The organism is Catellatospora vulcania, from assembly GCF_009720385.1.
GTDB classification, from domain to species: Bacteria; Actinomycetota; Actinomycetes; order Mycobacteriales; family Micromonosporaceae; genus Catellatospora; species Catellatospora vulcania.
On record NZ_ML769304.1, the window covers coordinates 1 to 55,132 of the forward strand.

A 55,132-nucleotide genomic window follows, 5' to 3' on the forward strand; every position below is an offset into this window, starting at 1 on the left:
CGACATCGAGGACTTCGACACCGCCATGGAGGAATGGCAGGAGCGGCTGTACGCGGTCTTCCTCGATCCGGGGTTCACCGGCGGCGCGATCTGCCTGGTCCACTACGGGTGCGCGCAACGTGCCTGGCTGGTGATCAGCGGACCGGCCCGCGGGCAGATGTGGTCGGACTGCAGCTGCGACGAGCAGGACCTGGAACCGATGCTCGACGACGGCCACACCCCCGTCGGTTTCGGCACGTGGTACCTGAACTGGCTGGCCTCCGCCGAGGAGAACGTCGCCCAACGGGCCCTGATCCCGGCTCGGGGCGACGATGGACGTTGACGGCTTCTGGGCGGTCATCGCAGGCGCGCGGCGCCGCTGTAGAGGTGACTGGACCGGTGTCGCCGCGATCGTGGCCAGGACGCTCACCTGGCTGCCGACCGAGGAGATCGCCGACTTCGCGCAGCTGCACGACCGCTTCGAACACGAGGCATACCGCGAAGACCTCGGGGCTGCCTGCTATCTGATCAACGGCGGGTTCGACTCCGACGATCCATTCCTTTACTTCCGCAACTGGTTGATCGTGCAGGGCCGCGCGGTGTACGAGGCTGCGCTCGCCGACCCCGACAGCCTCGCCGACGTGCCCGCCGCGACGGCCGTCACCGCAACAGGCAACGACTTCGCCGACTGCCAGGAGTTCCTTCACGTCGCCGAGCACGCCTGGGACCGCGTCACCGGCACCGAGGAAGGGGGCCTCTGGTACGAGCTGGAACGTCGGGAGTACCGGGTAATGCGGGACCGCGTCCCGCTTCCTGTCCGCCGTCCGATCAAGCGGACCGACCGGAACCGGATGTTCGCGGCGCTGCCGCGCCTCGCCGAGCTGTTTTACGACCGCGCCATGCGCAGCCTCGGCACCGACTGCACGCCAACGAGCTGACCCCCGTTCCGCGCTGCCCAGATGCGCCGAAGCAGAGCTGCGTCACCTGCGCACCAGGCAGCAGCTCGGCGTGGCACCATGACCTGACCTTGCCTCGGGAATCAGAGAAACGGACACGCATGGCCGCTGGCGAAGAACCCCGTACTGTCGAGCAGTGGCGGCGCTATCTCGCCGAGTACAGCGCCGACGTCCTGCGGGTCGCCGAAGACGACGAACTCGGCCAGGTCAGCGACGCTCAGCGGGCAAGTCGTTGGCTGGGCTTCGACGGTGCGAGCGCCGCACAGCTCGCGGTGCTGGAGCAGCGTCTGGGCACCGCGCTGCCGCCGAGCTACCGCTCGTTCCTGGCGGCATCCGACGGCTGGCTGAACATCTCCACGTTCATGTGGACCATGCGCACCACCGGCGACGTCGGCTGGCTCCGCGACGCCGACCCGGACCTGCTGGGCATCCTCCGGGAGCACGCCCCGCCGGAGGATGCGTCACTGGGCGACCGCGCCCTGCTGGTCTCAGGCGACGGGGACGCCCAGTACTGGCTGCTCGACCCCGGTGACGTGTCACCAGACGGCGAATGGGCGGCCTACATCTGGGCGAGCTGGTACCCCGGCCTCGGCGAGCGGCATGAATCGTTCGCCGCGCTCGTCGACGCCGAGCGGTCGTCGTTCGAGCAGCTCAACGGACGAGCCGGCCGGCCGGTCGATCCGGCAGGCGCAGCGGATCTGCTGGCTGCGGGGCGCAGCCTCACCTTGCAGGGCGATGCCGACGGCGCAGCCGACGCCTTCGCCCGCGCCGCAGACAAGGGCTCCGGCGCCGGCACATACCTGGCCGTCATGCTGAACGCATTCCTCGACCCGGCGACGGTGCACCATCAGATCCGCAACAGCATCCTCGCCCACCCACACGTCGTCGAGGAAGTCGGCCTGGATCAGGTGCGGGCCGAGGCGGTGCCGCTCTTCCTCCATCGGTCGGCGATCGACCCGTACCGCAAGCTCTTCGCCGGCATCCTCACCGAGGAGGAGATGGACGCGGCCGACAGGTTCACACCACCACCGTTGCCCGAGCCCGCCGGCTTCCAGGACGCACTCGACCGCGGGCGCCGGCTTCTCCGCGACGGACTCCCCGACCAGGCGTGGACTGTACTGGAAGCATCGCTGCCCGGGTGGCACGCGGACTCGCCACACCGCATCGCACCGGTCATCCTGATCACCGACCCAGACCTACGTCACCTGATCACTCCCGAGCGCGCCCGAAAGATCCTGAAGACCCCACGAGCAACCCGACACTCTGTGATCGGCGCCCGAATCCACCCGGTGAACTGACCTACCGAGCGACGTACGATCATGCCGAGTAGCACGCGTCTCAGCACGCATGGAGGGCGCAGATGTCGGCAATAGCCGTGCCGCAAATGGTATGGGAGCCGTCCGCGGCGGATCTGTCTGCAGGGCGATGCCCGCTGTGGTGGACGGTTGGCCCGTCAGGGGCGCTTGCCGTTCTGTTCGTCGATCGACGCCACCTCAGGCAGGTGCCCTACATCAAAGGCTGGGTCGGCTTGATCCCCGAGGTCCCGTTCGGCGGCGTACTCGTGATTCGGAACACCGATGGATCGGTGCAGCGCCGGACCATCGAGTCCCTCCCGATGGGAACGAGTCACATCGCGCTCCTACCGAATGACCGGATCTTGATCGTGGGTGGTCGCGCTGATCGGGATGATACGGGCGCGTGGACGCCGAACGCGCTGGTGCTCTCCCCGGACGGCGAGCAGCAGAACACCTTCTGCATCGGCGACGACATCGACGTCTTGGTCACCGACCAGAGTGGAGCAATCTGGGCTGCCTACGGCGATGAGGGCATCTACGGAGGCCATCCACAGTCAGCAGCCGGACTTGCGGGCTGGACCGACCGAGGTCGGGTCGCCTGGGCGCCGAAGGGCCGGTTGCCAGAATGGCCGTTGGCCGGTTGCGCCGCCGCCACGGAGGACGATCAGGTGTGGTTGGCGTGGTATTCCAACGCCGGTGCCGACGGTACCTTCTTGACGCGGATCTCGCCGCTGACAGGTGAAATGACCAGCTGGCGCAGTCCCGTGCCGTCTCCCGACGGGCTGGCCGTACGAGGCGACCGCGCGGTCCTGACCCGCCGGAACCACAATGAGCAGTCGACCGAAGTTTTCCGCGCCGTGCTGGTCGGCGATTCGTGGATCGTCACAGAACGCCACAAGACAGCGGTACCCGGTCGCGTCGTGTTGCGATGCGGCCAGGGACGCGACGGCCACCTTTGGCTACGAGCCGGCGACGTATGGCTCCGTATCGAGGCATGAGCGTGGCCTGGCAACCGACCCCCGGACATCACATGCACCCTCGGCCCTCGAGCGGGCATTGACCGAGGCTGTGATGCAGGCGATCATGCCGTTGAGGCAGCGTCATGGAGGAAGGGCGCCGGTGATGTGGTGGCATGGGTTGCGGCGGTCCCCCTCGGTGGCGGGGCCTTACGACGCGTGGCTGACGCCGCGGCTGGAGATGACGTGGCGCAGCAGCGCCAAGCCGATCGACGCTCTGGTGGCCAAGCTCGGTGGTCAGCCAGTCTGGTTGGACGAGCCGTTCTGGCCGGTCTCGGCGTCCTCCGGCGCACCGATGACATTCGTCGGCCAGTTCCCGCTACCAGGCCCGCAGGCGCGCATGGGCTATCTGTTCATCGCGCAGGACGACGACGGAGCGCTGACGTTCGAGCCGGAGGCCGGCGAGAACGCGCTGCTCGTGCAGCCGAACGGCCGCGTGCCGGCGTTCGTGACGGGGCTACACGTCAGCACTGGGCCGTCGCTGTGGCGGCGCGGGCTCACATGGACTGAGCGTGTCCCCGTTGAGCTGCACATCGATGCTCATCCTGCCGAGCGGACAACCCAGCGCGCCGTCGAGCGTGAAGCCGCGCTGCAGGCGGCGGCGCGTCGAGGCGAGGTGTCCGACCCGGACGAGGGCCATGACGCGGACTGGGTCGAGTGTCGCAGCCACGTGGGTGGTCCGCCGCTGTGCTGGCAGCCGTGGACTACCCGTGTCAACCCATCGTGGCGGTTCTTCTTCCAGTTGGACGGCGCGGAAGGTTGCGGCGAGGACGCGTACGCGCTCAACTTCGGCGGCGGCACCGGATACGCGTTCTTGAGCGCCGACGAACGAGAGGGCAGGTTCCTCTGGGACTGTGTGTGACGCTCGTGCCGTGAATGTGAGTACGACCCGATCCGCCCGATCTTCTGCGCCTTGATCTGGCCGAGGCGCGGAGGTCGCCGACATCGCCTCGATCGCAGCCCTCCCGGCCTTGCGGGTGCTCATCCTCAACGCCGGCCAATGGGACGGACTCCTGACGACCGGCTGGACACCGCAGAAGCTGGCTGCCGTCGGTCTGGGCGGGTACGCGAGCCTCGCCCAGTCCGCCACCTGGCTGACCACCATTCAGACTACTGGAGCAGGAGAACGAGGTCCTGCGCCGGGCCGCGGCGTCCCTGTCGCAGGCGTACCTGCCGGGAAAGGATCTACCCGCTCGTGGCCGCTTCTGCCGCCCACGGCATCCCCGTCGCGGTGACGTGCCGGGTCTTGAAGATCGCCCGCCAGCATTACTACCGGTGGGTTGCCCGACCAGTAGCCGCAGCTGAGTACTAGCGCCTGTTTCATTAGCGGGGTCAGAGCCATTCGTTGATCGCGGCGATGTTGAAGGTGGCCTGGTAGCGGACGGCGAGCTTGTCGTATCGGGTGGCCAGGCCGCGGTTGCGCTTGAGCCGGTTGATGCCGCACTCGACGGCGTGGCGCTGCTTGTAGACCTCGGGGTCGAAGGTCGGCGGCCGTCCGCCCTTCGGCCCCTTCTTGCGCCGGTTGGCTGCCTGGTCGTCCTTGATCGGGGTCGTCGCCTTGATCCCGCGCCGTCGCAGGTGCTCCCTGTTGGCGGCCGAGCTGTACGCCTTGTCGGCCAGGACCCGGTCCGGGCGGGTCCGCGGACGCCCGCCGCCGAGGCGTGGTACCCGGATGCGGGCCAGGACCCGGGTGAACTGCGGACTGTCACCACGCTGCCCACCGGTCACCACCACGGCGAGGGGTTTCTGGCCTTGCTCGCCAGCCCAGGTGCAGCTTCGCCCCGGGAACGGGGCCCAGAGCGTGGTCGGCGGGCTCGTCCTCGACGCCGCCGGGCGGCTCCTTCTGCTCCTGCGGCCGGGTCCGGGCGCCGGCGGCGTGCTGATGAGCGCGGGTGATCGTGGAGTCGACGCTGACATCCCAGTCGATCAGCCCGGCCGCATCGGCGTGGGTTTGCAGGCCAGTGAGGATCTGCTGCCAGATCCCGCCGCGCTGCCAGCGGCGAAACAGCCCGTACACGGTCTGCCAAGGTCCGTACAGGTCGGGCACGTCGCGCCAAGGGCAGCCGACCCGCACCCGCCAACGGATCCCGTCGATGAGCTGGCGTTTGTCCCACTTCGGCGGCCAGCCCGGCTTCTTGCCCTTGGGCAGCAGCGGTTCCAGCGCCGCCCATTGCGAGTCGGTCAGGTCGTGCCGCCTCGCCGCCGGTATGGTGGCCACGAGGTCTCCGGCTTTCGTTCTTCTTGGTCGTTGAACGGTCTACCGGAGACCTCGCCGCTTGTCGATCATTGACACGCCTTGAGCGCAAGCCTTCTCTGCAACCGGGTCCATCGCAGGTCACCTGCCGTCGAAGCCCCGAAACGTGCCAAACTCGTCTGCGGCGTCTGCGAAATCGGCGAAGTCCAGGTTCGCGATGCTCAGATTGGTGGAGACGTCCGGGAACCAGCGGGGTGGCAACCGGAAAGAACGCCCGGGTTCGTCGAAGAGGTCAACCGCCAGCAGCAGGTGCTCCTCGTCAGCCATGCAGACGGCATCGGCCAGGAACAAGTAAGTGACCTTGTCCCCGTCGTCGGCTGCGGCATCTGCCTCGACCAGCGCCTGAACCGACACCCCGGCGTATGCCGGATCGCTGACGTATGTCGCGCTGCGGTGTCCGCCGGAGCCGTCGACCGCAGCCTTGGCCGCAGCCCAAGCTGCCTCGTCGCCAAAGTCTGATCGCAGGACCAGAGACGTCAAATCCTCGGGCTGAGGCAGAGAAGCCATGTCCGTGATCTTCCCATCCCGAACCTACCCACTTTGAAAACGCGGCCTAGTGCAGCACCGCGTTAGTTCGTGGGGGTCATGCAGCCTTTGGTAGGGGTGCCGGGGCTGTCGGTGGGTCTTGGCCGTGGTGTTCCTGCCAGATCGAGTGGTTTCCGGATTCGGTCTGAGCAGCGAGAATGTCCAGGTGGACGAAGACACTCGACGTGCAGAGCAGGTGGTGGAAGCGGCCCGGCGTCTGTTCATGTCAGAAGGACTGCGCCTCTTCACGTGCCTGGAACCCTTTGAGCACGGCTGCATGGTTCACGTCGACTTCTTCGACGAGGAGGCCGGCGAGGACGGGGATGGGCTCACCTTCACTGTCAGCGCGCGAGACACCTGCATAGAGGTCCTCGATCCGCACGACCGCCACATGCAAGAGCCGGAACTCCTGGAGTACCTGATCATGAGGGCGCGGGGAGCCACTCCTCGTCAGGCAATCGCCGCCGTCGAAGGCGCCAGACTCAGACGGTCCCGGTGGTGGCAGCGCCCTATGCTGCGCCGCTCGAATGCGTCGGGGGTGTGAGCCAGGCGGTCGGGTCGTCGAGGTAGAGGCCGCAGGCGCAGTCCAGGGCTTCCTCCGGGCTGCCCGCAGGCAGCCCGGAGGGCAGGACACTGTCCTGGTAGCCGTCGCGGCTGGCGAGGTAGATCGCGAAGCCCCAGGTGTGCAGGACGCCGTTGAACCGCAGCCGGCACAACGGCTGCACCTGCCCGTCAGGCATGACAGCGTCGACGTAGGCGAACCCGGCCCGGTAGCGCACCTGGACCTTCGACAGCTGGGGCCAGCGCGATGCGGCGTGCTCGTCGAGTCGTTGCCGCAGGTGATGCTGCATCGATTCCGGCGGGTTCTTCTTGGCCATGAGCTCATGCTGCCGGAACCGGTCGGGATCGGCCACGATGTCCTGACCGTGTCAGGATGATCGATGGCAGGAGCGGCTCGTGGCCGTGCTGGCTGTACCCGTGTCACTCGACGAGCCCACCCGCGCTGAACTGCAGCGGATCGTGCGTGCCGGCACCTCGCAGGTCCGGAGGGTGCAACGCGTCAGGATCGTCCTCGCAGCCGCCGAAGGCACCCCGAACGCGCGTATTGCCGCGGACCTGCACGTCAACCCCGACACGGTCCGCAAGTGGCGGGGCCGGTTCGCCAAGGCGGGCCTGGCCGCACTCGCCGACGCGAAACGGTCCGGTCGGCCTCGCCGCTACGGCGTCCAGCAGCGGGTGCGGGTCGTCGCTGTGGCGACCTGCGCCCCAGCGTTCCCGGAAGCGACCTGGTCTCACCGGCGCATCGCCGCGCACCTGGCCGACCTGGCGATCTCCGCGTCGCAGGTCGGACGGATCCTGGCCGACTGCGATCTGCGACCCCATCGGGTACGCGGCTGGATCACCCGCAGAGACGATCCGCTGTTCTGGTCCCGCGCCGCCGACGTGTGCGACCTCTACCTCAACCCACCACCCGGCGCGGTCGTGCTGTCCATCGACGAGAAGACTGCCATCGCCGCCCGATCCCGCAAACACCCCGGCCAGGCCGCCGCCCGAGGACGGCCCGCCCGGCAGGAGTTCGAGTACATCCGCCACGGCACCGTGTCCATCATCGCCGCACTCGAGGTCGGCACCGGCGAGGTCCTCACCGAGACGATCACCGGCAACGACGCGGCGACCTTCCAGCGCTTCCTGACCATGCTCGACCGGTCCATCGACCCCTCCCGCCAGATCCACGTCGTGCTGGACAACTGGTCCTCCCACGTCGCCAAGACCACCCGCGCCTGGCTGGCCGCACACCCACGCTGGCACGTGCACCCGACCCCGGTCCACGCCTCGTGGTTGAACCAGGTGGAGCTGTACTTCTCCGCGCTGACCCGCCGCGTCCTACGCCATGGCGACTTCAGCTCCCGCACCGACCTCATCAACAAGATCGAAACCTACGTGATCGAGAAGAACACCACCACCACGCCATACCGATGGACCTACGACGGCACCCCACTCAAGGCCGCATGACCCCCGACGAACTAACGCGGTGCTGCACTAGGCAACGTTTGCCGAGGTCTGCGCGAGCAGGCCGCGGAGGTCAAGGAGCACCTGCGCGAGCCGGTGCAGCAGGCCGTCGATTCCGTCGGCTCGACCGTGAGCGACGCGCATCGACGGTACGCGAGCAGGCGAGCCCCGGCTCGACCAGCGCTTGACGACGAGAGCGGCCTGTCGACGGCTCCGGCGATGTGCGCCGGGCGGTCGACAGGCCGCTCACCGCTTCCCACCGTCGTGGTGGCCATGCCCGTTCAGGACCGGGGCCGCGTCACAGTATGGGTTTGCCGCCGGTCACCGGATCATCGCGTCCGAGATGTAGCTCGCCTCGTCCGAGGCCAGCAGCACGAACACCGGGGCGAGTTCCTTGGGTTCGCCGGGCGGATCAGCAGCTTTCGTGGCCTGCTGATGCGGCCGCCGGGGTCGCGGGACGCCGCGCCGCTGCGGCCCACGCGCCGACAGCAGCCGTGCGGCCAGTTCGGCTCGGCTCGCGTCGCACAGGGCCAGCCAGGAACGGCTGCCGAAACGGATCGTCACGTCGACCGTCGCGATCACACCCTCAGTGCTGCCAACAGGCAGTAGGAGTACCCCTCCGGCGGCCCATCCAATCTCCGGGGGACGGCCGGTTCGGCGTCGCGATGGCAGGGGGCGCGCCGTGCTGGATGATCTAGACGACTTGGGACAGGAACCGGCGTAGCCGGGGGTGCTCGGCAGACTCGAAGACGGCTTCGGGCGCACCGGCCTCCAGCACCACACCGCGGTCCATGAACGCAACCAGGTCGGTTACCTCGCGGGCGAATGCCATCTCATGGGTGACCACCATCGTCATGCCGTCGGCGGACAGGTCCGCCATCAGCGACAGCACGCCCTCGACCAGTTCGGGGTCCAGTGCCGAGGTGACCTCGTCGAAAAGCATCACCTGCGGCTGCAACGCCAGCGCCCGGGCGATGGCCACCCGCTGCTGCTGGCCGCCGGACAGTTGCGCGGGCCGGGCCTCCGCCTTCGCGGCGAGGCCGACCCGGTCCAGGTGCCGGCGGGCCACTGCCACCGCCTCGTCGGCGGACAGTCTGCGGATCCGTCGCAGCGCGAGGGCGAGGTTGCGCCGCACACTCATGTACGGGAACAGGTTGAACTGCTGGAACACCATCCCGACCCGCTGCCGCAGCCGGTCGGGGTGGTCGCCCAGGACACTGCGGCCGTTCAGCAGCACGTCGCCGCGGTCCGGCTCGATGAGCCGGTTGACAGTCCGCAGCAGCGTGGACTTGCCGGAGCCGGACGGCCCGATGACGCAGGCGGTGGACCGAGGGGCACGTGCAGGTCCACACCGCGCAGCACACGGTTGGCGCCGAACGCCAGATGCACGTCGCGGACGCTCACGGCCGGCGCCGGCCGGCCTGGACAGCTTGTCAGCGCGTGTAACAGCGGGTCGCTGAGCGGAGGCGACCGTCATGGGACGGTCGCCTCCGCGGCGCGGGCATCGCCCCGGTCAGGCTTTGATCACATCGTCTTCTGCCAAGGCCTCGCCCCGCTGCTGGACCGTGCTGCGCAGCTTGTCGACGTCGGTCTTGACTGCGGCAGCATCGGCTCCCCGCACCTTGGCGAGCGTGGACGTGATCTGGTCGAGTGCCTTCTCGGCCGCCTTGTCGGCGTAGATCTTGCCGTAGAGCTTGCGGTATGCGTCCTCGTAGGTTTTCTTGAACGCGTTCGACGCCAGGAATCTCTCCTTGAGTTTGTTGCCGCCCGTCATCCCGCCGGGCCCTCCGCCCGGAGGAGTGAACCCCTCCGGCAGCTGCATTCCCTCCGGCAGTTCCATGCCTTCGGGCAGCGGGAACTGCCCGCCACCGGGAAAGCCGCCCATGGAGATGGTGTCGTGAGGGCCGGCGGTGGCGCTACCGCTGAAGGTCAGGTTGTGGTCCCAGCTGACGACCTGGAACTTCTTGGTGTCCAGGTCGTACCACAGGTAGTAGTTCTTTCCCGGACCTGACATGTCGTCGAAGTTGAGCACCAGGTTCTGCAACGCCACATACTCGGCGAACGACTCGATGTCGACGTGGTCGCCCAGGTGGGCGTCGAAGTCGGCGTCGGAGGACTCGTTGGCCCACTCGACCAGGTCGATCACCGGCGCGAGGTCGTGGCTGCCCTTGTTGTTGACCTGCTTGAAGTCGTCGGCGTATGCGGTCGGGTCCTCGCCCTGGTAGGTGAACTGCCCGGTCGCCAGGGACTTGTAGAGCACGCCGTTGCCGAGCCGGTCGGCGAAGTCCTCGTCCGGGTGCTCGACCAGCAGCCGAGCCTTGACCGGGCGGCCGTTGACCTCGAACGCGGTGTAGGAGTAGCGCTGCGTGGGCTGACCCGCGGCCTGGGCGACCGCGAGCGAGACCGCCTCGTTGACCACGGTCGAGCCGCCGCCCATGCCCGACACCCGCACCGCGACCTCGCTGCGGCCCTGGTAGCGGCGGCCGTCAGCGAACTCGTCGAAGCTCATCAGCCACGGCAGCTCTTCGGGCTTGGCGCTGTCCAGGCTCGTACGCCCGAACCCGCCGCGCCCGCCGCCCATCATCCCGCCGGGTCCGCCCTGCCCACCGCCCGGGTTGTCGCCCCCGCCGCCTGGCTGCTGCGGCATGCCGCCTTCGGGCATGCCGGGGAACCCGCCTTCGGGCATGTTCGGGAATCCGCCGCCGCCGGGCCAGCCGCCCGGACCGCCTCCGCGGTCCCCGAACAGCGACCTGGTCTTGCCCTCGTGGGTGACGCCGGACAGGGTCGAGTTGCCCTTGAGCCGGATTCCGACGTCGCGGATCAGGGTGCCGTCGACGGTCGCATCCACGCGCACGTACTCCTTCTCCCCCGTCGCCATGTACTCGTCGAACATGCGCTGGTAGTCGGCCTCGTCGTAGGTGATCGTCACGGTGTGCGCGACGGTGGCGTCGAACAGGTCGACGGTGCCCTCGATGTTCTGGGTCACCTCGTCGTGCTTGCCGGAGGCCTGGCTGGTCACGATCGGCGCGATCCGCACGTTGCCGGCGACCACGACCAGCAGCGCGACGACGGCCACGCAGGTGGCCAGCAGTTTCCAGTAGTGGCGTACGCGCACCGGGATGCGGTGCTTGAGCCGGGCCCGCGGCGGCGGCACCGAGGGCTCGGACGCAGGACTCGTGGTCATCACAGGTCCGTCTGGTCGTATCCGGTGAGCACGGTGACCCGCTGTCCGGCGGTGAGCCGGCTCAGCGCGGCGATCAGGTCGCCGGGCTCGCTGCCCTTCTTGAGCCGCACCGTGTACATCAGCTCGGTCAGCGCCCCGCCGCGGATCGACTCCATGCTGACCAGCTCGAACTCGGTGGTGTGGGCGATCAGCGCGTCGTTGATCGCAGCGGTGTGGTTGCCCTCCGGCGGGACCTGGACCTTGACGACCTGCCGCTGCACGGACAGCTGGAACCAGGAAAACCGGAACATGACGAAGATGACCAGGCAGATCGCGACGGTCGCGACCACGGCGAGGCTGTAGAACCGGGTACCGACGGCCATGCCGACGCCCATGACCAGGAAGATGAACCCGACGTCGCGGGTTTCCTTGATGGCGTTGCGGAACCGAACCACCGACAGGGCGCCGACGAGCGCGAACGCCCTGGCGATGTTGGACCCGACGACCAGCATGATCAGGGAGACGAGCATGCCGAGGATGACCAGGGTCTGCACGTAGGACTGGCTGTAGGACACGTTGCGGTGCGTGGCCCGGTACACCCAGCCGATGAACGCGCTGAGCAGGAACGCCAGCGACATCGCCATGACGATGTCGGTGACGCTGAACGTGGCGGTGAGGTCCTGGAGTTCGAAGTTCATCGGGTTGCTTTCGTGATCAGTGCCGGTGCCTCGGCAGCGGCGGCTTCGGAGGGGATCGGGTCGTCGGTGCGCTCGGCCGAGGCGGGGCCGTCGGCGTCGTAGTCGGGGATGTGGAACAGCGAGCGCGGAGCCCGGCCGAAGGCCTCGACGCTCTGGCAGTACTTCGACACGCGCACCACGTTCAGTTCGGCGCGGGCGGCCAGGTCGGTCAGCCAGTACGGGACGCGGTCGTTGGCCTTGACCTCCAGCACCGACAGCGACGCCGGGATGATCAGCCGGTTCTGCGCGTCGGAGCCGAGTGCGAACTCGCGGTCGCGGCCGCGCACCCGGTGGTCGAGGGTCACCCGCAGGCCCAGGTCGGCGTCGCGGCCCACGTAGGCCTCGCGTTGGTAGCCGGTCATCGCCGTCGGCCGCAGGTCCAGGCCTTGAACCAGGCCGAGGACTTCCTGGATGAAGCCGGTCTGGCCGGGTGAGTGCCGGACCATCTGCCGGCCGTCGCACAGCAGCCGCGCGTCGCCGTAGGGCATCGCGACGCGGCGCTTCTGGGTGACCCGGTTGACCCGCTGCTTGATCTCCACGTACACGGTGGTGTCGTCGTCGATGGTGGTGCGGTCGCCGTAGTGACGTACCCGTAGCTTGCGCCGGAACCGCAGCCCTTCGATCTTCTCCCAGTAGAAGCGCAGCAGGCGGGTGTCGTAGTAGACGCTCCACACCCCGTAGCCGCCCTCGGTGACGTGGCTGTCCAGGTCGAGGCGGGCACGCAGTTCCTCGCGGATCGCCGCCAGGCGCTCCGACGGCACCAGATACTTGATCTCGTACCGGTTGAACGCGTGCAGGGGGCTGGGCGCGCGCAGCGTGTGGCCGGTCTGGTCGTCGGCCGTCCGGCCCGCGACGGGGCGGGCCGGGCCGCCGCCTTTGTCAGGTCCCGTCGGAGCTGAGCGCGGGAGCAGTCGCATTGGCGTACCATTTCTCTAGCCCCGAGCCGCCCGCCGTGAGGTGAACGACGGCTGAATCAGGGGTGTACCGAAGGTGAACACCCATCAGCGTGGGGACCGAATCTAAGAAACCCCGGTGGAAGGCCTAAGAATTCATTAAGAAGTCAGAGCCACCCGCGACGACCTAAGAATTGGCTAAGAAAAGCGCAGGCCAGCCCAGCCGGTCCCTATCGTGGTCCCATGACACCGGGTAGCCAGGTGCTGGTCGCTGACGATGACGCGTCCGTACGCCAGTCCCTCGATCGTGCCCTTCGGCTGGAGGGCTACACCGTCCACTTCGCCGCCGACGGTGCCGAGGCCCTGGCCAAGACCCTGGAACTGCAGCCCGACCTGCTGCTGCTCGACGTCATGATGCCGGTCCTGGACGGCCTGGACGCCTGCTGCCGGCTGCGCCGGGCCAACGACCACACCCCGGTGATCATGCTCACCGCCCGCGACGCCGTCGCCGACCGCGTCGCCGGCCTGGACGCCGGCGCCGACGACTACCTCGCCAAACCCTTCGCCCTGCAGGAGCTGCTCGCCCGCATGCGCGCCCTGCTGCGGCGCACCAGCCCGGCAGGCGCCGACGACGACGTGCTGCGCATCGGCGATCTCACCCTCAACCGCTCCACCCGGCAGGTGAGCCGCGGCGACGTCGCGATCGAACTGACCCGAACCGAGTTCAACCTGCTGCAGACCCTGCTCGAACACCAGGGCCGGGTGCTCTCGCGCGCGCAGCTGTTCGAGCACGTCTGGGGCTTCGACCTCAACCAGTCGTCCAACAGCCTCGACGTGTACATCGGCTACCTGCGCCGCAAACTCGAAGCCGACGACCGCCCGCGCCTGCTGCACACCGTCCGCGGCGTCGGCTTCGTGCTGCGCTCCAGTGAGCAGCGCCCGTGACCGGCAGACCGTCGCTGACCAGCCGGCTGACCATCATCGCCGCCGCCGCGGTCACCGTCGTGGCCGTCGCGGTCGGCATCCTGGCACTGCTGGCCCTGCACCAGACCCTCATCTCCCAGACCGACCGTGAGCTGCAGGCCATCGCCGCGGGACCGCTCGGCGGCCTGACCCCGGCGAGCGCCGCGAACATCCCGCCGAACCCGCTGGACGCCCAGCAGGACGTGCGGATACAGATCCGCTTTCCAACGGGCACCATCACCGTGCCCCGCACCAGCACGCCGCTGCCGTGGACCGCCGACGACGCAGCCGTCGCCTCCGGCGCACGCCCGCGCAGCACGTACACCGCCGACACCGACCAGGGCCGCTTCCGGGTGCTGACGTTCACCGGCCCGCACGGGCAGACCATTCAACTCGCCCGATCGCTGACCAGTGCCGACGCCACCGTGCAGCGGTTCGGCACCCTCATCGCGGCGCTGATCGTCGCCGCGGCCGCCGTGGCCGCCGTCGCCGGCCGGTTCGTCGCCCGTGCCGGGCTGCGCCCGGTCGGGCAGCTCACCGCTGCGGCCACCCGCGTCGCCGAGACCCGCGACCTGAGCAGCCCCATCCCCACCGAAGGGCACGACGAGATCGCCCGGCTCGGCCAGGCGTTCAACCACATGCTCACCCGCCTCGGCGATGCCCAGCAGCAGCAACGCGACCTCATCGAAGACGCCGCCCACGAGCTGCGCACCCCGATGGCCAGCATGCGCACCAATGTCGAAGTCCTCATCCACGCCGGTGACCGGCTCGACGACCGCGACCGGGCCGCGCTGCTGTCCGACCTCGACCTGCAGAGCGTCGAACTGGCCGACCTGGTCGCCGACCTCGTCGACCTCGCCCGCTCGCGCACCACCGACGAGCCCATGACCGCCGTCGACCTCACCGAGCTGGGCGAGTCGGCGATCAGCCTCGCCGAAGCCCACTTCCCGCAGACCAGGTTCCGCCTGTACGCACCGGACACCGTCACCGCCCAGGTACGGCCGGCGACCCTGCAACGCGCCATGGTCAACCTTCTCGACAACGCCGCCAAGTTCGGGCCCGCCGGCCAGACCGTGGAACTGCACCTGAGCACCGGCCACGGCGAGTCCCGCACCGCCCACATCAGCGTCCTGGACCGCAATCCCGTCATCCCCGCCGACGAGCGCGAACGTGTCTTCCACCGGTTCCACCGGCTGGACACCTCCCGCGCGGTCCCCGGCTCCGGCCTCGGCCTGGCCATCGTGGCCCAGGCCGCCGCCGCCCACCAGGGCACCGTGGCTGTCACGCCCAGACCGGGCGGCGGCAACGAATTCCACATCGTGATACCTGGCGGGTAGCTCGCCGCCGGGCCGGTGGCGCGGGCCTCAGTGCTCCGCGAGCGCCACGCGCGGCAGGCGGCTCTCCAGCCGTCGGGGCAGCCACCAGGCGCGTTCGCCCAGCAGTTCCAGTACTGCCGGGGCCAGCACCATCCGGACCAGGGTGACGTCGATGAGCACGGCGGTGGCGAGTCCGAGGCCGATCATCTTGACCTCCGTCTCGCCGTCGGCGACGAACCCGACGAAGACGAGGGTCATGATGGCTCCCGCGGTACCGATGAGTCCGGCGGTGCGGCCGACGGCACGGGCGACGGCCGTCCCCGCTTCGCCGCCGCGCTGCCGCTCCTCACGGACGGCCGACAGCAGAAACACGTTGTAGTCCATGCTGAGTCCGAACAGGATGGCGAACATCAGCATCGGCACGAAGGAGACGATCGGCTGCTGCGCGACTCCCAGCAGGTCGGTCCCCCAGGAGGTCTGGAACGCCAGGGTGACCACACCGTAGGCCGCGCCGATGGAGAGCAGGTTCAGCACGGCGCTGACGGCCGGCAGCAGCACGGAGCGGAAGACGATGCCGAGCAGGACCAGTGACAGGCCGATGACCACTGCCAGCAGCGGCCAGAGGCGGTCGGAGACACGGGTGGCGAGGTCGTCGAAGGTCGCGGTCGTGCCACCGACGTACGCCCGGGCGCCGGTGTCCTGCAACGCCGCGGGCGCGACCCGGTCCCGCAGGGAAGCGACGAGCTCAGAGGTCGCCCGGTCCTGCGGTGCGCTGTCCGGGATCACGGTCAGTACCGCGGTGTCGCCGGCAGGGTTGACCTGTGCGGGGGTGACGGCGGCGACGTCGCCGGTGCCGCCGATCGCGGTGCTCAGCTGATCCAGCGCGGCCGGGCGGTCGGTGGCCTCCCGCAGGTCCACGACGACCAGAAGCGGCCCGTTAAAGCCGGGTCCGAAGCCTTCGGCGAGGCGGTCGTAGGCCACGCGCATGGTGTCGCCGGCGGGCCGGGTGCCGTCGTCAGGCTGGCCGAGCTGGAGGTCCAGGGCGGGTGCGGCGAGGGACAGCAGGGCCACGGTGACCGCGGTCGCCCACGGGGCGGGGCGCCGGGCGACGGTCGCGGCCAGCCGGGCGGCCCCGGAGCGGCGTTCCGGTTCCCCGCCGCCGGCCACCGGGTGCGGTGCCGTCGCGGGGGCCGGCAGGGCCCGTTCGGCTCGGGGCAGCACCCGCCGGCCGGCGAGCCGCAGCAGAGCCGGTACGAGCGTCACGGCGGTCATCGCCGCGACGGCGACCACGAGCGCCGCAGCCATGCCCATGCGCCCGATCACCGGGATGCCGGTGACGTAGAGGCCGCAGATACTGATGACCACGATGGCGCCCGCGGTGAGCACCGAGACGCCGACCGTGCCGTTGGCGTTGGCGGCGGCGCGTACCGGGTCGTCGCCTGCGCGCAGCCGGTCGCGGAACCGGGCGACGACGAACAGCGCGTAGTCGACCCCGGCGCCCAGGCCCAGCATCACCGCGATGGTCGGTGCGACGTTGGGCACGTCCATGAAGCCGGAGAGGACGGTGAGCGAGACCATGCCCACCATCAGGGCGAGGACCGCGGCGCCGAGGGTGACCGCGGTCGCGGCGAACGACCGGAACAGCAGGTTGACCAGGATGAGTGCGGCCAGCAGGCCGACCACCTCGCCGACGGGCGCCGAGCGCTGCCGGAGCTGGTTCACCACCGGACCGCGCAGCGATGTCTCCAGCCCGGCGGCGGCGGCCACGGTCTGTGCCTGCGCCAGCCGGTCGAGGTTCGCCTTCTCCAGGTCGGCGGCGACCTTGGTGTACTGCACCGTGGTGAAGGCGATCCGCCCGTCCGGCGAGACCTGCGCCGGCATCACCGTCGCGACGTCGGGTTGGGTCCGGACCTCGGCGAGGACCTGCTCGACCGCGGCCCGGCCCCGGTCGTCGGGCAGGTTCAGCGTGCCGGGACCCGCCTGTTGCGCGAACACCAGGGTGGCCGTGTCCCCGGCCTGCGCGGGAAACCGGTCGCCGACCAGGTCCGCGGCGTCCTGCGAGCCGGTGGCCGGCAGCCGGACACCGTCGGTGAAGCCCGCGCCGACGCCGCCGGCCGCCCCGCCCAGCACGAGCAGCAGAAGGACGAAGCCCACGATCACGCGGACCGGATGGTGGGCGGCGGAGCCACCCAGCCGGGACAACCAGGACATCAGATCTCTCTCCATGCAGTGTCGTAGGACAGCGGATGCGCGGCGGCGCATTCGGTCACCCCTGGTGGCGCCCACGGTGGGGCAGCCGCCTTCGCCGAGGTCAGCCCGCGCCACCAGGGGCGAATTCAAGTGACTGATTTAATCAGATGCTTTACTCGGAGGCCTGAGTAAAGCCCGCCCCGTGCTTGATGTCAAGCGAGTGCTTGAATGGAGTCATGCAGGACACCCCGAGCCGACTGCGCGAGGCAGCCGAACGGCTGCTCGCCGAGCGCGGTGCCGCTCGGGTGTCACTGCGTGACATCACCGACGCCGCGGGGGCCAACGTCGCCTCGGTCGGCTACCACTTCGGCTCCAAGGACGCCCTGCTCGACGAGGTCGTCCGTGACTCCCTCACCGAGGTGTTCGAGCAGCAGGCCGCCCTGTTGGCACAGCTGCCCGACGACGCCGGGCTCGAAGAGCTGGTCCGCGCCTGGGTCCTGCCGACGTTCGCCGCCCATGCCGGGCAGGACGAGGCGCGGCGCCGCCGCACGCGTATCCTGCAGGACGCACTCCACCAGCCCTCACCGGCAATCAGTGCACTGCTCGCCGAGATGGCCGCACCCGTGCAGCTTCATCTCCTCGACCGCATCAGCCGGCACGTGCCCCACCTGTCCCAGGAAGAGCTGTGGTTGCGGCACACCGCGGTGCTCGCCGCCCTGGGCGCTCTGGGCAGCGACTTCTTCGCCGGAATGCTTGCGGGCACCGATCCCGACCGGCTCGCCGACCAGCTCGTCGCCTGGATCGTCGGCGGTCTCACGGCCGATCCGGCCGGACCGCGGCACACTCCCTGACCCTCCCGGTGCCCGCGGGCCCGTCCCTGTCACCAACAGGCGCAAACCTCGAGAATCAGACGATCCGGCCGGGCAACCTGGTAGCGAGCGACGCCGGGCCGGACTCCAGAGAAGTCCGGCCCGTGCGGTCACGCGGCGTTCATGCCCCGCCCGTCGGTTGAACATCGGTCGCCGCCAGCGCAGGCCGCGAGTCGATCAAGAAGCGCTCTCCCGCCGATGCCGGCGCGCCCAGCAGCGTCGTACCCCGCCCTGAGGGAGCAGCGCCACCAGCCCTGTAGGCCGCCACCGCCTCCATCGCCTTGGCGAGGTCCTTGGCCTGCTCGCGCGCGGCGTCCTCGCACGCCGACACCCAGGTGGTGTAGCCAGTCAGCTGCCATCGCGTGCTGTGCGTCAACTTACCGATCAACTCCATCGAACGTCCCGCGCACCGGCGCGAGACATTGCTGATCTTCGCTTCGATACCCATCGCAACCTCCGACGCCGCACTTCGGCCCGGCCCACCCGGACCTAGACCTCATCGTCGCGACAGCGTCGACTCCAGGCGAGCGAACCGCAAGTCTGCGTCGGTTCGCTCGTCGATCGGCTCCGCCACCAATCCAGCTGACGGCTCATCCTCGTGCCGCCTCGTGCCGGTCTTGACCGCCAGCGTCAGATGATGCCGCGCTCGTCCGGCCAGGGCGAGGGCGTGGGGTCGAACGCGGCCTGTGGTGCCGCGGTGGGCCGGGACCCGGTCGGCCCGTCGGCGAGGGCTGCCGGGTCGGGCTCTTCGAAGATCTCCGCCCACTCCCCCTCCAGAGGCGCGGGCGTCACTGCCTGGGGCAGGCCGTTTCGCCGTGCACGCCGGTCGCGCCACAACTGCTGGGCACGCCCACCGACCTGCCGGGCGCGGTCGGCGGTCTGGCCGCCGAGCTCCCGGGCACGCTGAGCGCCTGCCGCGCCGAGCGCCTGGACCTGCTGTCCGGCCTGCGAGTTCAGTGCCTGCTGCATCGGTGCGCTGCGGGCGAGCCTGTCGGCGCCGTCCTTCGCCGACTGCGTGACCGATGCCGCGAGGTCTGCCGTCTTCGCTTTCACCTGGTGTACCGGGGCGCTGCGGGCCAGCATCGCCGCGCTGTCGCGGGCCAGCTGCGCGGCCTGCGCAGCCGCCTGCCCGGCGCCGGTCACCGTCTGCTGCACGGGGGCACTGGCGGCCAACCTAGCCGTGCCTTCATAGGCCATCTGCGCGGCGACCGCGGCCGCGTCAGCGCTCCAATGCCCTGCCACGGTCGCGGCCTCGGAGGTCCGGCGTGCCGCGGTGACGGCCGCGTCGGAGGTCCGGCGGGCGAGGACGGCCGCACGGGCCGCGGCGTCGGCGTACACCGTGGTGCGCACGACGGCGGTTCCCGTGACGAGATCGACCAGGGTGCGTCGCCGTGCGCCCAGGGCGCTGAGCAGGTTGAACCAGAACGCGACGATCGCAGCCGCCCAGAGCGACAGCCCGACGATGCGCGGCCCGGTGATGAGGAGCACGAAGGCGATGCCGAGCAGGCCGGTCTCGAGGAGGGTGGTGCAGAACGCCCGGCCGGTGGCGCGTCCGGCCCGCAGGCGAGGATGCCCGGCCGCGGCGGTGACGACGGTGGTGTCCGCGATCATCTTCCCGACGGTCCGGCCCCGCCAGCTCAGCATCGCGGACAGGTAAAGGAACTGCAGCAACGGGACCACGAGGATCGTCGCGAGCAGGGGGCTGGTCACGCTGCTCCAGAAACTGGAGGCGGTCTTGCCCAGCGCTGCGCCGCTGCCGGTGACCAGGTCCAGTGCCGTCTCCGCGGCGGTGGCGCCGGCAGAGCCGGCCAGCCCGTTGACGACGCCGGCCAGACCGAATCCCACGATGGTGACGCCGGGGACCATGACGATCACGTAGTCGATGAGCCAACCCGTGATGCGACGCAGCGCGGTCGGCGCGGGCATGGCGGGAAGGTGCGGCGCAGAGTGATCGAGGCTTGTCACATCGCCCTCCATATGTGGAATCGTCAGTCTAAGTGCGACACCCGGCGGCTGTCTCGGCGATCTGTCCTGGCCTCATGGCGGAGGGCGAGCGCCACCCGGACCCGGGCCAGGAAACGGGCAGATCAGGGCAGTGGAATGATGCGAGGGTGACAGTCAGAACCGATGACATCGAGCAGGCAGTCGGTGTCCTGCGGACCGGGGGCCTGGTGGCCCTTCCGACCGAGACCGTCTACGGCCTCGGCGCCGACGCCCAGAACCCCGCCGCCGTAGCGCGGGTGTTCCAGGCCAAAGGCCGGCCGCCGACCCACCCGCTGATCGTTCACCTCGGCAGCGTCGAGCAGCTGGCGGACTGGGCCGAGGACGTCACCGCCACAGCGCGCCGGCTGGCCGAGCATTTCTGGCCGGGGCCCCTGACGCTGGTGCTGCGGCGCGGCCGCCGCGTGCCGCTCGAGGTGACCGGCGGTCTGGAGACCGTGGCGTTGCGTGTTCCCGATCACCCGGTGGCACGGGCGCTGCTGTCGGCCTTCGGTAGCGGTATCGCGGCGCCGTCGGCCAACCGCTTCGGGTCGGTGAGTCCGACGACGGCCGACCACGTCCGCGCGGAGCTGGGTGACGCCGTGGACTACGTGCTCGACGGGGGCCCGTGCGAGGTCGGTGTCGAATCGACGATCGTGGGGGTCACTGGTGACACCGTGACCCTGCTGCGGCCCGGCGGGGTGACCCGCGAGGACCTTGAAGCGGTGCTGGGAGACCCGGTCTCCGTGCCGTCGGTCAGCCCCGTACGCGTGCCTGGCCAGCACCCGTCGCACTACGCGCCGCGGGCTCGGGTCGTTCTCGTGGAGCCCGATCAGGTCGTCGCAGAGGCCGAGCACGCGCAGCAGCAAGGTCACCAGGTCGGAGTGTTCCTGCCCCCGGGCGCCGCCGCCTCGGAGGTGAAGGCGCACGCCGCGATCATGCTCCCTGGCTCGTCCGCCGCCTACGCGCGCGGCCTGTACGGCTTCCTGCGCGAACTCGACCAGGCAGGATGCGACCTCATCGTCGCGTCGCTGCCGGTAGAGCAGGGGCTGGGGCTGGCTATCGCCAATCGGCTGCGCCGCGCCGCAGGCCCCCGGCCCGCCGATCAGCTCATCGCGCCGGTTCGGCCGTGACCTCGATGCCGCGGGCCGCCACCACTTGCGCAGTGCCGTCGGCCAGCCGGTAGCACAGCCCCAATACGGCGGCCTTGCCGGCTTCGACCCGTGCTGCGAGCACCCGGGAGCGGTCCAGCAGCAGATCGACGGTGTGCCTGACGTGCTCGACCAGGATCTTGTCGGGCTCCGTGCGGCCGGCGGCCCGGGCCGCGAGCACGCTGGGCGTCACCCGCTCGACGACGTCGCGGACGTAGCCGGCCGATGGCATCCCGAGTTCCAGCGCGGTGCATGCGGCGGCCACCGCGCCGCACGAGTCGTGGCCCAGGACCACTACCAGGGGGCAGTCCAGCACGTCCGCGCCGTACTCGATGCTGCCCAGCACCTCGGCGCCCAGGACATGGCCCGCCGTACGGACCACGAAGAGATCCCCCAGCCCTCGGTCGAAAATGATCTCTGCTGCGAGCCGCGAGTCGGAACACCCGAACACCACGGCGAACGGACGTTGGCCCGGTGCGGTCTCGGCGCGGCGTACCGCGTCCTGGTTCGGGTGCTCCGGCATACCGGAGATGAACCGCTCGTTGCCGGCGAGCAGGAGTTCGAAGGCTTCCTGAGGCGTCGGCGACTTGATCTCGACCATGCCCGCAGCCTAGTACGGCAGCCGCCGAAGGCCATCGCGATGTGAATCACGCTCTGATTCCGGGGTGTGGAAGCGGGCCGCTGCAAGCAGCGCCGGCCTGATCGACCTGGCGCTCGCGTGGATCCGTTGCCGTGTCAGTTCGGGTAGACGTGGCAGGCGACGCCTTCGTCGAGGTAGCCGTGCGTGGCGACCGCGTCGTCCCGCTCGGCCACCGAGGTGGTGTAGAAGTGATCCCCGGTGGCCGGCTTGCACAGCCGCATAAGCGGCGTGGTACCCGTGCCGGCACGCGGGAGCACGTGGCAGGCGACGCCCTCGTCGACGTAGCCGTGCGTGGCGACCGCGTCGTCCCGCTCGGCCACCGAGGTGGTGAAGAAGTGATCCCCGGTGGCCGGCTTGTACACCCGCAGCAGCGGCGTGGTACCCGTGCCGGCGGTCGCGAGCACCTGGCAGGCGACGCCCTCGTCGACGTAGCCGAAGTCCGCCACGGCGTCGTCGCGCTCAGCGGCCGAGGTGGTGTAGAGGTGATCCAGGCTGACGGGGTGGTACATGCGCAGCAGTGCGGTGGTGCTACGGGACGGCGTCGGGGGCGCGCTGGTCTGCGCAGAACTTATGCGTGACTGCACGGGATACCCCGATGAGGGCATGACGCTCTCCTCGACCTCGGATGAACTAGCGCCATTCATACGCGAGTCGCCGTGCCCCGGCAACCGTCCTCCGGCTCGGATGTGCGGCCAGGCAGGCTCACCCGAGCCGTTCCGGCAGCGATGCGCGCTCCGTGGGGTCTGTTCAGCCCTGGCGCAGGCGCAGGTGTTCGTGGACGAACCGGATCGCCATGGCGCCCTCGCCGACGGCGGAGGCGACCCGTTTGATGGAGCCGCTGCGTACGTCGCCTGCGGCGAAGACGCCGAGCCGGCTCGTCTCCAGCAGGTAGGGCCGCCGAGGCGTGCCCTGGCGCAGGTCGGTGACGGCGTCGGCGGGCACGTCCGGGCCGGTGAGCACGTACCCGTTGTGGTCGACGGCGATCTGCTCGTCCAGCCAGGTGGTGCACGGCTCGGCGCCGATGAACACGAACAGGGCGGTGGCCGGGATGCGCCGGCTGTGCTCGGTCTTCATGGAGCGCAACAGCCAGAGTTTTCGGCCCGCCTGAGGACCGGACAATTCCTCAGCGTGATGAGTATCCGGGCGGATCAAGCCCGGCGGTGGAGGAGGTGGTTCCGCAGCAGGCCGAAGAGTGACGTGCAGTGCGGTTCGACCAGCCGCATCCTGCATCACCCTGACGCCGGCTCCTCGACTCGAGGCGGCGCTGCGCAGGATCCTCGAACCCCCGACCCGAGAAGCGGAATGACCGAGCATCCGGTCAGGACGGGACCTGGAGCCGCCGGCGGTTGTCCGCGGCGGCCGCCAGCGCCGGATGCCCGCCGTCCACGGTTGCGGCGAGGATGCGGTACGCCCGCTCGGCCAGCACGTACGCCTCGGACGTATCGCCGCGGTCGGCGACGACGACGGCCAGGTTGTGCAGCGTCAGCGCGGTGTCCGGATGCTCCGCCCCGAGCGACGCCCGCTTGCCCGCCAGCGCCGCGCGGTAGAGCACCTCACCCTCGGCCAGGTCCCCCAGCGCGGCCCGCACCGAGGCGAGGTTGTGCAGGTTGACGGCCACCTCGTGGTGCTCGGGACCGTGCCGGTGCGTGAAGTACGCGATCGCGTGCCGCAGCAGCGGGTCCGCCTCGCCGTGTCGGCCCTGGGCGTGCAGCAGTGCGGCCAGGTGCGCCTCGTCGGCGATGATCGCCGGGTGTCCGGCCGGATGACCGGCGCGGCGCAAGGCGAGCGACCGCCGTGACCACCGCTCCCCCGCCGCGAACTCGCCGCGGCTGTGCGCCAGCCCGGCCAGGTTGTGGCAGAGGGCCGCCAGCCTGGCGCGGCGAGCAGCGCGGCGTGCGAGCGGCCGGCGGCGCCCTGGTCGCCGCGGTCGCCAGTCCGGCGGTCAGGATGTTGCGGGCCGTGTTGACGTCGCGGTCGTGGACATGCGGCAAAGGGCGATCTTCAGCTGGTGGCAGAACACTCTGCTGGCGGTCATGTCTATCATCGCCGTGCCGGTGGGTGTGGGGCTGCTCAACTCCGACAGCGTCCGGCCGCAACGCCCTGACTTCCACGTGCTGGGCGTGGCCTTGGTCGCGATCTGGTGCACCGTGTGCGCGACCCTTGCGGTGCGCGCTGCACGGCAGGGTGTGTACGCCCGTCCGGCACACCTGCAGTTGCGCAGCCCGCTGCGCTGATTGATGTGGTCACCGGCCGACGACGGCGGCGATCTCGTCGGGGTGTTCGGTCGGAAGGCTGTGATGCGTCGCGTGCGGCAATTCGACGATGTCGAGTCGGCACAGGCAGGATTCGGCCATCGCCCGTATCCTCGCGGGTCGATGCGCCCGGCTCCGCTTCGCCAGCACGAGTGCGACCGGCACCTTGAGGTGGCGCAGGTCGGCCGGCTTCGGCCGTTTCGGTATTACCAGCTTGGGGCTGGGGCGGCCCACCCGTTGCGTGGTGACCGTTCGCCACAGCGGGTCCAGGCCCGTGCCGCCGGTCTCCCAGTCGAGCAGCCGGTCGAGCCGGCGTGCGCTGGGTCGGAGCAGGAACGGCATCGCGTGCAGCAGGTATGAGACGGAGAAGCCGCCGAAGCAGGTCGTCGGATCCAGCAGAACGAGGCGCGCGACACGCTTCGGGTGGGTCAGCGCACCGTTGAGGGCGACCCATCCACCGTAGGAGTGACCGACCACGGTGGCTTGTGCGCCGTCGGGGCCGAGGTGAAGCCCATCGAGGACGTCACCGAACCAGGCGGCCAGGTCGTCCGGTGTGCGGGCAGGCCGGGTGGTCGTGAAGTCCTCGGTCATCTCCACCGCGCATACCCGGTGACTCGCACTGAGCCGTCCGGCCACGGCCCACCAGACCGCGGCGGTCGCCCCGCCACCGGCAAGCAGCACCACGGGTGGCGCCGATGGTGGCCCGGTCAGGTATACACGGGTCGTGCCGAATCGGTGCGGCACATCGAGGTCCGCCCGGTCGGGGGGCCACCGGTCCAGCAGTGCCGTGTAGGCGCGTGCGAAGTCGTCGCTCATCCTCAGCCTCGGTGATATTCTCTCGACGAACGAGATACTTGATAATCGAGAGAGTACGCCGATGAGCCGCCGCCCACCAGCCACCGCCGAGCTGCCGCAGATGCAGCTGGTGCACCTGCTTCGCGCCGTGACGGTCGGCCTCGACCTGCTCGGCGCAGGATTTGCCAACACCCATGGTCTACATCCGACGGATGTCCGCGCCCTCATCCATCTGCTCGACGCCGATCGGACCGGCGTCGCTGCGACTCCTGGCTGGCTGGGCGCACAGGTCGGGCTCAACTCCGCCTCGACGACGGCGCTCATCGATCGGCTGGAGCGGCTCGGCCATGTCCGGCGATCACGGGATCCTGCCGACCGGCGTCGGGTGTTGCTCAGCGTCGACCCGTCCGCAGTCGAACTCGGGTGGATGTTCTTCGGCCCCCTCATCGAGCGCATGGTCACCGCGATGCAGGCCTTCACCGACGACGAACTCGACACCGCCCGCCGATTCCTCCAGGCGATGCACGGCGCCGTACAGGTACGGCCTGGTTCCCCCGCTGGAACACCAACTCCGGTGGACTCAGATCCGGTCCCGTCGCCATGACCGAACCACGACTGACGAAGGACTGAGCGCCGCTACCCTCGGCGGTAGCCCGGATGGACCCCCGGGAGCAGGCCCTGCTGCTCCGCGATCCGGGCGAGCAGTTCGCGTAGGGTCTGGCGTTCGTCGGCCGTGAGATCGGTGCACAGGTCGTCCTCGTGCGCCCGGCCGAGGGCGCCGATGTCGCGCATGGCGGCCTGACCCTGCGTGGTCAGGTGCAGGGCGTAGGAGCGCCGATCGGGTTCGCCGCGGCGTCGTTCGACCAGATCACGCGACTCCAGTTCGTCCACCAGGTTCACGAACCGGCTGGGGGGTACGCCGAGCCGCTCGGCGTAGGTCTGCTGGCTGCGGCCCGGCATGACGGTGATCAACCGCAGCAGGCCGGCCTGTGCCGGCGTGAGGTTCAGCACCGCCACCCGTTCCGTGAAGAGCGCTGCAGCATGCGCCCCGAGCTGGGCGAGCAGGAATGCCACGCTGCCACGGCCGTCCGGTTGCATGACCAAACCGTAACACGTTGACGATCGTATACAAGTGTGTATCGTATAAGCATGTACACGATTTCGAGAGCGTCATGACAACACCACCTCCCGGCCCGCCGCCGATCATTCCCGCCTCGGCCTTCGCCGGCCTCACCATCGCCGCGATCGCGCTCAGCACGAACACGCCCCGGCCGGACGCATCCGCTGCGGCCGTGCTGGCGTACCTCGGCGAGCACGCCGCACAGGCCCGGTTGGCCGCCTTCCTCACCGTCGCAGCCGCCGTGCCGCTGGCAATCTGGACCGCAACGGTCTACCAGCGCATGCGAGCCCTCGGCTCCACCGCGCCGGGCTCGACGATCGCCCTGATCGGCGGGACGCTCGCCAGTGCGATGACCGCGCTGTGCGGGCTCGTCGGCTGGGCCGGCGCGGGCCTCGGCGACGACCCCGGTGCCACGGCGGTGGCCGGCCTGCAGCGTGACCTCGCCTTCGCGACCGGCGGTCCCGGCTACGTCATGTTCTTCGGTCTGCTCATCGCCGGCGTCAGCGTGCCCATGCTGCTACTCGGCATACGCCGACCGCTCGCGATCTTCGGTCTGGTACTCGCCCTCGCCGCCGAACTCTCCACCGCGGTCCTGCTGACCCTGGACGCGGCGCCGACGCTGCCGATCGCACGCTTCGGCGGTCTGGTCTGGCTGATCCTGGTGAGCCTGCTTCTCCCCGCCCACCGTCCGGCCCGCCTCGGACGCGCGACCGCCATGGCCGGTGTCGCGTGATCGCCCTTGTCACAGGCGGCACCGCCGGCATCGGTGCGCAGATCGCGGGCAAGCTGCGCACGGCCGGCGCGACCGTCTACATCACCGGACGCGATCCCGCCCGAGGAGCGGCCGTCGCCGACGCGCTCGGCGCGACGTTCATCGCCACCGACCATGTCAGCGTCGCGGACAACCTTCGCCTCGCGGCATGGTTGGCCGATCAGGCCGCGACCCTGGACATCCTCGTCAACAACGTGGGCGGCATCCCCGGCCCGGATCGCATCGTGACCGACGAGGGACACGAGGCGACGTTGGCGCTGAACTATCTCGGGCCGGTCGCCCTGACCAGCACCCTTATGCCCACCCTCGCCACCGGCAGCCGGATCGTCCAGATCGTCTCCAGTGCGTTGACCATGCACACCGGCGACCCGTTCGTCGAGCCCACACCACACCGGGCGCTCGCCGCGTACGCTCGGGCCAAGCAACTCGCGCTCCTGGCGACGCTGAGCCTGGCCCGGCAGTTGGCCGGGAGCTGTCACGTCAACGCGGTGAACCCGGGCATGGCGTGGACCCCCGGGGTCGCCGCACTCACGCCCAAGACCATCCCGGCGTGGCGTCGCATCTGGCCGATCGTCCGCGCCGTACAGCGCCTGGCCAGCCCGGAGAAGGCAGCTCGCCAACCTGCGGACCTGGCGCTGCGGCCCACGGACACCGGTGGGTACTACGACGGGAACCTCACCACGCTGCCGGCTCGCCTACGCGACATCAGCCTCCAGGATCGCGCCTGGGACCTCGCCGCGGCTACGGGGCGGAGAAGCGATGCGTAGGCCCACCGTGGAAATGACCCGCGTCTTACTCGCCGCCGGCGTGGCCGCACCGGTCGTATTCGTCGTCGGGTTCACCGTCGCCGGCCTAGTCCGCCCCGGATACTCGGCGATGCGCAGCGCGGTCAGCGATCTCGGCGTCGGACACAACGCGTGGCTGCAGAACGCCAACTTCCTGCTCTTCGCCACCCTGCTCATCGGGTACGCGGTCGGCTACCGACGCGCCCTCACCCAGGACCTCGGCCGCAGCGCGACGACCGGCGCCGTCCTCATCGCCTGTGCCAGCCTCGGCCTGGTCGGCGCGGTCGTCTTCCCAGCCACGCCAGCGACCGGGCTGCTGCACTTCCTCCTCGGATTCCTCATCGTGCTGGCCGCGGCCATAGCCGCCGCGTTCCACGGCGGCCGGGCGTTCCGACGCATCCCGGGCGGCCGGGGCCTGGCCCGCTACTCGACGTGGAGCGCCATCGCGGCAGTGGCGATGTTCGTCTTCACCTTCGTCGCGTTGAACCCGGCGTCGCCACTGGAACGCGCCGGCGTCGGCGGCCTCATCAACCGGATCCTCGCGATCGTCGCGTTCTCCTGGTACGGCATAACCGCGTGGTGGCTGCGCCACCGCCTCAAAACCCGGTAGCGCAGCGCCGACACCTGGCGCAGAGGCCGCCGACGAACAGCGCAGCGATCGGCGCTCTACCGTCGGCGGCCTCACAGCGCAATCCTGATGGTCATGCATTCACCCCGGAAGAACGGCCCACAGGCACTCGCCATGTCGGTCCTGTGGCGAGTGCTCGTATGGCTGCTGGTGGCGACCATCCTGGCGTGGACGGTCGTCGGCTGGGGCCTGCCCGATGACGATCCGCTGTTCCGGGTCGGAGCGATCGCGTTCGCCATCTTCCTCGTGTACATCGCCGTCCGGGTCGAGATGATGCTGCACGCGGCGGTACGGTCGGGCCGGGAGAGCCGAGGTGGCGAACCGCCTCGATGATCGCCGGTGTGGCGGTCGGCGCACGGGCCGCCTATCACCCTACGATGACGGAGGCGTCAATGTCTGCCAAGGTCAGATCACCCTGCTGTCGAGGTACAGCATCGGCCTCTGTGATGTCGTCCAGCTCACCTCGGGTGTAGTCGGGCAGGTCATCAACGTGATCTTCGTGGGCACGACATCCTCCTTGCGCATCCATAGATGACCGCACTCGGCGCGGCGGCAGGCGTATGGCTGAGGCGCCGACCGACACGTAAGCAAGTGCGGCGTTGAACGCGGGAGGATGCCTTAACCCTGGTGATTCGGGCGGTCGCCCTATTCCAGCGCTGACAGCAGTTGCTGCAGGTACAGGCCGCGTTGGGCGTCGAGTTCATGGGAGCGCCAGGTCCGCACCACGGTCGCGAACTCGGCCCGGACGGTCGCGAACGCGTCGGGGTAGTGGATGTCCCTGGGCAGTTCCCAGGCCCCGTCGCGCGAGTACACGCTCAGTTCGCGTCGCCCGCCTGGCACGCCGACGGCGCCGGACAGCGACGCCTGGCTGATGGCACCGTTGGCGTGGGTGCAGCTGATCTCGATCCAGGTGCGGCTGTCGCCGCGCGCGCTGAGGTCGATGATGGGGCCGAGCGCGGCGTCGAGCAGGTCCAGCAGGTGCGGGGCGAGGTCGTAGAGGGCTCCCTGGGCGAGCCGCCACGGGGTGGCGAAATCGCCGCCCAGCAGCGAACCTGAGATCAGGCTCGAGCGGGCGCCGATGGCGTCGACGGCGCGTACCTCGTCGAGGAACGTCCGGACCGTGGCGTGGTAGCGGCGGCCGAGCATCATCTGCGTGGGGACGCCGGCGTCCTCGACGGCGTCGACGAGCCGCCGGGCGGCGGGCAGATCCAGGGCCAGGGGCTTGTCGAGGAACAGCGCCTTGCCGGCCCGCGCGGCGCGCACGGCGAGGTCAGCCTGCACGTCCGGCGGGACGGCGAAGGCGACCGCCTCGCAGCGGTCGAGCAGCTCGTCGAAGTCGGTGCAGAGCGCGGCACCGTACTGCTCGGCCAGAGGTGCGGCGGCCTCCGGTCGGCGCGCCCACACCGCGGTGAGTGCCGTTTCGGGTCCGGCGGCGAAGACCGGGGCGTGCATGGCCCTGGCCCAGGGGCCGGCGCCGACGAGGCCGATGGTGACGGGGGCGCTCATGCGGCGACCGCCCCGAGGCGGGTGTCCACCGCGGCGGCGCTGTAGACGTGGTCCATGACCATGGCGTGCGCGCCGTGCAACCCGGCCTGCTCCCGCAGGCGGGAGGTGGTGACGGTCAGGTGCCGGGTGGCGCGCGGCAGGGCCCGGCGGTAGAGCTCCTCGCGTACGCCGGCGACGAAGTGGGTGTCGGCGAGGTCGCCGGCGATGACAACGGCCTGTGGGTTGAGCAGGCACACCACGGTGGCCAGCACCTCGCCGAGCAGCTGGCCGGCGATGCGGGTCAGGCGTACGGCGTCGGGCTGTCCGGCGTTCAGGTGTGCGACGAGGCCGCGGCTGCCGTCGGTGGGCACTCCGGCCCGGGTCATCGCCGCGGCGATGGCGCCGCCGCTGGCCACCGCGGCCAGGCAGCCGAATGCGCCGCACATGCAGCGGGCGTCGTCATGGCCGTGGAGCCGGACGTGGCCGATGTCGCCGGCGCCGCCGTCGATGCCGCGGTAGACGCGGCCGTTGATGACGACGCCTGCGCCGATGCCGGTGGACACCTTGACCAGCAGGGTGGCCGGGGAGCCGGGATAGTGGGCGTTGTGCTCGCCCAGGGCCATCAGGTTGGCGTCGTTGTCGACGAGCACGGGCACCTGCCAGCGCTGCGTCAGATGGTCGGCGATCGGGAAGCCGTCCCAGCCCGGCATGATCGGCGGCTGGCGCACCAGCCCGGCCTCGTGCTCCACGGGACCGGGCACGCCCAGGCCGACTCCGCACACCACGTCGCGGCTGACTGCGGCCTGGTCGAGCAGTTCGGCGAAGATCCGTTCGCAGCAGTCGAGGACGAGCTGCGGCCCGGAGCCGATCGTCAGGTCGCAGGCCTGTTCGGCGAGCACCCGGCCGGCCAGGTCGAGCAGCGCGAACCGGCCGCGGGTGGCGCCGAGGTCGGCGGCCAGGATGTAGCCGTGCCGTTCGTTGAAGCGGAGCAGCACGGCCGGCCTGCCGCCGGTGGACGCGGCGGTGGCGGTCTCGTCGAGGTAGCCGCCGCGCAGCAGCTGCTCGATGCGCTGTGCGACGGTGGCCCGGGACAGGCCGGTGAAGTCCTGGATCTCGCGGCGGGTGCGTACGGTGCCGTTGCGGATGAGCGTCAGCAGGTGGCCGGGTGTGTGGTACGCCCCGGTCGACGCAGCAACGGCTTCATCCCTTGTCGGCACCGCTGGTCAGTCCTTCCGTGAGCATCTTCTCGGCAGCGAAGAATATCAAGACGATCGGGATCGTCAGGATCACCGAGGCGGCCATCAGGGTGGTCTTGGGAACCTCGATGCCGCCGGCCAGCTGGGCCAGGCCCAGCGACACCGTCCACGAGGGTCGGTTCTCGACGAGGAACAGCAGCGCGAACAGGAACTCGTTCCAGGCGATCATGAAGATGTAGAGGGCGTTGGCCATGAGCGCGGGCGCGGCCAGCGGGATGATGACGCGCCACACCGTCTGCAGGCGGTTGCACCCGTCGATCGCGGCGGCCTCCTCGATCGAGGCCGGCAGCGACGCGAGGTAGTTGCGCAGCATGTACACCGAGACCGGGACGGCTTGCGCCACGTACACGATGGTGAGGCCGACCAGCGAGCCGCGCAGCCCGGCACGCGTGAAGAACACGAACAGCGGGATCGCCAGCAGGATCGACGGGAACAGGTACACGGCCAGGAACAGGAAGTGCATCTGCTTGCGGCCGAAGAAGCGCAGCCTGCCGATGGCGTACGAGCCGGGGACGGCGAGGATCAGGGTGATCGCGACGGTGGCGAGCGCGACCAGCCCGGAGTTGGTCAGCAGGCTGAGGAAGCCCTGTCCCCCGTCGGCGACGGAGGTCAATACGTCGCCGTACGTCGACCAGGTGAGCTCACCGGCCGAGATTCCCAGGTCCCCCGGGTCCTGCAGCAGCTTGTCGATGGGCCGCAGCGACAGCAGGACCATGTAGTAGAACGGCAGCACGGTGACCACGACCAGCACGCCGATCACGAGCCAGCGCAGCGTGCCGAAGATCTTTCTTTCCACGAGGTCGCGGTTCACAGGGTGCCCTCCTCGGCCTTGGGTGCGAAGAACCGCAGGTAGACGCCGACGCCGATGATGAGGAACACGGCGAGGATGAGTGCCTGCGCGGACGCGGCGCCGATGTCGAAGCGCGAGGTGAGGAAGTCGTACACCCGGACACTGATGACGTCGGTTCCGGCGCCTCCGCCGGTGAGCAGGTAGATGTCGTCGAACTTGTTGAAGGTGAGGATGAACCGCAGCACGGACAGCAGCGCGATGACGGGCATCAGCTGCGGCAGCAGCACGTGGCGGAAACGCTGGGTGAGGGTGGCTCCGTCGACCAGCGAGGCCTCCTCGACGTCGCGTGACACGCCCTGCAGCCGGGCCATGATGAACAGGAACGCGAACGGGAAGTAGCGCCAGCCCTCGAACGCGATCACCGTCAGCAGCGCCACCGGGACGGGCAGCTCCAGGCCGAACAGGTGCACCGTGCTTTCACGCTGGCTGAGGAACGCGATCGGCGCGTCCCAGCCCAGCACGTTGGTGCCGAACGTGTTGACGATGCCGAACTGGGGGCTGAGCATGACCTCCCAGACGAAGCTGACCGCGACGACGGGTGCGATGTAGGGCAGCAGCATCGCGCCGCGTACCAGTGCCCGGCCGCGGAACGGTGCCCGCAGTGCCAGCGCCGCGGCCAGGCCGATGCTGATGGACAGCGTGGTGGCCCCGACCGTGTAGACGATCGTCGTGAGCAGCGATCCCCAGAAGCCCGGGGAGGTGAACACGGTGGTGAAGTTCTCGAGGGTGTAGTTGCCGAACACGCCTGCGGAGCGCACGTTGATGAGGCGGATCTCCTGGAACGACAGCAGGATCGTCCACAGGATCGGCACCACCACGACCGCCAGCACGACGATCAGGGTCGGGCTGAGGAATCCCAGCCCGGTGCGGTTCTCGCGCTGCTTGAGGGTCAGCGGCCGGCGGCGCTCCGAGGCGGGCGCCGCCGACCTTGCTGTGACGGCTGACATCAGTTCAGCGACTTCTGGATGGCGCGCACCCGGTCGGCTGCCTGCTTGGCGGCGGCGGGGCCGTCGACCTGCCCGCCGGTCACCTCGTTCACCGCCTTGGCCACCGGCAGCTCGGACAGGGTGGCGCCGACGAGCGCGCCCTGGCCCTGGGTGATGCCCCAGCGGTCGAAGCTGTCGATGCTGTCGCGCAGGACGGCGACGGTCTCGGCAGGGTAGATCTCGCCGAGGGGCTTTTTGGTGTCCACGCCGGCGGGCAGTTTGCCCCAGGCGTCTACGAACCGGGAGGCGCTGGTCTTGTCGCCCTTGCGCGCGGGGAACTTGCCTTCGGGGGCGACGCCCAGCCAGTCGGTGTAGCCGTCGCCCAGCATGTAGGTGACGAACTTCTTGGCGGCGTCGACCTTCGGGCCGGGGGTCAGCGCCCAGTTCCCGAACTCGCCGAACGACGCCGGGCTTCCGGCGGGGCCGGCGATGGCGCTGACGATGCCCGAGTTCTTGGCCAGGAACGCCGGGTCGGCCGCGCACTGCGGGCAGTTGGGCTTGGCGTCGTTTCGCAGGCCGGCCATCTCGTCGAGGATGAACGACGACCAGACCATCATCGCGGCCTTGCCGGCGAAATAGGTGGCACGGGTGGAGTCGACGTCCTGCGCCCCGGGCACGGAGTACTTGCGCACGAGGTCCCCGTAGAAGGAGAAGGTGTCGGCGCACTTGGGGCTGTCGAGCGTGACGTTCGCGCCGTCGACGAGCTCGCAGCCGTTGCCGAGAGCAAAGTTCTCGAAGGTCTGCGCGGTGAAGGCGTCGTTGGGCACGGTGGCCATCGTGATGCCGGCCATGCCCGGCTTGTTGAGGGTGCTGGCGGCCTTCTCGATGTCCGCGAAGGTGGTGGGTGCGGCCAGGCCGGCCTTGTCGAACAGGTCTTTGCGGTATACCAGCAGCTGGGCCCAGCCCTCGGAGGGCACGGCCAGCTGGTCGTTGCCGCGGCGGGTGAGCTCGAGGGCGCGGGCGGAGAAGGTGTCGGCGCCGAGTTCGTCGACGACGGCCTTGGTGGCGGCGGTGTCGACGAGCTGGTTGCCGGCCATCTGCCAGACGGCCGGCAGCGAGAGCGCGCCGACGGCGTCGGGGAGCTTGCCCGCGGCCGCGGCGGAGGTGATGAGCTGGCTGAACTGGTTCTCGTCGATGCCGACGATCTTGACCTTGATGCCGGTCTGCTGGGTGAACCGGTCGGCGATCGCCTGGGTGGCGGCGACGCGGTCGGTCTGGTTCTCCAGACTCCAGACGGTGAGTTCGTTCGCGGCTGCCGGGTCCTGCTCGGTGCCGCACGCGGTGAGGAGTCCGCCGGCCATCGCGGCGGTGAGGCCCAGCGCGGCGAGCCCTCGCACGCCGTAACGCTTTCTCATCATTGAGCTCCCTTGAGGGACTTACTTCGGTTACGTGTTGGCAATGACACCAGAACTTTTGCGTAATGACAACACCTAAGTCACTTCCAAATCCTTGCGGTGGAGGCTACTTTTGTGGCTCAAGCACGTCGTCGATCGTGATCGAGGGTCGAAATGGCCGAAGTAGTCCAATTCACTGCACCCAGGGTCGTCGAGGTGGTGTCATACACCCCTGAACCCCTGCAATCCGGACACGTGAGAGTGCGCACCCGCTTCTCGGGCATCTCCGCCGGCACCGAACTGGCCGCCTACCGCGGCACCAACCCCTACCTGACCCGCCGGTGGGACCCCGAGCAGCGGCTGTTCCGCAACGGCGCCGACACCTTGGCCTACCCGCTGACAGGCTGGGGCTACTCCGAGGTAGGCGAGGTCACTGAGGTCGCCCCCGACATCGCCGACGACCCCGCCACGCCGCAGGTCGGCACCCTGGTCTGGGGCATCTGGGGCCACCGCAGCGAAGCCGTGCTGCCCGCCGGCAAGCTCGCCGGCCATGAGGTCCCCGCCGGGCTCGACCCGCTGGCCGCGACCTTCGCCCGCGTGGGCGCCGTCGCGCTCACCGCCGTACACGCCGCGGACCTGCACCTCGGCGAGACGGTCGCCGTCTTCGGCCAAGGCGTCATCGGCCTGCTCGCGACCCGCCTGGCCGTGCTCAGCGGGGCCACCGTCATCGCCGTCGACGCCATCGACGCCCGGCTTCAGCAGGCCGCCGCGTTCGGCGCCCACCACGCCCTCGACGCCCGCACCGGCGACGTCGGTGAGCAGGTCAAGGCCCTCACCGGCGGGCTGGGCGCCGACACCGCCATCGAGATCAGCGGCGCCTACCCCGCCCTGCACGAGGCGATCCGCACCGTCGCCCCCGCCGGGCGCGTCGTGGCCGCGGGCTTCTACCAGGGCGAGGCCACCGCGCTGCGGCTAGGCGAGGAGTTCCACCACAACCGCGTCGAGATCGTCACCGCGCAGATCGGCGGCGTCCGCCCCGGCATGTGGCTGCGCTGGGACCAGGACCGGCTCAACCGCACCTTCCTACGCCTGGCCGCCGCAGGCCAGATCGACCCCGCCGCCCTGATCACCCACACCGTCCCCGTGGCCCAGGCCCCCGACATCTACCGCCTTCTCGACGACCGTCCCGCCGACGCCCTGCAGACCATTCTGGAGTTCTGATGCTCAAGCTCTCCGCCCAGGAACAGCTCCTGCCCGGCGACACCCTCCAGCAGAAGTGGGAGTTCGCCCAGCGCGCCGGCTACCACGCCATCGAGCTGCGCGGCCGCGCCGACTTCGCGCTACGCGGCCGGCTGCCCGAACTGCGCCAGGCCCTGCGCGACGGCGTCGTGATGCCCACCGTCTGCGTCGAGATGCTGCACTTCTTCGGCGCGTTCGACGCCGACCTGCGCGCCGACGCCATCGCCCAGATGAAGTCACAGCTGTCGGTCATCGGCGAGCTCGGCGGCCTCGGCGCGATGAGCCCGGCCTCGTACGGCATGTTCTCCCGCCGGCTGCCCCCGTTCGAGCCGCCGCGCAGCGAGGCCGAGGACCGGCAGGTGCTGCTCGACGGTCTGCGCCAGCTCGGCGAGCACGCCGCCGCCGAAGGCGTCACCTTCTACCTCGAGCCGCTCAACCGCTACGAGGACCACATGGTCAACCGGCTGGACCAAGCCATCGACCTGATCCGCGAGGTCGGCCTCGACAGCGTCCGGGTCGGCGCCGACACGTACCACATGAACATCGAGGAGGACGACCCGATCGCGGCCCTACACGCCGCCGCGCCCTACATCGGACACGTCCAGGTCAGCGAGTCCAACCGATTCCAGCCCGGCACCGGCCACATCGACTGGCCTGCTGTGCTCGGCGTCCTGGAGGCCGACGGCTACCCGCACTACCTGGCGCTGGAGTCGCGGCTGCGCGGCGAGCCCGCCGAGGCCGTCGCCTCCGTGCCCGCGTTCCTGCGCCGGATGAGCACCACCGGGCAGGCCGGGGCATGACCGACCTGCGCGACGCCGCGATCCGGGTCCTGATCGGCAACGCACGCGGCCTGTCGACCGTGCCCGCCTCGCGGCTTTACCCCCACCAGTGGAGCTGGGACTCCGCCTTCATCGCCCTCGGCCTGCGGCACCTGTCGCCCCACCGGGCCCAGCTCGAACTCGAAGCACTGCTGGGCGCGCAATGGGCCGACGGGCGCATCCCGCACATCGTCTTCGACCCGGCCACCCCCGCCGACGCGTACTTCCCCGGCCCCGACTTCTGGCAGCCGCACCGCCGCCACGACCGGGTAGCCACCTCCGGGATCATCCAGCCCCCGGTGCACGCCCTGGCCGCGTGGGAGACGTTCCTGGCCGACCCCGCACACGCCCGCCGCCGCAGCTTCCTCGACCGTCTGTACCCGCGCCTGCAAGCCTGGCACCGCTACCTGCTCAACGACCGCGACCTCGGCGGCGGCGGCCTGGCCGCGACCGTGCACCCGTGGGAGTCCGGGATGGACAACAGCCCCGCCTGGGACGCCCCACTGGCGCGGATCACCCCCGTGCCGGCCGACGCCTACCGCCGCCGCGACCTCGACCACGCCGGCGCCGACCAGCGGCCCACCGACGACGACTACGGCCGCTACGTACGCCTGGCCGCCGACTACCGCGACCGCGGCTACGCCGACGACGCCGCCGCGTTCGGCTTCGCGATCGAGGACCCGCTCACCAACGCCCTGCTCGCCGTCGCCGAGCACGCCATGGCCGCCATCGCCAAGGAGGTCGACGCCGATCCCCAGCCCCACCTGGAACGCGCCGCCGCCGTCACCGACGCCCTGACGACCCGGCTCTGGGACCCCCAGGCCGGCATCTTCCTGGCCCGCGACCTCGTCGGCAGCGACACCATCGGCCACCACACCGTCGCCGGGCTCGCCCCGCTGGCCGTACCCGGCCTGCCCGTCGCCGACCGGCTCGTGGCCACGCTGCGCTCGGACCGCTTCGGCCTCGGCCGCGTCGCCATGGTCCCCAGCTACGACCTGACCGCCGCCGAATACTCCGGCACCCGATACTGGCGCGGACCATCGTGGTTCAACACCAGCTGGATCATCTGGCGCGGCCTGCGCGAGCACAGCCACCTGCGCGACGCCGACCGGCTGCGCGACAGCATGCTCGACACCGTCGCCACGGCCGGCTTCCGCGAGTACGTCGACCCCCTCTCCGGCCGCGGCCTCGGCGCCGACGACTTCAGCTGGACCGCCGCGCTCACCCTCGACCTACTGGCCGAACAGTCCCCGGAGGGCAGCCGATGCTGAACATCAGCGGCACCACGTTCTGGCTGGCCGACGACCGCGGCGACGCCACCGACGGCCTGTTCATCGACGACATCCGGCACCTGAGCCATTGGCGGCTGCTCGTCGACGGCGTCGCGCCGGTGCTGCTCACCGCCGGCGTACTCGCCCCACCCGCCCGCCGCGGACATCCGGCTCCGTACACGGTGTTCCGCACCCAGGCCATCGACAACGCCGGGCTCACCGAGCGGCTGCGCGTCGTGAACCACGACGCCGAGCCGCGCACCGTGGAGATCGGATACGAGTTCGGCGCGGACTTCGCCGACCAGTTCGAACTGCGCACCGACCGCAGCTTCGACAAACCAGGCGCTGAGTTGACCTCCGACGGCGCCACGCTGCGCTACCGGCGCGGTGACTGGACCAGGCAGACCGTCATCACCTCGAACCTGCCCGCGCAGGTCGCCGCCGCAACGCTGCGGTGGGCACTGACCGTGCCCAGCCACGGCGAAGCCGTCCTGGACCTCAACGCCGGGCCCACCGGTCGGCCGCCCGGCGACGCCGAGCAGATCCAGGCCCGCGCCGCGGCCGACAACGCCGCCTTCACTTCCTCGGCCACGGTGCCGGTGACCGGCCGGGCCGAGCTCGACAACGCCGTGGCCCAGGGCCTGCGCGATCTCGCCGCGATGCGGGTCGAGCTGCCGATGCTGCCCGGCCTGCGCATCCCCGGGGCGGGGGTGCCGTGGTTCCTCACCCTGTTCGGCCGCGACAGCGCCCTGACGGCGATGTTCGCCCTGCCGTACCTGCCCGGCCTGGCCCGTGACGTGCTGCGGGCGCTGGCCGCCACACAGGGCACCCGGATCGACCCGGCGCACCTGGAGGAACCCGGAAAGATCATCCACGAGCTGCGCAGCGGCGAGCTGGCCCACTTCGGCCAGATCCCGTACGGCCGCTACTACGGCTCCGTCGACTCCACGCCCCTGTTCCTGATGCTGATGGCCGCCCAGCGGGAACTCGCCGCCGAACTCGAGGCCCCGGCCCGCGCCGCCGTCGACTGGATGCTGCACCACGGCGGCCTCGACCAGAACGGCTACCTCGTCTACCGCACCGACGGCCCCGGCCTGGTGCACCAGTGCTGGAAGGACTCACCCACCGCCATCTGCTTCCGCGACGGCACACCCGCGCAGGGCCCGATCGCGGCCGCCGAGGTGCAGGGATACGCGTACGCGGCACTGCGCGGCATCGCCGACCTCGCCCGTACCGTCTGGGCCGACCCGCACTACGCCGCGGCGCTCGACGCCCGCGCCGACAAGCTGCAGGCCGACTTCCTCACCGACTTCTGGATGCCCGACGACGGGTTCGTCGCGCTCGCCCTCGACGGGCAGCGCCGCCAGGTCGACGCGCTGGCCTCCAACGCGGGGCACGTGCTGTGGACCGGCATCCTCGACTCCGAACACGGCGCGGCCGTGGCGGCAAGGCTGGGCGGCGACGACTTCTTCTCCGGCTGGGGCGTACGCACGCTCGCCGCGGGCCAGCCCTGTCACCACCCGGCGTCGTACCACAACGGATCCGTGTGGCCCCACGACACGGCCATCGCGGTCGCCGGCCTGCGCCGCTACGGCGCCCGCGCGGCAGCCGACCGCCTCGCCGACGGACTGCTGGCGGCCGCGCAGGCGACCGGCGGCCGGCTGCCGGAGGTCATGTCCGGGCTGCCCCGCGACCAGGCGCCACGACCCATCCCGTACCCGCACTCATGCTCGCCTCAGTCCTGGGCGGCGGCCGCACCATTGCTGCTCCTTCAGCGTTGACGTGGACTGTGCTGCGCTAGCGCATGCCAGTCATGCGGACATGTCCTCATGGTCAGGGTGCCGTTACGACGTGCGGTTAGACTGTTTTGTATAGATTTCTCGCACGGGGAGGTCAGCACGGATGAGCACCCACCACGTCGACCAGGACGTCTTCCGATCGGTTTTGCAGGAGGACATCGACTGGCAGCCGTTCCCCGGATTCCCGCCCACGGCCCGCCTCGCCGTCATGGTGGGCAAGCCGACGGAGCCCGAGCCCTACGTGGTCCGGGTCAAGCTGCCCGCCGGTGAGCGGCTGATGCCGCACCGGCACCACGAGGACCGGGTCTACACGGTCATCTCCGGCGTCTTCTACATCGGCCGAGGCGACGAGTTCGACGAGGACAGGTTGGAGGCGTACCCGCCGGGCTCCGTCATCGTGCTGCCGGGCGGAACCTCCCACTTCCACTGGGCGAAATCCGGCCAGTATGTGACGCAGGTGACCGCGATCGGTCCGATTTCCTTGGATTACGTCGACCCTCGAAACGATCCGCGCGAGACCTGAGGAGCTTCCTGACTGTTGCCTTCGCCCCGGTGAAGTCGACCAGGTTTGGAGTCAACGTGATCATCGCTGAGATCAAAACCTTCCCGCTGCGCATTCCGTTCAAGCCCGGACCCACCTCCGCGGCCTCCGCCTGGGGCCCGAAGGGCCTGCACGCGGTGGACACCCTGCTGACCAGGGTCACGACCGACCAAGGGCTGGAAGGCTGGGGCGAATCGTTCGGCTTCACCGGCCTTCCGGTGACACGCCGGGCGATCGACGACGTCATCGCACCCATGTGCGTCGGCCAGGACCCCTCGCAGATCGTCGCGCTCATGCTCGACGTGCAGAAGAAACTGCACGTCTTCGGACGCGGCGGGCCACTGACCCACGCCCTGTCCGCAGTGGACATCGCCCTGTGGGACATCGCGGGCAAGGCCGCCGGCATCCCGCTCCACCGGCCGCTGGGCGGCGGCCAGGCAGACCTGCCCTGCTACGCGAGCCTGGACGCGTACGGCGATCCCGACCTCGTCCGCCACGCCGTTCGGCAGGCGGTCGACGCCGGGTTTGCTGGCGTCAAGCTGCACGAGAAACAGCTCCCCATGATCAGCGCCGGCCGCGCGGAAGCCGGACCCGACGTGGACCTCATGGTCGACGTGAACTGCGCCTGGACGGTGCACCAGGCGATCGCGAAGGCCGAGGAACTGCTGCCGCTCAAGCTCACGTGGCTGGAAGAACCGGTCTGGCCGCCGGAGAACTACAGCGGCCTCGCCCAGGTGCGCCGCACGGGCATGCCGATCGCCGCCGGGGAGAACGTGCCCACCCTCCTCGAGTTCGACCGCCTCCTCGGCGCCGGGGCCGTGACCTACGTCCAGCCGAGCCCCGCCAAGGTGGGCGGAGTGACCGAGCTGTGTAAGGCCTTCACGCTCGCGTCCGTCCACAACGTCCCGGTGATGCCCCACAGCTTCTACGACGGGCCCGGTCTGCTCGCCGCGCTGCACACGGTCGCCGTCCTGGGAACGGCCGACACGATGATCGAATGGCGCTACTTCGATCTCGAGGCGCAGATCTACGGCGACCACCTGGCCCTGAAGAGCGGTCGGGTCGACGTGCCGCAGGGCCCCGGGCTGGGCATCGATCCCGACCCAGACGTGATCAGCACCTATCTGAACACCTAGCCCGAGTCGGCCCCACCCGACCCACACTGCCACCGCCGCCGTCACACGCAGTCGGGGAACCTGGTGCCGACAAGGGTGCAGTCGGTGCCCGGCACCCGGGTGCCGAACTGGTTGAAGAACCGCAGGTTCCACGTCGTGCCGGTGTCGCGCAAGACGCCGTAGCCGAACTGGTCCACCGTGACGAGTTCCCCGATGGCGACCCCGTCGAGGGGCCTGCCGACCAGGGCGCTGTCCTGCCACGTCTGCGGATCCAGCTCGGTGCCCGACGCGCCCACCGTCACCACCGGCGGGCGGTGGAACTGGGCGCTCGCGTCGAAGGCGAGCATCTGGTACAGGTGGATGTGCCCGGCCAGGACCAGGTTGATCCGCCGGTCGAGGATGCCGAGGCTGGTCGAGGCCACGGCGGCGGACAGGATCTCGTCGATCCACACCGGGTTGCCGGCCGGGGTCGCGCCGCGCACGGCCCAGATCGGCGCATGGCTCAGCAGGAGGTTGTCCCCCGCCTGCGCAAGATCGCCTACCTGGTGGAGACGCAGTTGCGGCCGCGCGAGCAGGTGCTGGGCCGGGCTCGGCAGATGCGGCGGTGAGCAGGGCGGCGGGGGCGGCCGACCAGACAGCCTTAGAGCAGGCTGCCGCCCACGCGATCCTCGCCGCACAGAAGCTCGCTCAGCTGCATCGAGAGTTCGATGCCGCCACCTCCTCCACCGTGTCGCCGAGGATGGAGACCGTCGCGCAGCTCAGTGTGCAAGCTGAGAACCTGCGTCAGCGGATCCGCGAGGGCGACCGAGCGGCCGGCTTATGGCGGCAGCACGGCACTCAACGTCGCCTACCACCTCACTCTGCTGGCCTACTCCGCGAACCGACCAAACAACTACCCCAGCCTGCTGATCATTGACTCGCCGCGTAAAGCGATCGGCAACACTCCAGCCGACCGTGCCCTCGGACACCGGATCCACCGCCGTCTGGTCACACTTTCCGAGCTGCTGAATGTTCAGCTCATCATCGCTGACAACGACGTCTCCCTTGACGTCATCGGCAATAGATACAGGATCGAACTGACCGCTGACCGAACCGCCGTCCCCGGAATCCGCAACACTGGCGTGGGGCGGGGCACCCGGGTCGAGGACCTGTGACCAGGTGTGGGGTCAGGGCATCGTCATGGCGACCCGGTCCTAAGGGTTACCGGAGCAGGGGCAGGAGGACGCCGTCGACGATCTGTGCGATGTCATCGTCACTGATTGGGCGATCGTGGACGACTCCCCAGTGGACTAGAAGGGCGATGGCGGCGGATACCGCGATCGTGCGTCCGTCCTGCGGAGGGTTGCGTCGGGGGGGCAGGTCGCCACGCTGCGCCGCGTGGTCCAGCACACCTGCGAGAGCTTGGTGCAACGAGTCGACGTAGCGCTTTCGGATGAGGCTGCACAGCTCCGGCTCCTGCCGGGCTGTGTCCAGCAGGGCCGAGACCAGGTCGACCCGGGAGGTGTTCTGGCTGCCCGTGGTGCTGGCCAGGGTGGCGAGGAGCTCCTCGCGCAGGCGCCCGCTCCCGAGGACGACCGGCACGACGTCGTCGGCGAGTCCCGCGTGGCTGAGGGCTTCCGCGGCGAGTTCAGCGCGCGAGGGCCAGCGTCGGTACACGGTCGCCTTGCCCACCCCGGCTCGTGCGGCGGCCTTGTCCATGGTCAAGGCCGGGTAACCGCCCTCGGCGAGCAACTCCGTCGCGGCGCGCAGGATCTGGGCGTCCCGGGCGGGGTCGCGAGGCGGTCCGGAGACGCCGGGGGGCCGCCGCAGCTGCGCACCGGGTGGGGGCATGGGGGCGCCGCGAGATCACCACCGACTTCATCTCCCTGGAAGAGCTGACGCAGCGCTACGGCGCATCCGCAGCGTTCGGCGACGTCTGGAATGACCGTGTCGGCTACCCCGCACGCCCCCACCACTCCGCCGCCTACGGCCTGACCACGACGACCTTCGCGCAGTGGGCAGCGCGGCAGGACTGGAGCACCGTGACCGCCTCAACGCCTAGCTGAACTTACGCAGCCCGCGCCGGGACCGGCGCGGGCGTCCTGCGTCGGGGAGTATCGGTAACGGAACTAACGCTAAGGGATGATCTTGATTCGCCGAGGGATGTGCTGACGCGATATCTTGACCTAGTCCAACAATCCATGATGGGCCGGGAAGCATTAGTGCAGAGGAATGCACGCCGCGGACGACTACCTACGCCCCGGTCAGTGGTCCTCGGCCTGGCAGCAAGCGTCCGTTCGCGCAACGCGCGCGGAGTCAGCCGCCGACGTCGATGCCGGGCCGCCTGGCCGGGTCGCTATCGCGCTCGCGATCTCCCGCACCACGCCCCCTCATCCGGGCCCTACGCGGCCTCGGCGTGCGACGAACAGCTGCCATTATTGATGTCAGCGGCAGGCGCGGTAGTGGTGGCCCTCCTGCGTATGAAAGGTGATCTGGGTGTCGCCGCGGGTCCCCTGCACCGGGGTGCCGGTGGCGAGATCGATCAGCGGTGTGTCGGCGAGCAGTGTGCTGCGTACGGTGAGCAGCCGTGCGGTCGTGGTGTGCAGGTCGAGTGCGGTCGCCGCCCGGGCCTGCCAGCCGATGTCGACGGTGACGCCGCCGCGGGCGCGCAGGCCGGTGACAGTGCCGTCGGGCCAGGCGGCGGGCAGTGCGGGCAGTACGTCGATCACGCCGAGGTGGCTTTGGAGCAGCAGTTCGGCGATGCCGGCGGTGGCTCCGAAGTTGCCGTCGATCTGGAACGGCGGGTGGTCACAGAGCAGGTTCGGCAGGGTGCTGTGGCGCAGCTGGCCGGTGAGCAGGCGGTGGGCGCGGTCGCCGTCGCGTAGCCGCGCCCAAAAGTTGATCTTCCAGGCTCGGCTCCATCCGGTGCCGCCGTCGCCGCGGGCGGCCAGCGTCACCGATGCCGCGGCGGCAAGGTCGGTGCCGGCCGGGGTGCAGCGCGAAGAGCTGCGACACGTGCCGGTGGGTGTTTGCGGGGTCGTCGAGGTCTGCTTTCCATTCCTGCAGGTGTCCCCATGCGCCGACGCGCAGGCCGGGGTCCAGCCGGGCCTGCACTTCGCGCAGCCGCGCCCGCAGGCCGGTGTCCACGTCGAGGGTGTGTGCCGCTTGCAGGGTGTTGGCGACCAGGTCGCCGATGATCTGCTGGGCCATCGCCGTGCCGGCGACGTGTTCTCCGTGCTCGGGTGCCAGGACGGCCGACAGGCACTCGGACCCGTAACTTCTTGAGCACCGGAATGAACTGCGGGCTGTCCGCGGCCTGCCCCGCGGTCAGGACGAACGCCAGCGGACGGCACTTCCGGTCGGCAGCCAGATGAATCTTGCTGGTCTGCCCGCCCCTCGAACGTCCGAGAAGGGCAGCCTTCAACCGAAGTTTGCGCCGTCGCCGGATGCATCGCCGCTCGTCCTCCTCGATGCAGTCTCTGGTGCCCTGTCCGTCTCGTCCTTTCGAGCCGCCCCCTTTTGCCAGGCCTCCTCCTCTTCGGCGGCAGCCTTACCCAGAGCAGCGATGACGTCCTGGCCAAGGTGCATCCCCGCAGCATCGTGGTGAGCCCGGGCAGTGGTCGAGTCCACGCTGACTAGGGACAAGTCCGTCCGAGCACCAGCACACCGGCCGCAGCCGACAGCTGAGCCAGTGACCGAGAAGCCAGGGCGCCCCCTCGCAGTGTTCGTAGGCCGCCGCCCTGCCACCTATCTGCCCAGCCCCGCGCACCGACGGCGCTGCGACGGCTTAGTAGTCCATGTTGTCAACCATGGCCTGCTGGCACTGGTGGTATTCCAGAAAGCCGCCGGAATCGTCGACCTCGCGAGCATCCACCGCAACCGAGCGGAACACCTCGTCGAACCCGACGTCGAGACCTGAGCCGACCCACTGCATGGCTTCGGGCAGCTGGGTACTCAGCCACGCGTCGAACCGTCGAACAGTTCGAAGACGTCGGCGATCTCGGTTTCGGTCGCAGGCCGCAGCGAGAACATCGGGCTGCTGCGTACCTTGGTCAGGCCTACCTGCACCGCCCCGACACCGGGCGTGTGCAGGTAGATCGGCGCGCCGTGCTGGCTACAAATGCTGCGCCCGAGGTAGCAGTCGATGGAGCTGGGTCACGTGACGTGGTTCGAGCTCTCCGATGGCAGCAACGCCCAGTAGCTTCATCGTGCGGATCAGTTGCTCTGTGAGGATCTGTATGGTCCGGTCGACGCCTGGGCGGCCGCCGGCCATCAGGCCGTACAGGTAGGCCCGTCCGATGAGCGTGAATTTGGCGCCGAGTGCGATGGAGGCCACGATGTCGGCGCCGTTCATGATCCCGGTGTCGATGGCGATCTCGGTGTCCTTACCGACCTCACGTGTGACGTGCGGTAGCAGTTGGAACGGGACAGGCGCGCGATCGAGTTGCCGGCCTCCGTGGTTGGACAGGACCAGGCCGTCGACACCGGCGTTGACCAGCCGTTTGGCGTCTTCGACGGTTTGGACGCCTTTGACGACGAGTTTGCCCGGCCACATCGCCCGGATGATGCTGAGGTCCGCGTAGGAGATCGTGGGGTCCATCGCGGAGTCGAGCAGCTCCCCCACAGTGCCGCCGGTCGACGACAGTGAGGCGAATTCCAGTTTCGGGGTGGTGAGGAAGTCCCACCACCACCATGGGCGCGGGACCGCGTCGAGGATGGTGCGGGCTGTCAGCTGTGGCGGGATGGAGAATCCGTTGCGTTTGTCGCGCAGCCGCGCACCGGCCACCGGAGTGTCGACGGTGAACATCAGCGTGTCGTAGCCGGCGGCTGCGGCGCGTTCGACCAGGTTGTACGAGATTTCACGTTGTCGCATGACGTAGAGCTGGAACCAGTTGCGGCCTTGGGGGTTAGCGGCGCGTACGTCCTCGATCGAAGTGGTGCCCAGCGTCGACAAGGTGAACGGGATTCCTGCGGCACCGGCGGCGCCGGCACCGGCGAGCTCGCCTTCGGTCTGCATGAGTCGGGTGAAGCCGGTCGGGGCGATCCCGAAGGGCAGCGCGGAGGGCCCGCCGAAGATCGTGGTCGAGGTATCGACGGCGGATACGTCCTGCAGGATCGAAGGGTGGAATTCGACGTCGTCGAACGCCTGCCGGGCGCGGGTGAGCGAGATTTCGCCTTCGGCGGCGCCGTCGGTGTAGTCGAACGCGGCCTTCGGGGTGCGCCGTTTCGCGATGGCGCGCAGGTCGTGGATGGTGAGGGCTTTGGCCAGGCGACGCCTGGATGCGTTGAGTTCTGGGCGTTTGAACCGCACGAGCTCAGCCATCTCGGCCGGTCGGGGGAACTGTCGCTTGACCATCGGTTTGTGCCTACCGGGGTTCGTATCGGGTCAGGGTGAAAGACCGTGCGGCAATTGCGCGCAGCGATCGGAGATCATTGTCGATCATGCCGAGGGCGCGTGCCTGGATGAGGAGGTTGCCCGCGGTGGTGGCTTCGACGGGACCGGCGATGACGGGCAGTCCGGCGCGGTCGGCGGTCGCCTGGCAGAGCAGGGCGTTGTTCGCCCCGCCGCCCAGGAGGTGGATGACCGTGACGGGCCGTTGGGCTAGTCGTGCGGCGTCGTGGACCGCCTGGGCGAATGCCGCCGCGAGGCTTTCCACGATGCTCCGGACGACTTCCGCTGGGGTCAGCGGCGGTCTGCTGCCATGGTCATGGCACCACTGTCTGATGCGTGCCGGGATGTCGCCTGGCGGCAGGAATACCGGGTCGTTGACGTCGAACGCCGTGACGGGTCCGTTGACGGCTGCGGCTTCGTGGAGCAGCTGCTGCAGGCGGGCGGCTCGCTGTGTGTCGGTGGCGGTGGGCTCCCAGTGACGTAGCGATTCCGACAGCAGCCACAGTCCCATGACGTTGTGCAGGAATCGGGTGCGGCCGTCGACGCCGCCTTCGTTGGTGAAGTTCGCATTGAGCGCATCGTCGGTGATGACTGGCTCATCGAGTTCCAGGCCGACGAGTCCCCACGTGCCGCATGAGATGTAGGCAAAGTCGCGTTCGGTGTTGGGGATGGCGACCACGGCGGACGCGGTGTCGTGGGAGGCGACGGCGACGACGTCGATAGATCGGCCGACCGTGCGCGCGACGTCGGCTGTGAGCCGGCCGAGCTGTGTTCCGGCGTCGACCAGGGGTGCCAGCAGCCGGGTGGGGATCCCGATGGTGTCGGCCAGGCTGAGGTTCCACTGCCGGGTGTGTGGGTCGAGCAGCCCGGTGGTGGAGGCGTTGGTTCGCTCGGCGGCTTGGACGCCGGTCATCCAGAAGTTGATCAGGTCTGGGATGAGTAGCATCCGGTCGGCGACGGCCAGCAGTTCACCGTCGGCCACCAGCTGGAACAGCGTGTTGAACGGCAGGTGCTGCAGGCCGTTCTGCTGGTACAGCTGCGGTGCCGCCATGCGGGCGTGGACGGCTGCGACACCTGCTTGGCTTCGGGCGTCGCGGTAGTGGTGCGGGATACCTAGCAGCCGGTCTGCGCGCAGCAGGCCGTAGTCGACGGCCCAGGAGTCGACTCCGACGCTGGCGATGCCGGGTGAGTGCCGCTCGGCGGCGGCGAGCCCGGCCAGGGTCTGCCGGTACAGGTCCAGCAGGTTCCAGTGGAGGCCGTCGCCGAGGCGGACCGGCTCGTTCGGGAACCGGGAGACCTCTTGTATGCGCAGCGCGCCGTCGTCGAGGTGGCCGACGATGACCCGGCCGCTGGTGGCGCCGAGGTCGACTGCGGCGACGTGTGCCGAGGTGCGGCTCATCGCAGGAAGGCCGGGGCGACGCCGGAGTCGACGGGGATGTGCAGGCCGGTCGTGCGGCTGAGCTCTGGACCGGTGAGCACGTAGACGGCGTCGGCGACGTGCTCGGGCAGGACTTCGCGTTTGAGGATGGTGCGGTCGGCGTAGAACTGGCCGAGGTCTTCCTCTTTGACTCCGTAGGTCGCGGCACGTTGGGCGCCCCACCCGCCGGCGAAGATGCCCGACCCTCGGACGACGCCGTCGGGGTTGATGCCGTTGACCCGCACCCCGTGCTGGCCGAGCTCTACCGCGAGCAGCCGGACCTGGTGTGCCTGGTCGGCCTTGGTCGCGGAGTAGGCGATGTTGTTGGGGCCTGCGAACACGGAGTTCTTCGACGAGATGTAGATGATGTCGCCGCCCATGCCTTGTTCGATCAGCGGTGCGGCGGCTGCCTTGGAGATCAGGAACGAGCCTTTGGCCATGACGTTGTGCTGCAGGTCCCAGTCTGATTCGGTGGTCTGCAGCAGTGGCTTGGACAGTGAGAGGCCGGCGTTGTTGACGATGAGGTCGATGCCGCCGAACGCGAGCAGGGTCTCGTTGACGGCGGCTTGTACGGCGTCGGCGTCGGCGACGTTGGCGCCCACACCGATGGCGGTGTCGGCGTTGCCGATTTCAGCGGCTGCGGCTTGTGCCTTCGCGGGGTCGAGGTCGGCGATGACGACGCAGGCGCCTTCGGCGGCCAAGCGGGCGGCGATGGCCTTGCCGATGCCCGATGCGGCCCCGGTGATCAGCGCGATCCGCCCCTGGTGGGACTTCGGTTTCGGCATGCGCTGCAGCTTGGCTTCCTCCAGGACCCAGTATTCGATGCCGAACTTCTCCGACTCGGGGATCGGCTGGTAGGTCGACAGGGCTTCGGCACCGCGCATGACGTTGATGGCGTTGACGTAGAACTCGCCGGCGACGCGGGCGGTCTGCTTGTTGGCGCCATAGCTGAACATGCCTACGCCGGGCACGAGCACGATCAGCGGGTCTGCGCCGCGCATCGCGGGGGTGGCCGCGTCGGCGTGGCGCTGGTAGTAGGAGGTGTAGTCGGCGCGGTATGCCTGGTGCTGCTGTTTGAGGGCGGCGATGGTGTCTTCGACGCTGGCGGTGGCGGGCAGGTCCAGCAGCATCGGCTTGACCTTGGTGCGCAGGAAGTGGTCGGGGCAGCTGGTGCCGAGCTCGGCCAGGGCAGGGGCTTTGGCTGAGGCAAGGAAGTCGAGCACGACGTCGGTGTCGGTGAAGTGTCCGACCATGGGCTTTTCGGTGGAGGCAAGGCCGCGGATGGTCGCGGCTAGGGCGGCCGCTTTGGCCTTGCGTTCGGTGTCAGGTAGGGCTTGGTAGCCGGGCCGGCTGGCGCCGAAGGGCTCAGCGATGCCGTGCTCATCGATGTACCGCTGCGCGGTGCGGATGATCCACAGGGAGTTCTGCTCGCATTGGTCGCTGGTGTCGCCCCAGGCGGTGATGCCGTGGCCGCCGAGGATGGTGCCGATCGCCTGCGGGTTGGCTTGCTTGATGGCGGCGATGTCGAGGCCGAGCTGGAAGCCGGGGCGCCGCCACGGCACCCAGACCACCTTGTCGCCGAAGATCTTCTTGGTGAGGTCTTCGCCGTCGGCGGCGGTGGCGATGGCGATGCCGCTGTCGGGGTGCAGGTGGTCGACGTGGGCGGCGTCGAGCAGGCCGTGCATGGCGGTGTCGATGCTGGGTGCGGCTCCGCCGCGGCCATGCAGGCAGTAGTCGAACGCGGCGACCATGTCGTCTTCGTGTTCGACGCCGGGGTAGGTGCGGGCGAGTGCGTCGAGCCGGTCGCGGCGCAGCACGGCGAGGCCGGCTGCGGTCAGGGTGCCGAGGTCTCCGCCGGAGCCTTTGACCCAGACGAGTTCGACGGGGTCGCCGGTGACCGGGTCGGTGCCGGTTGCTTTGGCGGAGGTGTTGCCGCCGGCGTAGTTGGTGTTGGCCGGGTCGGCGCCCAGGCGGTTGCTGCGGGCGATGAGGTCGTCGACGGTGCTCACGGTGCGTACTCCCCCACGGCGGTGGCCGCCGTGTGCTTGATGTGATGAGGGTCAGGTGCGGGGTCGGTGTCGGGGTCAGGCGCCCCAACCGGCGGCGTTGCCGCCGACGCGTTCGGCGCTGACCTTGGCCAGGTAGCCGGAAGCGCGGTAGGCCGCGATCGGCTCGGGTTCTAGGCCCATGTCTTCGCGCAGCTGGCGCAGCATGGGACGGACGTCGGTGTGGTAGGCATCCATGATGATGTCGTTGGCGGCCAGGACGTCGCCGTCGCGTTGTGCGGCGGCCAGCGCGGTCCGGTCGATCAGCAGCGCCTTGGCGGTGGCTTCCTGGACGTTGAGCACCGACCGGATCACTGCTTGGATCTTCGGTTCGATGTTGTGGCACTGGTCGAGCATGAACGCGATGCCGCCGTCGGGGGTGACGGCGCCGGCAGCGGCGATCTCGTTCATGATCCGGAACAGTTGGAACGGGTCGGCGGCTCCGGCCATGAGGTCGTCGTCGGCGTAGAACCGCGAGTTGAAGTCGAACGCGCCGAGGCGGTGCTGGCGCAGCAGGAACGCGACGATGAATTCGATGTTGGTGCCGGGAGCGTGGTGGCCGGTGTCGATGACGACCTGCGCCCGGGGGCCGAGTTCGACGCAGTGGGCGTAGGCGGTGCCCCAGTCGGGGACGTCGGTGGCGTAGAACGCGGGCTCGAACAGCTTGTACTCCAGCAGCATCCGCTGTTGGCCGGTCAGCCTCGCGTATGCCTGCTGCAGGGCGTCGGCCAGCCGGTCCTGGCGGGTGCGGAGATCGTCCTGGCCGGGGTAGTTGGTGCCGTCGGCGAACCACAGCTTCAGGTCGGGTGAGCCGGTGGCGTCCATGATGTCGACGCATTCGAGCAGGTGCTCGACGGCCTTGCGGCGTACTGCCGGGTCGGGGTTGGTGACCGAGCCGAGGCGGTAGTCGTCGTCTTGGAAGACGTTGGCGTTGATGGTGCCCAGCCGGATGCCGTGCTCGGCGGCGTAGGCGGCCAGGTGCTGGTAGTCGCTGACCTTGTCCCAGGGGATGTGCAGGGCCACCGACGGGGCGATGCCGGTGAAGCGGTGCACGGTGGCGGCGTCGGCGATCTTCTCGTACGGGTCGCGGGGTACGCCGGGTTGGGCAAAGACCTTGAACCGGGTGCCGGAGTTGCCGTAGGCCCACGACGGTGTCTCGATCTCCTGCCGGCGCAGGATGTCGGTGATGGCGGTGGGGTTCATGGGTGCTGGCCTTCCGGATTGTCGGCGGGGGTGTCGAGGTCGTAGTCGGTGCGCAGGCGCAGGTCGATGCTGGATCGGCCGACCTGCACCTGGTAGAAGCCGGGGTGCAGCTGCCAGCCGCTGCCGGGGTGGTAGGCGGCCAGGTCTCGCAGCGGCACGGCGATGGTCGCGCTGGCGGTGGCGCCGGGTTCCAGGCGCAGCTTCGCAACGCCTTTGAGCTGCCGGTAGGGCTGCCGTGCGGCGTTCGGGGCGGTGACGTACAGCTGGACGGTCTCGGTGCCTGCCCTGGTGCCGGTGTTGGTGACGGTCACAGTCGCGGCGAGGGTGTGGTTGTTCGTGGTGACCCTGATGGCGTCGTAGCGGAAGTCGGTGTAGGACAGGCCGTGCCCGAACGGGAACAGTGGCTGCCGCCGGTGGTGGTCGAAGTGCCGGTAGCCGGTCAGGGGGCCTTCGCTGTGCACGGCGGTCCCGTCGACGCCGGGCATCTGCTCGGGGGTGCTGATCGGTCCTTGTGCGTCGGCGGGGAACGTGACCGGCAGGCGGCCGCCGGGTTCGGTGTCGCCGAACAGGACAGCGGCCAGGGCGTCGCCGAAGCGCTGGCCCGGGTACCAGACCTGCACGACGGCGGCGACCTGCGCCAGCCACGGCATCAGGACCGGGCCGGGGGTGTTGAGCACGACGACGGTGCGCGGGTTCGCGGTGGCGACCGCGGCGATCAGGTCGTCCTGGTCGCCGGGCAGTGCGAGGTTCTGGCGGTCCATCGCCTCGCCGCTGACGGCCTGCGCGACGACGATCGCGACGTCGGCACGGGTCGCTGCCTCGGCGGCGTCGGCGATCAGGTCGTCGGGTTCCTGCCAGCCGAGGCGCACACCGGGCCGGATCCCGAGGAACGGCAGGTCCAGGGCCGGCCCGTGGTCGAAGCGCACCTCCAGTTGGACGGGGTGTCCGGCGGTGAGGTCGACGACCGCTTGGCGGCTGTAGGCCGGTCCGGCGAACATCCGGTCGGTTTCGTGGGCGCCTGCGGTGGCCTGTGCTCCGTCGAGGTGCAGGGTGGCGTGGCCGCCGCCGGTGAGGCTGAACCGGTGCCTGCCGGTGCGACGCGGGGTGAGCCAGGCGGTGTAGCGGGCCCTGAACGCCCCGCCGACGCCGTCGGGTGGTCCGTGCCGGTCGATGCCCGCCTCGACCGCGGCGCAGATGGGGCTGCCGTCGACGGTGAAGTATTCGGCGAGCACACCCAGGCTGCCGTCCGGCTGGGTGAGCACCTCGGCGGCGAGCGTCGGCAGCGGCAGGTCGCCGAGGGTGCCCTGGGCGTGGGTGACGCGGGTGCTGTCGGCGGCACGGGCACGGATGCCCAGCAGCGGGGTTATGATCCGGTCGGGGTCGGCGGTGACGCCGCCGGAGCCTCCGACGGTGTAGATCGCGTCGGTGCCGGCGCAGCCGATGACGGCGATCTCGGTCAGGTCGGTCGGCAGTGGGAGGACGCCGTCGTTGGTCAGCAGCACGCTGGCTTCGGCGGCGACGTGTGTGGCGAGCCGGTCGTGGGTGGCCGGATCGGGTGCGGGCTGCCGGTGGTTGTCGGCTTGGCCGCAGCCGATGACGGCGGTCAGGATCCGGGTCGCGATGTCGCGTAGCCGCTGCGGGTCGGTGAGCATGTCGGCGGTGCGGCCGGATGGGCCGTCCAGGCCGGGCACGTCCAGGCCGGCGCGTACGGCCTGGGCGGGGTCACGGACGGCGAAGATGAAGTCCGGGGCGGTGAACCCCTTCCAGTCCCACTGGTGTTTGACGAGGTGCCACAGGTCGGGGTCGTGGCTGGGGTAGGTGCCGTTGAGCCGGTTGTAGGACGCCATCACCGCCCACGCGCCGCCGTCGGTGAGCGCGTGCCGGAACGGGGCCAGGTACAGCTCGTGCAGGGTGCGTTCGTCGACGCGCACGTCGAGGGCGTCGCCGCGGTCGGAGATGTGTCCGTCGCCGGTGCGGCCGCGTTCGTGGGTGTTGGCGACCAGGTGTTTGACCATCGCGATGACCTGTTGGCTTTGCACCCCGCGCACGTATGCGGCGCCGAGGTGTCCGGCAAGCCACGGGTCCTCCCCCATCGTTTCGGGGATCCGCCCGGCCAGCGGGGTGCGGACCAGGTCGAGGGCGGGGCCGAGCAGGACGGTGTGGCCACTGCCGCGGACTTCGGCGCCGATCGCGGCACCGTACGCGTGCGCGAGGTCGGCGTCCATGGTGGCCGCCAGGGCGAGGGTGACCGGCATGGCGGTGCCTGCGGGGATGTCGCGTACGCCGCTGGGTCCGTCGCGGTAGGCAAGCGGTGGAAGGCCGAGGTCCTGCAGGACGGTGTAGTCGGCCAGCGCCAGCGCGGTCAGCTGCTCGGCGGTCAGGGCGGTGAGCGCTGCGGTGACACGGTCGGAGAGCGGCAGGGCGGGGTCGTGCCAGGGGCGGGTGCTCATGCGGGGGTTCCTGCGGCTTCGCGGTCGTGGATGTTGGTGTTCACTGGGCGGACGGGGTCGTGGTCAGCGGGCCGGTGCGCGACCGTGAACGTGTGGGTGCCGCTGCCGACGACGGTCGGTGCCTGGCCTGGCAGGTCGACGACTGCCGTGGTTCCGGCAGGGGCGGTGACCTGCACGTGCAGGGTGCCGCCGTCGCGGTGCCAGGCCACGGCGGCGGTGCCGTGGGGGGTGAGGTGTTCGGTGCGGGCGTGGGTGAGTCCGCCGCCGGGGCGAGGTGCGATGCGCAACCTGCGGTAGCCGGGAGCGTCGGCGGCCAGGCCGGCGACCGTGCGGTGCATCCAGTCGGCGACCGCGCCGAGGGCGTAGTGGTTGAACGAGGTCATCTCACCGGGGTTGACGCTGCCGTCAGGCAGCATGCTGTCCCAGCGTTCCCAGGTGGTGGTGGCGCCCATGGTGACCGGGTACAGCCACGACGGGCAGCCGGTCTGGGTGAGCAGGTGGTAGGCGGTGTCCAGATGACCGGTGGCGGTGAGCGCGTCGCAGATCAGCGGTGTGCCGACGAAGCCGGTGGCGATGAAGTGGTCATTGTCTGCGACGAGTTCGGCCAGCCTGCGTCCGGCCCGCTTGCGCAGTCCGTCCGGCAGCAGGTCGAACATGATCGCCAGGGCGTAGGCGGTGGGTGCGTCGGAGGCCATGCGCCCGGACGCGGTGACGAACTCGGTCGTGAACGCCTGCCGGGCGGCCGCGGCCAGCTCGGCGTAGCGTCGCCGGTCCTCGGGCCGGCCGAGCAGCGCGGCGATGTCGGCCAGCAGTGCCGTGGTGTGGGTGTGGTAGGCGGAGGCGACCAGGTATGGATCGGTGCGTGCCTGGTCAGGGCGGCGCGGCGGTGCGGCGGGGTCGAGCCAGTCACCGAACTGGAAGCCGGTGTTCCACAGGTGGGCGGGGCCGGCGATCGCGGCGATCTGCTCGACCCACGCGGTCATGCTCGGGTACTGGTCGGCGAGGATCTGCAGGTCGCCGGTGCGCTGGTACAGCGTCCACGGGACCAGGACCGCGGCGTCGCCCCACGCGGCGGCCGGGGCGAGGTCGAACAGCACCGGCACCCACGGAACGTAGTGCGGCACGGTGCCGAAGCGAACCTGTTCGGCGGCCAGGTCGGCCAGCCACGAGGTGAGCAGGCCGGTGCAGTCGTACAGGTAGGTGGCGGTGGGCGCGAATGCGGCGATGTCGCCGGTCCAGCCGAGGCGCTCGTCGCGCTGCGGGCAGTCGGTGGGCAGGTCGACGAAGTTGCCGCGCATGCTCCAGACGACGTTGTCGTGCAGTCTGGTCAGCAGCGGGTCGGAGCAGTCGAACCGCCCGGCCGGGCTCATGTCGGTGTGGATGACGACGGCTTCGACGTCGACGTCGGTCTCGGCATCGATCTGGGCGTAACGGAATCCGTGGATGGTGAACCGGGGTTCCCATTCTTGGACGTCGTCGCGGTCGGCGAGCACGTATTCGTCGACTGACGGGGCGTTGCGCAGGGGGCGGGTGCACAGTTCGCCGTGTTCGAGGACTTCGGCGTGCCGCAGCCGGATGACCTGCCCGGCGTTTCCTCGGACCCGGATGCGCAGCCGGCCGGAGATGTTCTGCCCGAAGTCGATGATGCGCCGCCCGGATGGTG

At 69.9% G+C, this 55,132-nt stretch carries 55 protein-coding genes and 5 pseudogenes (1 of these 60 cut by a window edge); 26 read left to right on the top strand and 34 right to left on the bottom strand.

Features of this window, described 5'->3' with window-relative positions; genetic code table 11:
- The 6 genes and pseudogenes from F6W97_RS40025 to F6W97_RS40545 form a co-directional block, all read left to right on the top strand.
- Positions 1 to 322, top strand: a pseudogene (locus F6W97_RS40025) (hypothetical protein); the annotation flags it as partial.
- On the top strand, positions 312 to 917 hold the full coding sequence (locus F6W97_RS10155) for a DUF4240 domain-containing protein (RefSeq protein WP_230686559.1): 606 nt from the start codon (positions 312 to 314) through the stop codon (positions 915 to 917). The pseudogene F6W97_RS40025 and the gene F6W97_RS10155, both read left to right, overlap by 11 nt.
- Positions 918 to 1,036: 119 nt before the next feature.
- On the top strand, positions 1,037 to 2,233 hold the full coding sequence (locus F6W97_RS10160) for an SMI1/KNR4 family protein (RefSeq protein ID WP_155369982.1): 1,197 nt from the start codon (positions 1,037 to 1,039) through the stop codon (positions 2,231 to 2,233).
- Between the two features lie 62 nt (positions 2,234 to 2,295).
- A complete protein-coding gene (locus tag F6W97_RS10165; protein ID WP_155369983.1) occupies positions 2,296 to 3,228 on the top strand; it encodes a hypothetical protein in 933 nt (310 codons plus the stop codon).
- A gap of 58 nt (positions 3,229 to 3,286) precedes the next feature.
- The gene (locus F6W97_RS10170; protein ID WP_230686560.1) at positions 3,287 to 4,108 is read left to right on the top strand and encodes a hypothetical protein; all 822 of its coding nucleotides are present in this window, start codon (positions 3,287 to 3,289) and stop codon (positions 4,106 to 4,108) included.
- Between the two features lie 245 nt (positions 4,109 to 4,353).
- Positions 4,354 to 4,555, top strand: a pseudogene (locus F6W97_RS40545) (IS3 family transposase); the annotation flags it as partial.
- Positions 4,556 to 4,578: 23 nt separating this feature from the next.
- Here the strand turns inward: F6W97_RS40545 and F6W97_RS10175 are convergent.
- Positions 4,579 to 5,464, bottom strand: a protein-coding gene (locus F6W97_RS10175; protein ID WP_230686561.1) for an IS5 family transposase whose coding sequence is annotated in 2 segments (ribosomal slippage) — positions 4,579 to 5,010 and positions 5,012 to 5,464 — 885 coding nt in all. Because the reading frame shifts where the segments join, the coding sequence is not laid out codon by codon here.
- Positions 5,465 to 5,581: 117 nt separating this feature from the next.
- Positions 5,582 to 6,007 carry a DUF6924 domain-containing protein gene (locus F6W97_RS10180; protein WP_155369984.1) on the bottom strand — a complete coding sequence of 142 codons (426 nt, stop codon included), beginning with the start codon at positions 6,005 to 6,007 and terminating at the stop codon, positions 5,582 to 5,584.
- Positions 6,008 to 6,191: 184 nt separating this feature from the next.
- On the opposite strand from F6W97_RS10180, the gene F6W97_RS10185 reads away from it, so the two are divergent.
- Positions 6,192 to 6,569 (top strand): hypothetical protein, encoded by a 378-nt coding sequence (locus F6W97_RS10185; RefSeq protein ID WP_196279058.1) that lies wholly within the window; start codon positions 6,192 to 6,194, stop codon positions 6,567 to 6,569.
- Here the strand turns inward: F6W97_RS10185 and F6W97_RS10190 are convergent.
- Entirely contained in the window at positions 6,535 to 6,903 is a 369-nt protein-coding gene (locus F6W97_RS10190; RefSeq protein ID WP_155369986.1) for a hypothetical protein, read from the bottom strand. The genes F6W97_RS10185 and F6W97_RS10190 overlap by 35 nt on opposite strands.
- Before the next feature lie 79 nt (positions 6,904 to 6,982).
- Here F6W97_RS10190 and F6W97_RS10195 point away from each other — a divergent pair, with 79 nt between their 5' ends.
- The gene (locus F6W97_RS10195; RefSeq protein ID WP_155369987.1) at positions 6,983 to 8,038 is read left to right on the top strand and encodes an IS630 family transposase; all 1,056 of its coding nucleotides are present in this window, start codon (positions 6,983 to 6,985) and stop codon (positions 8,036 to 8,038) included.
- 318 nt (positions 8,039 to 8,356) lie between these two features.
- On the opposite strand, the gene F6W97_RS40550 is transcribed toward F6W97_RS10195, so the two are convergent.
- The 5 genes and pseudogenes from F6W97_RS40550 to F6W97_RS10220 form a co-directional block, all read right to left on the bottom strand.
- On the bottom strand, positions 8,357 to 8,617 hold the full coding sequence (locus F6W97_RS40550) for a hypothetical protein (RefSeq protein WP_230686562.1): 261 nt from the start codon (positions 8,615 to 8,617) through the stop codon (positions 8,357 to 8,359).
- A gap of 112 nt (positions 8,618 to 8,729) precedes the next feature.
- A pseudogene (locus F6W97_RS10205) lies at positions 8,730 to 9,472 on the bottom strand (amino acid ABC transporter ATP-binding protein).
- Between the two features lie 76 nt (positions 9,473 to 9,548).
- On the bottom strand, positions 9,549 to 11,219 hold the full coding sequence (locus F6W97_RS10210) for a CotH kinase family protein (RefSeq protein ID WP_155369988.1): 1,671 nt from the start codon (positions 11,217 to 11,219) through the stop codon (positions 9,549 to 9,551).
- Complete coding sequence (locus tag F6W97_RS10215; protein WP_155369989.1) at positions 11,219 to 11,896, bottom strand: DUF4956 domain-containing protein; 678 nt, start codon at positions 11,894 to 11,896, stop codon at positions 11,219 to 11,221. Before F6W97_RS10215 ends, F6W97_RS10210 begins: the two co-directional genes overlap by 1 nt.
- Positions 11,893 to 12,852, bottom strand: a complete 960-nt coding sequence (locus tag F6W97_RS10220) for a polyphosphate polymerase domain-containing protein (RefSeq protein ID WP_155369990.1) — start codon at positions 12,850 to 12,852, stop codon at positions 11,893 to 11,895. The genes F6W97_RS10215 and F6W97_RS10220 overlap by 4 nt, the downstream gene beginning before the upstream one ends.
- Before the next feature lie 219 nt (positions 12,853 to 13,071).
- Between F6W97_RS10220 and F6W97_RS10225 the strand changes: the two genes are divergently transcribed.
- Positions 13,072 to 13,773: a response regulator transcription factor gene (locus tag F6W97_RS10225; RefSeq protein ID WP_155369991.1), complete on the top strand. Its 702-nt coding sequence runs from the start codon at positions 13,072 to 13,074 to the stop codon at positions 13,771 to 13,773.
- Positions 13,770 to 15,128: a HAMP domain-containing sensor histidine kinase gene (locus tag F6W97_RS10230; RefSeq protein WP_155369992.1), complete on the top strand. Its 1,359-nt coding sequence runs from the start codon at positions 13,770 to 13,772 to the stop codon at positions 15,126 to 15,128. The genes F6W97_RS10225 and F6W97_RS10230 overlap by 4 nt, the downstream gene beginning before the upstream one ends.
- 27 nt (positions 15,129 to 15,155) lie before the next feature.
- On the opposite strand, the gene F6W97_RS10235 is transcribed toward F6W97_RS10230, so the two are convergent.
- Entirely contained in the window at positions 15,156 to 17,318 is a 2,163-nt protein-coding gene (locus tag F6W97_RS10235; protein WP_196279059.1) for an MMPL family transporter, read from the bottom strand.
- A gap of 215 nt (positions 17,319 to 17,533) precedes the next feature.
- On the opposite strand from F6W97_RS10235, the gene F6W97_RS10240 reads away from it, so the two are divergent.
- Entirely contained in the window at positions 17,534 to 18,148 is a 615-nt protein-coding gene (locus F6W97_RS10240) for a TetR/AcrR family transcriptional regulator (RefSeq protein WP_196279060.1), read from the top strand.
- 139 nt (positions 18,149 to 18,287) lie between these two features.
- On the opposite strand, the gene F6W97_RS10245 is transcribed toward F6W97_RS10240, so the two are convergent.
- Complete coding sequence (locus tag F6W97_RS10245; protein ID WP_155369995.1) at positions 18,288 to 18,614, bottom strand: hypothetical protein; 327 nt, start codon at positions 18,612 to 18,614, stop codon at positions 18,288 to 18,290.
- A 182-nt stretch (positions 18,615 to 18,796) separates the two neighbouring features.
- The gene (locus F6W97_RS10250; RefSeq protein ID WP_196279061.1) at positions 18,797 to 20,092 is read right to left on the bottom strand and encodes an RDD family protein; all 1,296 of its coding nucleotides are present in this window, start codon (positions 20,090 to 20,092) and stop codon (positions 18,797 to 18,799) included.
- A gap of 185 nt (positions 20,093 to 20,277) precedes the next feature.
- Here F6W97_RS10250 and F6W97_RS10255 point away from each other — a divergent pair, with 185 nt between their 5' ends.
- Complete coding sequence (locus F6W97_RS10255) at positions 20,278 to 21,279, top strand: L-threonylcarbamoyladenylate synthase (protein WP_230686563.1); 1,002 nt, start codon at positions 20,278 to 20,280, stop codon at positions 21,277 to 21,279.
- On the opposite strand, the gene F6W97_RS10260 is transcribed toward F6W97_RS10255, so the two are convergent.
- From F6W97_RS10260 to F6W97_RS10275, 4 genes are all read right to left on the bottom strand, one after another.
- A complete protein-coding gene (locus F6W97_RS10260; protein WP_155369998.1) occupies positions 21,257 to 21,898 on the bottom strand; it encodes a carbonic anhydrase in 642 nt (213 codons plus the stop codon). The genes F6W97_RS10255 and F6W97_RS10260 overlap by 23 nt on opposite strands.
- Positions 21,899 to 22,032: 134 nt before the next feature.
- Positions 22,033 to 22,542 (bottom strand): hypothetical protein, encoded by a 510-nt coding sequence (locus F6W97_RS10265; protein ID WP_155369999.1) that lies wholly within the window; start codon positions 22,540 to 22,542, stop codon positions 22,033 to 22,035.
- Between the two features lie 142 nt (positions 22,543 to 22,684).
- Positions 22,685 to 23,011, bottom strand: coding sequence for an NAD(P)/FAD-dependent oxidoreductase (locus tag F6W97_RS10270; RefSeq protein WP_155370000.1), 327 nt, complete (start codon positions 23,009 to 23,011; stop codon positions 22,685 to 22,687).
- A gap of 244 nt (positions 23,012 to 23,255) precedes the next feature.
- Positions 23,256 to 23,807 (bottom strand): tetratricopeptide repeat protein, encoded by a 552-nt coding sequence (locus tag F6W97_RS10275; RefSeq protein ID WP_269059680.1) that lies wholly within the window; start codon positions 23,805 to 23,807, stop codon positions 23,256 to 23,258.
- A 163-nt stretch (positions 23,808 to 23,970) separates the two neighbouring features.
- On the opposite strand from F6W97_RS10275, the gene F6W97_RS10280 reads away from it, so the two are divergent.
- Positions 23,971 to 24,171: a hypothetical protein gene (locus tag F6W97_RS10280; protein ID WP_155370002.1), complete on the top strand. Its 201-nt coding sequence runs from the start codon at positions 23,971 to 23,973 to the stop codon at positions 24,169 to 24,171.
- A 9-nt stretch (positions 24,172 to 24,180) separates the two neighbouring features.
- On the opposite strand, the gene F6W97_RS10285 is transcribed toward F6W97_RS10280, so the two are convergent.
- A complete protein-coding gene (locus tag F6W97_RS10285; RefSeq protein ID WP_330164963.1) occupies positions 24,181 to 25,212 on the bottom strand; it encodes an alpha/beta fold hydrolase in 1,032 nt (343 codons plus the stop codon).
- Between F6W97_RS10285 and F6W97_RS10290 the strand changes: the two genes are divergently transcribed.
- Complete coding sequence (locus tag F6W97_RS10290) at positions 25,106 to 25,588, top strand: MarR family winged helix-turn-helix transcriptional regulator (RefSeq protein WP_155370004.1); 483 nt, start codon at positions 25,106 to 25,108, stop codon at positions 25,586 to 25,588. The two genes, F6W97_RS10285 and F6W97_RS10290, sit on opposite strands and share 107 nt — an antisense overlap.
- A 32-nt stretch (positions 25,589 to 25,620) precedes the next feature.
- Here F6W97_RS10290 and F6W97_RS10295 read toward each other — a convergent pair whose 3' ends face one another.
- Positions 25,621 to 26,082 (bottom strand): MarR family winged helix-turn-helix transcriptional regulator, encoded by a 462-nt coding sequence (locus F6W97_RS10295; protein ID WP_155370005.1) that lies wholly within the window; start codon positions 26,080 to 26,082, stop codon positions 25,621 to 25,623.
- 74 nt (positions 26,083 to 26,156) lie between these two features.
- On the opposite strand from F6W97_RS10295, the gene F6W97_RS10300 reads away from it, so the two are divergent.
- The 4 genes from F6W97_RS10300 to F6W97_RS10315 all read left to right on the top strand — a co-directional run bounded on the left by F6W97_RS10300 (position 26,157) and on the right by F6W97_RS10315 (position 28,622).
- Positions 26,157 to 26,837, top strand: coding sequence for a DUF4386 domain-containing protein (locus tag F6W97_RS10300; RefSeq protein ID WP_155370006.1), 681 nt, complete (start codon positions 26,157 to 26,159; stop codon positions 26,835 to 26,837).
- Positions 26,834 to 27,643 (top strand): SDR family NAD(P)-dependent oxidoreductase, encoded by an 810-nt coding sequence (locus tag F6W97_RS10305; RefSeq protein WP_196279064.1) that lies wholly within the window; start codon positions 26,834 to 26,836, stop codon positions 27,641 to 27,643. The genes F6W97_RS10300 and F6W97_RS10305 overlap by 4 nt, the downstream gene beginning before the upstream one ends.
- 13 nt (positions 27,644 to 27,656) lie before the next feature.
- Entirely contained in the window at positions 27,657 to 28,271 is a 615-nt protein-coding gene (locus F6W97_RS10310; RefSeq protein ID WP_196279065.1) for a DUF998 domain-containing protein, read from the top strand.
- A gap of 93 nt (positions 28,272 to 28,364) precedes the next feature.
- Positions 28,365 to 28,622, top strand: coding sequence for a hypothetical protein (locus F6W97_RS10315; RefSeq protein ID WP_155370009.1), 258 nt, complete (start codon positions 28,365 to 28,367; stop codon positions 28,620 to 28,622).
- 312 nt (positions 28,623 to 28,934) lie between these two features.
- On the opposite strand, the gene F6W97_RS10320 is transcribed toward F6W97_RS10315, so the two are convergent.
- Genes F6W97_RS10320 through F6W97_RS10340 form a run of 5 tightly spaced genes read right to left on the bottom strand, consistent with a single transcriptional unit; the run spans position 28,935 to position 34,221 of the window.
- Positions 28,935 to 29,795: a Gfo/Idh/MocA family protein gene (locus tag F6W97_RS10320; protein ID WP_155370010.1), complete on the bottom strand. Its 861-nt coding sequence runs from the start codon at positions 29,793 to 29,795 to the stop codon at positions 28,935 to 28,937.
- On the bottom strand, positions 29,792 to 30,991 hold the full coding sequence (locus F6W97_RS10325) for an ROK family transcriptional regulator (RefSeq protein ID WP_155370011.1): 1,200 nt from the start codon (positions 30,989 to 30,991) through the stop codon (positions 29,792 to 29,794). The genes F6W97_RS10320 and F6W97_RS10325 overlap by 4 nt, the downstream gene beginning before the upstream one ends.
- Entirely contained in the window at positions 30,975 to 31,841 is an 867-nt protein-coding gene (locus F6W97_RS10330; protein WP_155370012.1) for a carbohydrate ABC transporter permease, read from the bottom strand. The genes F6W97_RS10325 and F6W97_RS10330 overlap by 17 nt, the downstream gene beginning before the upstream one ends.
- Complete coding sequence (locus tag F6W97_RS10335) at positions 31,838 to 32,827, bottom strand: carbohydrate ABC transporter permease (protein WP_155370013.1); 990 nt, start codon at positions 32,825 to 32,827, stop codon at positions 31,838 to 31,840. Before F6W97_RS10335 ends, F6W97_RS10330 begins: the two co-directional genes overlap by 4 nt.
- Positions 32,827 to 34,221: an ABC transporter substrate-binding protein gene (locus F6W97_RS10340; protein ID WP_155370014.1), complete on the bottom strand. Its 1,395-nt coding sequence runs from the start codon at positions 34,219 to 34,221 to the stop codon at positions 32,827 to 32,829. Before F6W97_RS10340 ends, F6W97_RS10335 begins: the two co-directional genes overlap by 1 nt.
- A 234-nt stretch (positions 34,222 to 34,455) precedes the next feature.
- Between F6W97_RS10340 and F6W97_RS10345 the strand changes: the two genes are divergently transcribed.
- From F6W97_RS10345 to F6W97_RS10370, 6 genes are all read left to right on the top strand, one after another.
- On the top strand, positions 34,456 to 35,421 hold the full coding sequence (locus F6W97_RS10345; protein ID WP_230686564.1) for a zinc-dependent alcohol dehydrogenase: 966 nt from the start codon (positions 34,456 to 34,458) through the stop codon (positions 35,419 to 35,421).
- The gene (locus tag F6W97_RS10350) at positions 35,421 to 36,239 is read left to right on the top strand and encodes a sugar phosphate isomerase/epimerase family protein (RefSeq protein WP_155370016.1); all 819 of its coding nucleotides are present in this window, start codon (positions 35,421 to 35,423) and stop codon (positions 36,237 to 36,239) included. Before F6W97_RS10345 ends, F6W97_RS10350 begins: the two co-directional genes overlap by 1 nt.
- Positions 36,236 to 37,528, top strand: a complete 1,293-nt coding sequence (locus F6W97_RS10355) for an MGH1-like glycoside hydrolase domain-containing protein (RefSeq protein WP_196279066.1) — start codon at positions 36,236 to 36,238, stop codon at positions 37,526 to 37,528. Before F6W97_RS10350 ends, F6W97_RS10355 begins: the two co-directional genes overlap by 4 nt.
- Complete coding sequence (locus F6W97_RS40030) at positions 37,522 to 39,309, top strand: amylo-alpha-1,6-glucosidase (protein ID WP_196279067.1); 1,788 nt, start codon at positions 37,522 to 37,524, stop codon at positions 39,307 to 39,309. Before F6W97_RS10355 ends, F6W97_RS40030 begins: the two co-directional genes overlap by 7 nt.
- A gap of 121 nt (positions 39,310 to 39,430) precedes the next feature.
- On the top strand, positions 39,431 to 39,850 hold the full coding sequence (locus F6W97_RS10365) for a cupin domain-containing protein (protein WP_155370017.1): 420 nt from the start codon (positions 39,431 to 39,433) through the stop codon (positions 39,848 to 39,850).
- Positions 39,851 to 39,906: 56 nt separating this feature from the next.
- On the top strand, positions 39,907 to 41,004 hold the full coding sequence (locus F6W97_RS10370) for a mandelate racemase/muconate lactonizing enzyme family protein (protein ID WP_155370018.1): 1,098 nt from the start codon (positions 39,907 to 39,909) through the stop codon (positions 41,002 to 41,004).
- Between the two features lie 41 nt (positions 41,005 to 41,045).
- On the opposite strand, the gene F6W97_RS10375 is transcribed toward F6W97_RS10370, so the two are convergent.
- A complete protein-coding gene (locus F6W97_RS10375; protein WP_155370019.1) occupies positions 41,046 to 41,465 on the bottom strand; it encodes a hypothetical protein in 420 nt (139 codons plus the stop codon).
- Positions 41,466 to 41,744: 279 nt separating this feature from the next.
- On the opposite strand from F6W97_RS10375, the gene F6W97_RS10380 reads away from it, so the two are divergent.
- Entirely contained in the window at positions 41,745 to 42,137 is a 393-nt protein-coding gene (locus F6W97_RS10380; RefSeq protein ID WP_155370020.1) for a hypothetical protein, read from the top strand.
- A gap of 46 nt (positions 42,138 to 42,183) precedes the next feature.
- Here F6W97_RS10380 and F6W97_RS10385 read toward each other — a convergent pair whose 3' ends face one another.
- Complete coding sequence (locus tag F6W97_RS10385) at positions 42,184 to 42,813, bottom strand: TetR/AcrR family transcriptional regulator (RefSeq protein ID WP_155370021.1); 630 nt, start codon at positions 42,811 to 42,813, stop codon at positions 42,184 to 42,186.
- On the opposite strand from F6W97_RS10385, the gene F6W97_RS10390 reads away from it, so the two are divergent.
- A complete protein-coding gene (locus tag F6W97_RS10390; RefSeq protein ID WP_155370022.1) occupies positions 42,804 to 43,028 on the top strand; it encodes a hypothetical protein in 225 nt (74 codons plus the stop codon). The two genes, F6W97_RS10385 and F6W97_RS10390, sit on opposite strands and share 10 nt — an antisense overlap.
- A gap of 378 nt (positions 43,029 to 43,406) precedes the next feature.
- On the opposite strand, the gene F6W97_RS40035 is transcribed toward F6W97_RS10390, so the two are convergent.
- The 10 genes and pseudogenes from F6W97_RS40035 to F6W97_RS10435 form a co-directional block, all read right to left on the bottom strand.
- The gene (locus tag F6W97_RS40035; protein WP_407924565.1) at positions 43,407 to 43,790 is read right to left on the bottom strand and encodes a glycoside hydrolase family 95-like protein; all 384 of its coding nucleotides are present in this window, start codon (positions 43,788 to 43,790) and stop codon (positions 43,407 to 43,409) included.
- Positions 43,770 to 44,172: pseudogene (locus F6W97_RS41510) on the bottom strand (glycosyl hydrolase family 95 catalytic domain-containing protein); the annotation flags it as partial. The gene F6W97_RS40035 and the pseudogene F6W97_RS41510, both read right to left, overlap by 21 nt.
- A gap of 64 nt (positions 44,173 to 44,236) precedes the next feature.
- A pseudogene (locus F6W97_RS10400) lies at positions 44,237 to 44,371 on the bottom strand (IS5/IS1182 family transposase); the annotation flags it as partial.
- A 378-nt stretch (positions 44,372 to 44,749) separates the two neighbouring features.
- Positions 44,750 to 44,896, bottom strand: coding sequence for a hypothetical protein (locus F6W97_RS10405; protein WP_155370023.1), 147 nt, complete (start codon positions 44,894 to 44,896; stop codon positions 44,750 to 44,752).
- A gap of 180 nt (positions 44,897 to 45,076) precedes the next feature.
- Positions 45,077 to 46,318 (bottom strand): alpha-hydroxy acid oxidase, encoded by a 1,242-nt coding sequence (locus F6W97_RS10410; RefSeq protein WP_155370024.1) that lies wholly within the window; start codon positions 46,316 to 46,318, stop codon positions 45,077 to 45,079.
- A gap of 10 nt (positions 46,319 to 46,328) precedes the next feature.
- Complete coding sequence (locus F6W97_RS10415) at positions 46,329 to 47,753, bottom strand: rhamnulokinase (RefSeq protein ID WP_155370025.1); 1,425 nt, start codon at positions 47,751 to 47,753, stop codon at positions 46,329 to 46,331.
- On the bottom strand, positions 47,750 to 49,780 hold the full coding sequence (locus tag F6W97_RS10420) for a bifunctional aldolase/short-chain dehydrogenase (RefSeq protein WP_155370026.1): 2,031 nt from the start codon (positions 49,778 to 49,780) through the stop codon (positions 47,750 to 47,752). The genes F6W97_RS10415 and F6W97_RS10420 overlap by 4 nt, the downstream gene beginning before the upstream one ends.
- 75 nt (positions 49,781 to 49,855) lie before the next feature.
- Positions 49,856 to 51,019, bottom strand: a complete 1,164-nt coding sequence (rhaI, locus tag F6W97_RS10425) for an L-rhamnose isomerase (RefSeq protein WP_155370027.1) — start codon at positions 51,017 to 51,019, stop codon at positions 49,856 to 49,858.
- Complete coding sequence (locus tag F6W97_RS10430; protein WP_155370028.1) at positions 51,016 to 53,469, bottom strand: glycoside hydrolase family 3 protein; 2,454 nt, start codon at positions 53,467 to 53,469, stop codon at positions 51,016 to 51,018. The genes rhaI and F6W97_RS10430 overlap by 4 nt, the downstream gene beginning before the upstream one ends.
- Positions 53,466 to 55,132: the 3' portion of a glycoside hydrolase family 78 protein gene (locus F6W97_RS10435; RefSeq protein ID WP_155370029.1), read on the bottom strand. It continues 946 nt past the right edge of the window; the window shows 1,667 of its 2,613 coding nt (coding positions 947-2,613); its start codon lies off the right edge, out of view — the gene reads right to left on this strand; the stop codon is at positions 53,466 to 53,468. Before F6W97_RS10435 ends, F6W97_RS10430 begins: the two co-directional genes overlap by 4 nt.

Excerpts from the sequence above, each read along its gene's own strand:
- F6W97_RS10155 (WP_230686559.1), top strand. The coding sequence starts at position 312 with ATGGACGTTGACGGCTTCTGGGCGGTCATCGCAGGCGCGCGGCGCCGC.
- F6W97_RS10160 (WP_155369982.1), top strand. The coding sequence starts at position 1,037 with ATGGCCGCTGGCGAAGAACCCCGTACTGTCGAGCAGTGGCGGCGCTAT.
- F6W97_RS10165 (WP_155369983.1), top strand. The coding sequence starts at position 2,296 with ATGTCGGCAATAGCCGTGCCGCAAATGGTATGGGAGCCGTCCGCGGCG.
- F6W97_RS10180 (WP_155369984.1), bottom strand. The coding sequence starts at position 6,007 with ATGGCTTCTCTGCCTCAGCCCGAGGATTTGACGTCTCTGGTCCTGCGA.
- F6W97_RS10190 (WP_155369986.1), bottom strand. The coding sequence starts at position 6,903 with ATGGCCAAGAAGAACCCGCCGGAATCGATGCAGCATCACCTGCGGCAA.
- F6W97_RS10210 (WP_155369988.1), bottom strand. The coding sequence starts at position 11,219 with ATGACCACGAGTCCTGCGTCCGAGCCCTCGGTGCCGCCGCCGCGGGCC.
- F6W97_RS10215 (WP_155369989.1), bottom strand. The coding sequence starts at position 11,896 with ATGAACTTCGAACTCCAGGACCTCACCGCCACGTTCAGCGTCACCGAC.
- F6W97_RS10220 (WP_155369990.1), bottom strand. The coding sequence starts at position 12,852 with ATGCGACTGCTCCCGCGCTCAGCTCCGACGGGACCTGACAAAGGCGGC.
- F6W97_RS10225 (WP_155369991.1), top strand. The coding sequence starts at position 13,072 with ATGACACCGGGTAGCCAGGTGCTGGTCGCTGACGATGACGCGTCCGTA.
- F6W97_RS10235 (WP_196279059.1), bottom strand. The coding sequence starts at position 17,318 with ATGTCCTGGTTGTCCCGGCTGGGTGGCTCCGCCGCCCACCATCCGGTC.
- F6W97_RS10240 (WP_196279060.1), top strand. The coding sequence starts at position 17,534 with ATGCAGGACACCCCGAGCCGACTGCGCGAGGCAGCCGAACGGCTGCTC.
- F6W97_RS10245 (WP_155369995.1), bottom strand. The coding sequence starts at position 18,614 with ATGGGTATCGAAGCGAAGATCAGCAATGTCTCGCGCCGGTGCGCGGGA.
- F6W97_RS10250 (WP_196279061.1), bottom strand. The coding sequence starts at position 20,092 with ATGCCCGCGCCGACCGCGCTGCGTCGCATCACGGGTTGGCTCATCGAC.
- F6W97_RS10260 (WP_155369998.1), bottom strand. The coding sequence starts at position 21,898 with ATGGTCGAGATCAAGTCGCCGACGCCTCAGGAAGCCTTCGAACTCCTG.
- F6W97_RS10265 (WP_155369999.1), bottom strand. The coding sequence starts at position 22,542 with ATGCCCTCATCGGGGTATCCCGTGCAGTCACGCATAAGTTCTGCGCAG.
- F6W97_RS10270 (WP_155370000.1), bottom strand. The coding sequence starts at position 23,011 with ATGAAGACCGAGCACAGCCGGCGCATCCCGGCCACCGCCCTGTTCGTG.
- F6W97_RS10280 (WP_155370002.1), top strand. The coding sequence starts at position 23,971 with ATGTCTATCATCGCCGTGCCGGTGGGTGTGGGGCTGCTCAACTCCGAC.
- F6W97_RS10290 (WP_155370004.1), top strand. The coding sequence starts at position 25,106 with ATGCAGCTGGTGCACCTGCTTCGCGCCGTGACGGTCGGCCTCGACCTG.
- F6W97_RS10285 (WP_330164963.1), bottom strand. The coding sequence starts at position 25,212 with ATGAGGGCGCGGACATCCGTCGGATGTAGACCATGGGTGTTGGCAAAT.
- F6W97_RS10295 (WP_155370005.1), bottom strand. The coding sequence starts at position 26,082 with ATGCAACCGGACGGCCGTGGCAGCGTGGCATTCCTGCTCGCCCAGCTC.
- F6W97_RS10300 (WP_155370006.1), top strand. The coding sequence starts at position 26,157 with ATGACAACACCACCTCCCGGCCCGCCGCCGATCATTCCCGCCTCGGCC.
- F6W97_RS10310 (WP_196279065.1), top strand. The coding sequence starts at position 27,657 with ATGACCCGCGTCTTACTCGCCGCCGGCGTGGCCGCACCGGTCGTATTC.
- F6W97_RS10315 (WP_155370009.1), top strand. The coding sequence starts at position 28,365 with ATGCATTCACCCCGGAAGAACGGCCCACAGGCACTCGCCATGTCGGTC.
- F6W97_RS10320 (WP_155370010.1), bottom strand. The coding sequence starts at position 29,795 with ATGAGCGCCCCCGTCACCATCGGCCTCGTCGGCGCCGGCCCCTGGGCC.
- F6W97_RS10335 (WP_155370013.1), bottom strand. The coding sequence starts at position 32,827 with ATGTCAGCCGTCACAGCAAGGTCGGCGGCGCCCGCCTCGGAGCGCCGC.
- F6W97_RS10340 (WP_155370014.1), bottom strand. The coding sequence starts at position 34,221 with ATGAGAAAGCGTTACGGCGTGCGAGGGCTCGCCGCGCTGGGCCTCACC.
- F6W97_RS10350 (WP_155370016.1), top strand. The coding sequence starts at position 35,421 with ATGCTCAAGCTCTCCGCCCAGGAACAGCTCCTGCCCGGCGACACCCTC.
- F6W97_RS10355 (WP_196279066.1), top strand. The coding sequence starts at position 36,236 with ATGACCGACCTGCGCGACGCCGCGATCCGGGTCCTGATCGGCAACGCA.
- F6W97_RS40030 (WP_196279067.1), top strand. The coding sequence starts at position 37,522 with ATGCTGAACATCAGCGGCACCACGTTCTGGCTGGCCGACGACCGCGGC.
- F6W97_RS10365 (WP_155370017.1), top strand. The coding sequence starts at position 39,431 with ATGAGCACCCACCACGTCGACCAGGACGTCTTCCGATCGGTTTTGCAG.
- F6W97_RS10385 (WP_155370021.1), bottom strand. The coding sequence starts at position 42,813 with ATGCCCCCACCCGGTGCGCAGCTGCGGCGGCCCCCCGGCGTCTCCGGA.
- F6W97_RS10405 (WP_155370023.1), bottom strand. The coding sequence starts at position 44,896 with ATGCAGTGGGTCGGCTCAGGTCTCGACGTCGGGTTCGACGAGGTGTTC.
- F6W97_RS10410 (WP_155370024.1), bottom strand. The coding sequence starts at position 46,318 with ATGGTCAAGCGACAGTTCCCCCGACCGGCCGAGATGGCTGAGCTCGTG.
- F6W97_RS10415 (WP_155370025.1), bottom strand. The coding sequence starts at position 47,753 with ATGAGCCGCACCTCGGCACACGTCGCCGCAGTCGACCTCGGCGCCACC.
- rhaI (WP_155370027.1), bottom strand. The coding sequence starts at position 51,019 with ATGAACCCCACCGCCATCACCGACATCCTGCGCCGGCAGGAGATCGAG.
- F6W97_RS10430 (WP_155370028.1), bottom strand. The coding sequence starts at position 53,469 with ATGAGCACCCGCCCCTGGCACGACCCCGCCCTGCCGCTCTCCGACCGT.